Source organism: Ruegeria sp. HKCCE4148, assembly GCF_017872495.1.
Taxonomy (GTDB): Bacteria; Pseudomonadota; Alphaproteobacteria; order Rhodobacterales; family Rhodobacteraceae; genus Ruegeria.
In genome coordinates this window covers 287,112-343,179 of the sequence record NZ_JAEDOS010000001.1, presented here as the reverse complement: position 1 = coordinate 343,179, position 56,068 = coordinate 287,112, and the positions used below count along the sequence as shown (strand labels likewise).

59 protein-coding genes (2 of these 59 only partly in view) are annotated in these 56,068 nt (G+C 58.3%); 25 read left to right on the top strand and 34 right to left on the bottom strand.

Features of this window, described 5'->3' with window-relative positions:
- From I9187_RS01690 to I9187_RS01665, 6 genes are all read right to left on the bottom strand, one after another.
- A protein-coding gene (locus I9187_RS01690; RefSeq protein ID WP_171178149.1) for a DNA recombination protein RmuC crosses the window boundary here: on the bottom strand, positions 1-723 show its 5' portion. 507 nt of this gene lie to the left of the window's left edge; 723 of the gene's 1,230 nt are visible here — the first part of the coding sequence; it begins with the start codon at positions 721-723; its stop codon lies off the left edge, out of view.
- A gap of 57 nt (positions 724-780) precedes the next feature.
- Positions 781-2,643 carry a DNA mismatch repair endonuclease MutL gene (mutL, locus tag I9187_RS01685; protein ID WP_171178151.1) on the bottom strand — a complete coding sequence of 621 codons (1,863 nt, stop codon included), beginning with the start codon at positions 2,641-2,643 and terminating at the stop codon, positions 781-783.
- Positions 2,644-2,904: 261 nt separating this feature from the next.
- Positions 2,905-3,834 (bottom strand): metal ABC transporter permease, encoded by a 930-nt coding sequence (locus I9187_RS01680; RefSeq protein WP_171178153.1) that lies wholly within the window; start codon positions 3,832-3,834, stop codon positions 2,905-2,907.
- Positions 3,831-5,036: a metal ABC transporter permease gene (locus I9187_RS01675; RefSeq protein ID WP_171178155.1), complete on the bottom strand. Its 1,206-nt coding sequence runs from the start codon at positions 5,034-5,036 to the stop codon at positions 3,831-3,833. The genes I9187_RS01680 and I9187_RS01675 overlap by 4 nt, the downstream gene beginning before the upstream one ends.
- Before the next feature lie 3 nt (positions 5,037-5,039).
- Positions 5,040-5,843 carry a metal ABC transporter ATP-binding protein gene (locus I9187_RS01670; RefSeq protein WP_171239076.1) on the bottom strand — a complete coding sequence of 268 codons (804 nt, stop codon included), beginning with the start codon at positions 5,841-5,843 and terminating at the stop codon, positions 5,040-5,042.
- A gap of 3 nt (positions 5,844-5,846) precedes the next feature.
- Positions 5,847-6,800 carry a zinc ABC transporter substrate-binding protein gene (locus I9187_RS01665; protein ID WP_171178168.1) on the bottom strand — a complete coding sequence of 318 codons (954 nt, stop codon included), beginning with the start codon at positions 6,798-6,800 and terminating at the stop codon, positions 5,847-5,849.
- A 200-nt stretch (positions 6,801-7,000) separates the two neighbouring features.
- On the opposite strand from I9187_RS01665, the gene deoC reads away from it, so the two are divergent.
- From deoC to I9187_RS01650, 3 genes are read left to right on the top strand one after another with little or no spacing between them, the layout of a single operon-like run.
- On the top strand, positions 7,001-7,999 hold the full coding sequence (gene deoC / locus I9187_RS01660; protein ID WP_171178170.1) for a deoxyribose-phosphate aldolase: 999 nt from the start codon (positions 7,001-7,003) through the stop codon (positions 7,997-7,999).
- 10 nt (positions 8,000-8,009) lie between these two features.
- Positions 8,010-10,343, top strand: a complete 2,334-nt coding sequence (locus I9187_RS01655; protein ID WP_171178173.1) for an aldehyde dehydrogenase family protein — start codon at positions 8,010-8,012, stop codon at positions 10,341-10,343.
- 27 nt (positions 10,344-10,370) lie between these two features.
- Positions 10,371-11,180 carry an SDR family oxidoreductase gene (locus tag I9187_RS01650; RefSeq protein WP_209509349.1) on the top strand — a complete coding sequence of 270 codons (810 nt, stop codon included), beginning with the start codon at positions 10,371-10,373 and terminating at the stop codon, positions 11,178-11,180.
- A gap of 21 nt (positions 11,181-11,201) precedes the next feature.
- On the opposite strand, the gene I9187_RS01645 is transcribed toward I9187_RS01650, so the two are convergent.
- The 7 genes from I9187_RS01645 to I9187_RS01615 form a co-directional block, all read right to left on the bottom strand.
- Positions 11,202-12,512, bottom strand: coding sequence for a pitrilysin family protein (locus tag I9187_RS01645; protein ID WP_171178177.1), 1,311 nt, complete (start codon positions 12,510-12,512; stop codon positions 11,202-11,204).
- Positions 12,509-13,849, bottom strand: coding sequence for a pitrilysin family protein (locus I9187_RS01640; RefSeq protein ID WP_171178179.1), 1,341 nt, complete (start codon positions 13,847-13,849; stop codon positions 12,509-12,511). The genes I9187_RS01645 and I9187_RS01640 overlap by 4 nt, the downstream gene beginning before the upstream one ends.
- A gap of 81 nt (positions 13,850-13,930) precedes the next feature.
- Positions 13,931-14,446, bottom strand: a complete 516-nt coding sequence (locus I9187_RS01635; protein ID WP_171178181.1) for a DUF3035 domain-containing protein — start codon at positions 14,444-14,446, stop codon at positions 13,931-13,933.
- A 50-nt stretch (positions 14,447-14,496) separates the two neighbouring features.
- A complete protein-coding gene (gene lspA / locus I9187_RS01630; RefSeq protein ID WP_171178183.1) occupies positions 14,497-14,973 on the bottom strand; it encodes a signal peptidase II in 477 nt (158 codons plus the stop codon).
- Complete coding sequence (gene purH, locus I9187_RS01625; protein ID WP_171178185.1) at positions 14,973-16,562, bottom strand: bifunctional phosphoribosylaminoimidazolecarboxamide formyltransferase/IMP cyclohydrolase; 1,590 nt, start codon at positions 16,560-16,562, stop codon at positions 14,973-14,975. Before purH ends, lspA begins: the two co-directional genes overlap by 1 nt.
- Positions 16,563-16,584: 22 nt before the next feature.
- Positions 16,585-18,324, bottom strand: a complete 1,740-nt coding sequence (locus I9187_RS01620; RefSeq protein WP_171178187.1) for a heparinase II/III family protein — start codon at positions 18,322-18,324, stop codon at positions 16,585-16,587.
- Positions 18,325-18,414: 90 nt separating this feature from the next.
- A complete protein-coding gene (locus I9187_RS01615) occupies positions 18,415-19,674 on the bottom strand; it encodes a transcription antitermination factor NusB (protein ID WP_171178190.1) in 1,260 nt (419 codons plus the stop codon).
- Positions 19,675-19,762: 88 nt separating this feature from the next.
- Here I9187_RS01615 and I9187_RS01610 point away from each other — a divergent pair, with 88 nt between their 5' ends.
- Positions 19,763-19,945 carry a DUF1674 domain-containing protein gene (locus I9187_RS01610; protein WP_171178192.1) on the top strand — a complete coding sequence of 61 codons (183 nt, stop codon included), beginning with the start codon at positions 19,763-19,765 and terminating at the stop codon, positions 19,943-19,945.
- A gap of 4 nt (positions 19,946-19,949) precedes the next feature.
- On the opposite strand, the gene I9187_RS01605 is transcribed toward I9187_RS01610, so the two are convergent.
- Complete coding sequence (locus tag I9187_RS01605) at positions 19,950-20,804, bottom strand: LysR family transcriptional regulator (RefSeq protein ID WP_171178194.1); 855 nt, start codon at positions 20,802-20,804, stop codon at positions 19,950-19,952.
- A gap of 99 nt (positions 20,805-20,903) precedes the next feature.
- Here I9187_RS01605 and I9187_RS01600 point away from each other — a divergent pair, with 99 nt between their 5' ends.
- From I9187_RS01600 to I9187_RS22170, 3 genes are read left to right on the top strand one after another with little or no spacing between them, the layout of a single operon-like run.
- On the top strand, positions 20,904-22,040 hold the full coding sequence (locus I9187_RS01600) for a TauD/TfdA family dioxygenase (RefSeq protein ID WP_171178204.1): 1,137 nt from the start codon (positions 20,904-20,906) through the stop codon (positions 22,038-22,040).
- On the top strand, positions 22,037-22,627 hold the full coding sequence (locus I9187_RS01595) for an HD domain-containing protein (protein ID WP_171178206.1): 591 nt from the start codon (positions 22,037-22,039) through the stop codon (positions 22,625-22,627). The genes I9187_RS01600 and I9187_RS01595 overlap by 4 nt, the downstream gene beginning before the upstream one ends.
- Positions 22,624-23,292 carry an ureidoglycolate lyase gene (locus I9187_RS22170; protein ID WP_171178208.1) on the top strand — a complete coding sequence of 223 codons (669 nt, stop codon included), beginning with the start codon at positions 22,624-22,626 and terminating at the stop codon, positions 23,290-23,292. The genes I9187_RS01595 and I9187_RS22170 overlap by 4 nt, the downstream gene beginning before the upstream one ends.
- On the opposite strand, the gene I9187_RS01585 is transcribed toward I9187_RS22170, so the two are convergent.
- Positions 23,279-23,962 (bottom strand): DUF2306 domain-containing protein, encoded by a 684-nt coding sequence (locus I9187_RS01585; protein WP_171178210.1) that lies wholly within the window; start codon positions 23,960-23,962, stop codon positions 23,279-23,281. The genes I9187_RS22170 and I9187_RS01585 overlap by 14 nt on opposite strands.
- A gap of 39 nt (positions 23,963-24,001) precedes the next feature.
- On the bottom strand, positions 24,002-24,811 hold the full coding sequence (dapB, locus tag I9187_RS01580; RefSeq protein WP_171178212.1) for a 4-hydroxy-tetrahydrodipicolinate reductase: 810 nt from the start codon (positions 24,809-24,811) through the stop codon (positions 24,002-24,004).
- A gap of 91 nt (positions 24,812-24,902) precedes the next feature.
- On the opposite strand from dapB, the gene rbfA reads away from it, so the two are divergent.
- The 6 genes from rbfA (at position 24,903) to rpsO (ending at position 29,042) form a co-directional block, all read left to right on the top strand.
- Entirely contained in the window at positions 24,903-25,298 is a 396-nt protein-coding gene (gene rbfA / locus I9187_RS01575; RefSeq protein ID WP_171093264.1) for a 30S ribosome-binding factor RbfA, read from the top strand.
- Positions 25,295-26,038 carry a phosphodiester glycosidase family protein gene (locus tag I9187_RS01570; protein ID WP_171178214.1) on the top strand — a complete coding sequence of 248 codons (744 nt, stop codon included), beginning with the start codon at positions 25,295-25,297 and terminating at the stop codon, positions 26,036-26,038. Before rbfA ends, I9187_RS01570 begins: the two co-directional genes overlap by 4 nt.
- A 54-nt stretch (positions 26,039-26,092) precedes the next feature.
- Positions 26,093-26,998, top strand: a complete 906-nt coding sequence (truB, locus tag I9187_RS01565; protein WP_171178217.1) for a tRNA pseudouridine(55) synthase TruB — start codon at positions 26,093-26,095, stop codon at positions 26,996-26,998.
- 21 nt (positions 26,999-27,019) lie between these two features.
- Entirely contained in the window at positions 27,020-27,523 is a 504-nt protein-coding gene (locus I9187_RS01560) for a DUF1643 domain-containing protein (protein WP_171178220.1), read from the top strand.
- Positions 27,524-27,615: 92 nt separating this feature from the next.
- A complete protein-coding gene (locus I9187_RS01555) occupies positions 27,616-28,629 on the top strand; it encodes a calcium-binding protein (RefSeq protein ID WP_209509347.1) in 1,014 nt (337 codons plus the stop codon).
- Between the two features lie 143 nt (positions 28,630-28,772).
- Entirely contained in the window at positions 28,773-29,042 is a 270-nt protein-coding gene (gene rpsO, locus I9187_RS01550; RefSeq protein WP_170329634.1) for a 30S ribosomal protein S15, read from the top strand.
- 267 nt (positions 29,043-29,309) lie between these two features.
- On the opposite strand, the gene I9187_RS01545 is transcribed toward rpsO, so the two are convergent.
- The 3 genes from I9187_RS01545 to I9187_RS01535 all read right to left on the bottom strand — a co-directional run bounded on the left by I9187_RS01545 (position 29,310) and on the right by I9187_RS01535 (position 32,287).
- Entirely contained in the window at positions 29,310-29,891 is a 582-nt protein-coding gene (locus I9187_RS01545; RefSeq protein WP_171178224.1) for a hypothetical protein, read from the bottom strand.
- A 28-nt stretch (positions 29,892-29,919) separates the two neighbouring features.
- Positions 29,920-30,585 carry a hypothetical protein gene (locus I9187_RS01540; protein WP_171178226.1) on the bottom strand — a complete coding sequence of 222 codons (666 nt, stop codon included), beginning with the start codon at positions 30,583-30,585 and terminating at the stop codon, positions 29,920-29,922.
- A gap of 100 nt (positions 30,586-30,685) precedes the next feature.
- Complete coding sequence (locus I9187_RS01535) at positions 30,686-32,287, bottom strand: BCCT family transporter (RefSeq protein ID WP_171178228.1); 1,602 nt, start codon at positions 32,285-32,287, stop codon at positions 30,686-30,688.
- A 479-nt stretch (positions 32,288-32,766) separates the two neighbouring features.
- Here I9187_RS01535 and pnp point away from each other — a divergent pair, with 479 nt between their 5' ends.
- A complete protein-coding gene (gene pnp / locus I9187_RS01530; protein ID WP_171178230.1) occupies positions 32,767-34,914 on the top strand; it encodes a polyribonucleotide nucleotidyltransferase in 2,148 nt (715 codons plus the stop codon).
- 177 nt (positions 34,915-35,091) lie between these two features.
- Positions 35,092-36,096, top strand: coding sequence for a Hint domain-containing protein (locus I9187_RS01525; RefSeq protein ID WP_171178232.1), 1,005 nt, complete (start codon positions 35,092-35,094; stop codon positions 36,094-36,096).
- A gap of 6 nt (positions 36,097-36,102) precedes the next feature.
- Here the strand turns inward: I9187_RS01525 and I9187_RS01520 are convergent, their stop codons facing one another.
- Positions 36,103-36,738 (bottom strand): DUF1326 domain-containing protein, encoded by a 636-nt coding sequence (locus I9187_RS01520; protein ID WP_171178234.1) that lies wholly within the window; start codon positions 36,736-36,738, stop codon positions 36,103-36,105.
- 255 nt (positions 36,739-36,993) lie between these two features.
- Here I9187_RS01520 and I9187_RS01515 point away from each other — a divergent pair, with 255 nt between their 5' ends.
- Positions 36,994-37,683: an outer membrane beta-barrel protein gene (locus tag I9187_RS01515; protein ID WP_171178236.1), complete on the top strand. Its 690-nt coding sequence runs from the start codon at positions 36,994-36,996 to the stop codon at positions 37,681-37,683.
- 227 nt (positions 37,684-37,910) lie between these two features.
- Here I9187_RS01515 and I9187_RS01510 read toward each other — a convergent pair whose 3' ends face one another.
- Positions 37,911-38,561, bottom strand: a complete 651-nt coding sequence (locus tag I9187_RS01510) for a peroxiredoxin (RefSeq protein WP_039543105.1) — start codon at positions 38,559-38,561, stop codon at positions 37,911-37,913.
- A 214-nt stretch (positions 38,562-38,775) separates the two neighbouring features.
- Between I9187_RS01510 and I9187_RS01505 the strand changes: the two genes are divergently transcribed.
- Positions 38,776-40,215: an aldehyde dehydrogenase family protein gene (locus I9187_RS01505; protein ID WP_171178238.1), complete on the top strand. Its 1,440-nt coding sequence runs from the start codon at positions 38,776-38,778 to the stop codon at positions 40,213-40,215.
- A 56-nt stretch (positions 40,216-40,271) separates the two neighbouring features.
- On the opposite strand, the gene I9187_RS01500 is transcribed toward I9187_RS01505, so the two are convergent.
- Positions 40,272-41,123 (bottom strand): bifunctional helix-turn-helix domain-containing protein/methylated-DNA--[protein]-cysteine S-methyltransferase, encoded by an 852-nt coding sequence (locus I9187_RS01500; RefSeq protein WP_171178240.1) that lies wholly within the window; start codon positions 41,121-41,123, stop codon positions 40,272-40,274.
- Between the two features lie 116 nt (positions 41,124-41,239).
- Between I9187_RS01500 and nth the strand changes: the two genes are divergently transcribed.
- On the top strand, positions 41,240-41,884 hold the full coding sequence (gene nth, locus I9187_RS01495) for an endonuclease III (RefSeq protein WP_171178242.1): 645 nt from the start codon (positions 41,240-41,242) through the stop codon (positions 41,882-41,884).
- A complete protein-coding gene (locus I9187_RS01490) occupies positions 41,881-42,870 on the top strand; it encodes an adenosine kinase (RefSeq protein ID WP_171237946.1) in 990 nt (329 codons plus the stop codon). Before nth ends, I9187_RS01490 begins: the two co-directional genes overlap by 4 nt.
- A 59-nt stretch (positions 42,871-42,929) precedes the next feature.
- Here I9187_RS01490 and I9187_RS01485 read toward each other — a convergent pair whose 3' ends face one another.
- Together I9187_RS01485 and I9187_RS01480 are read right to left on the bottom strand one after the other, a co-directional pair.
- The gene (locus tag I9187_RS01485; RefSeq protein ID WP_171178250.1) at positions 42,930-43,574 is read right to left on the bottom strand and encodes a hemolysin III family protein; all 645 of its coding nucleotides are present in this window, start codon (positions 43,572-43,574) and stop codon (positions 42,930-42,932) included.
- Between the two features lie 67 nt (positions 43,575-43,641).
- Positions 43,642-44,136, bottom strand: coding sequence for an RNA pyrophosphohydrolase (locus I9187_RS01480; protein WP_171178252.1), 495 nt, complete (start codon positions 44,134-44,136; stop codon positions 43,642-43,644).
- Positions 44,137-44,273: 137 nt separating this feature from the next.
- On the opposite strand from I9187_RS01480, the gene I9187_RS01475 reads away from it, so the two are divergent.
- Positions 44,274-46,301, top strand: a complete 2,028-nt coding sequence (locus I9187_RS01475; protein ID WP_171178253.1) for an NADPH-dependent 2,4-dienoyl-CoA reductase — start codon at positions 44,274-44,276, stop codon at positions 46,299-46,301.
- Between the two features lie 6 nt (positions 46,302-46,307).
- Here I9187_RS01475 and I9187_RS01470 read toward each other — a convergent pair whose 3' ends face one another.
- Together I9187_RS01470 and I9187_RS01465 are read right to left on the bottom strand one after the other, a co-directional pair.
- On the bottom strand, positions 46,308-46,916 hold the full coding sequence (locus tag I9187_RS01470; RefSeq protein ID WP_171178255.1) for a LysE family translocator: 609 nt from the start codon (positions 46,914-46,916) through the stop codon (positions 46,308-46,310).
- Positions 46,917-46,983: 67 nt separating this feature from the next.
- Positions 46,984-47,424, bottom strand: a complete 441-nt coding sequence (locus tag I9187_RS01465; RefSeq protein WP_171178257.1) for a DUF4399 domain-containing protein — start codon at positions 47,422-47,424, stop codon at positions 46,984-46,986.
- Between the two features lie 227 nt (positions 47,425-47,651).
- Here I9187_RS01465 and I9187_RS01460 point away from each other — a divergent pair, with 227 nt between their 5' ends.
- Positions 47,652-48,557, top strand: coding sequence for a LysR family transcriptional regulator (locus I9187_RS01460; RefSeq protein WP_171178259.1), 906 nt, complete (start codon positions 47,652-47,654; stop codon positions 48,555-48,557).
- A 77-nt stretch (positions 48,558-48,634) separates the two neighbouring features.
- On the opposite strand, the gene I9187_RS01455 is transcribed toward I9187_RS01460, so the two are convergent.
- Genes I9187_RS01455 through I9187_RS01440 form a run of 4 tightly spaced genes read right to left on the bottom strand, consistent with a single transcriptional unit; the run spans position 48,635 to position 51,551 of the window.
- Complete coding sequence (locus I9187_RS01455; protein WP_171178261.1) at positions 48,635-49,537, bottom strand: OmpA family protein; 903 nt, start codon at positions 49,535-49,537, stop codon at positions 48,635-48,637.
- Positions 49,534-50,106 (bottom strand): peroxidase-related enzyme, encoded by a 573-nt coding sequence (locus I9187_RS01450; RefSeq protein WP_348540061.1) that lies wholly within the window; start codon positions 50,104-50,106, stop codon positions 49,534-49,536. The genes I9187_RS01455 and I9187_RS01450 overlap by 4 nt, the downstream gene beginning before the upstream one ends.
- Positions 50,107-50,121: 15 nt before the next feature.
- Positions 50,122-50,832, bottom strand: a complete 711-nt coding sequence (locus I9187_RS01445; RefSeq protein WP_171178263.1) for a GNAT family N-acetyltransferase — start codon at positions 50,830-50,832, stop codon at positions 50,122-50,124.
- Positions 50,829-51,551 (bottom strand): molybdopterin-binding protein, encoded by a 723-nt coding sequence (locus I9187_RS01440; protein WP_171178265.1) that lies wholly within the window; start codon positions 51,549-51,551, stop codon positions 50,829-50,831. Before I9187_RS01440 ends, I9187_RS01445 begins: the two co-directional genes overlap by 4 nt.
- 50 nt (positions 51,552-51,601) lie before the next feature.
- Between I9187_RS01440 and sfsA the strand changes: the two genes are divergently transcribed.
- The 4 genes from sfsA (at position 51,602) to map (ending at position 54,214) form a co-directional block, all read left to right on the top strand.
- Positions 51,602-52,297: a DNA/RNA nuclease SfsA gene (gene sfsA / locus I9187_RS01435; protein ID WP_171178266.1), complete on the top strand. Its 696-nt coding sequence runs from the start codon at positions 51,602-51,604 to the stop codon at positions 52,295-52,297.
- 167 nt (positions 52,298-52,464) lie between these two features.
- Positions 52,465-52,839 (top strand): hypothetical protein, encoded by a 375-nt coding sequence (locus I9187_RS01430; protein ID WP_171178268.1) that lies wholly within the window; start codon positions 52,465-52,467, stop codon positions 52,837-52,839.
- Positions 52,840-52,861: 22 nt separating this feature from the next.
- Positions 52,862-53,236 (top strand): hypothetical protein, encoded by a 375-nt coding sequence (locus tag I9187_RS01425; protein ID WP_171178270.1) that lies wholly within the window; start codon positions 52,862-52,864, stop codon positions 53,234-53,236.
- A 165-nt stretch (positions 53,237-53,401) separates the two neighbouring features.
- A complete protein-coding gene (gene map / locus I9187_RS01420) occupies positions 53,402-54,214 on the top strand; it encodes a type I methionyl aminopeptidase (protein WP_171093205.1) in 813 nt (270 codons plus the stop codon).
- On the opposite strand, the gene I9187_RS01415 is transcribed toward map, so the two are convergent.
- The 4 genes in view from I9187_RS01415 to I9187_RS01400 are tightly spaced (at most 25 nt apart) and all read right to left on the bottom strand, a layout consistent with a single transcriptional unit that may run on beyond the window.
- Positions 54,202-54,381, bottom strand: a complete 180-nt coding sequence (locus tag I9187_RS01415; RefSeq protein WP_171178272.1) for a hypothetical protein — start codon at positions 54,379-54,381, stop codon at positions 54,202-54,204. The genes map and I9187_RS01415 overlap by 13 nt on opposite strands.
- A 25-nt stretch (positions 54,382-54,406) precedes the next feature.
- Positions 54,407-55,036 carry an HAD family phosphatase gene (locus I9187_RS01410; protein WP_171178274.1) on the bottom strand — a complete coding sequence of 210 codons (630 nt, stop codon included), beginning with the start codon at positions 55,034-55,036 and terminating at the stop codon, positions 54,407-54,409.
- A complete protein-coding gene (gene rsmD / locus I9187_RS01405) occupies positions 55,029-55,592 on the bottom strand; it encodes a 16S rRNA (guanine(966)-N(2))-methyltransferase RsmD (RefSeq protein ID WP_171178276.1) in 564 nt (187 codons plus the stop codon). Before rsmD ends, I9187_RS01410 begins: the two co-directional genes overlap by 8 nt.
- Positions 55,589-56,068, bottom strand: the end of a protein-coding gene (locus I9187_RS01400; RefSeq protein ID WP_171178278.1) for an FAD-dependent oxidoreductase. 732 nt of this gene lie beyond the right edge of the window; 480 of the gene's 1,212 nt are visible here — the last part of the coding sequence; its start codon lies off the right edge, out of view; the stop codon is at positions 55,589-55,591. The genes rsmD and I9187_RS01400 overlap by 4 nt, the downstream gene beginning before the upstream one ends.

Below are 56,068 nucleotides of genomic sequence, written 5' to 3'. Positions count from 1 at the left end.
GTCATTAGTCGCACCGATCAATGCTTCATACGCCTCCAGCGGGAACTTGCTGTCAATCACGATGGGGCCGGGCGGGTTCGGCAGATGGATCAGGCAGTCCGCACGACGCCCATTCGACAGGGTGGCCTGCAACTGGAAACTGTCCCTTGGCAGTGCCTTTGACACAATGTCTGTCAGCTGGATTTCGCCAAACGCCCCGCGCGTCTGCTTGTTCGACAGGATATCCTGCAGGCTGAGAACGTCACCAGACAGTTTGGTGATATTGTCCTGCGCTTTGTCGATCGCGGCCAGACGTTCCTGCAATTGGGTCAGGGATGTCGCGGTCTGTTTCGATGACCCATGCAGCGATTCTTTCATCCGCTCCTGCATTTCGGCCAGCGCGCGTGCAGACTTCATCGCGTTGTCCGCCAGCCGGTCATTCATCTGCTGCTGAACCGAGGAAAGGCGCGCCTCGACTGTTTGGATCACCTGCACTTGCGCATTGGCTTGCGTGTCCGAGACATGCTGAAGACCGCCGCGCAATTGTTCCTGCCCCTGCCCCAGTTGCTGCACATGCTGTCCCAGATGCGCCATCTGCCGCGCCAGAGGTTCCGCCATCCGGGCCGAGCGATTGGCCGCCCGCAGCGACAGGAACAAAAGCAAAAGGATCAGCAGGACAACCCCGCCACCGGTCAAAAAGACCGGGTCATCTACTGGGATCTGGGTGCCTGCAATCTGGATCATATCAGTCTTTATGTTCTCGTTTTGTTTCTGTCTTCTTAATTGGTTCCGAACGACGGATCAACTGCGTCCGAACAACCTTTCGATATCGCTGAGTTTCAGCTCCACATAGGTCGGGCGACCGTGGTTGCACTGACCGGAATGCGGCGTCGCCTCCATCTCGCGCAGCAAAGCGTTCATCTCTTCGGCGCGCATACGGCGACCAGAGCGGACAGAGCCGTGGCAGGCCACTCGGCTGAGGATCGCCTCGATCTTTGCCTGCACCATCTGGCTTTCACCCTGATCGGCCAACTCATCAAGGATATCCAGGATCATCGCGCGGGCATTGACCTCGCCCAAGATGGCAGGGGTTTCACGCACAGCAACGGCCCCGCCACCGAAGGGTTCGATGGTCAGACCAAAGCGCGTTAAGTTTTCAGCAACGGCCATCAGGCGCGCACAATCGCCTTCAGACAGCTCCACGATTTCCGGGATCAGAAGCGCCTGCGCTGCAACGCCGTTTTCCGCCATCTGCGTTTTCAGCTTTTCATAAACCAGCCGTTCATGTGCGGCGTGTTGATCCACGATCACCATACCGTCGGCGGTTTGCGCGATAATGTAATTCTCGTGCACCTGTCCCCGCGCAGCCCCCAAGGGAAGATCCTGCGGTTGAGATTCTTCTGCCTCGGCAATCGGCGCAACCGGGGTAGGCTCGACAATGCTGCCACTGTAGTCCTGGGCCAGTTCAGCAAAGCCCGGAGATTGCGCCCGGTAAGCGGCCTGTCGCGCTGCTGGCGAAGGTCGATCCATCTGGTACACCCGCGCTGTGGCAGATTGCGCAAGTTCGGGCCGCATCGCGCCCAAGGTCGCATTGGCCACGGTCGAGGACGCCCGATGCCCGGCCTCGGCCAATGCATGGCGCAGGCTGGACACAATCAAGCCCCGCGCAACGCCGGGGTCGCGGAACCGCACCTCGGATTTGGCGGGATGAACGTTCACGTCAACCAGCGTCGGATCACAGTCGATGAACAAAGCCGCCGCCGGATGCCGATCCCGGCTAAGAAAATCGAAATAAGCGGCCCGCAATGCGCCAGTCAACATCTTGTCACGCACAGGCCGACCATTGACGAAAAGATACTGCGCCACCGCAGCACCTCGCGAATAGGTCGGCAAGGCAGCGTAGCCATAAAGCCGGATGCCCTCACGCGTAGCGTCGATTTGCAGCGCATTCTCGGCAAACTCGCGCCCGATCACGCGGGCCAGACGGGCGTGGAGCGCGTCAAACAGATCTCCGTTCTCGCGATCCGCGCGGAAGGTCACACGACCCTCTCCGCCACCGGACACATCACGCAGGGTGAAGGTCACGGATGGCTCAGCCATGGCCAGCCGTTTCACCGTATCTGCAATGGCCTGCGCCTCGGCCCGGTCGGTGCGCATGAACTTCAGCCGTGCAGGCGTGGCAAAGAACAGATCGCGCAGCTCGACGACTGTGCCTGCGCGCAAGGCCACGGGTTTGACCGCGCCCATCTTGCCGCCCGCAACGTGGATCTGCGCCGCATCCGCACCCGGAACGCGGCTGGTAATGGTCAGACGCCCGACCGCACCCAAAGAAGGCAGCGCCTCTCCCCGAAACCCAAAGGTATGGATGTTCAGCAGGTCCGACCCATCAATCTTTGACGTGGCATGGCGGGACAACGCCAGTGGCAGATCACCTGCCGAAATACCGCACCCGTCATCCGTGACACGGATCAGGGTCTTGCCTCCATCCGCAATATCGATGGCAATCCGCGTGGCCCCTGCATCGATTGCGTTCTCGACCAGTTCCTTCACGGCAGAGGCCGGACGTTCCACCACCTCACCAGCAGCAATCCTGTTGATTGCAGCGTCATCCAATTGTCGGATCACCGGGCGATCTTCGCCGATATTGGGGTTTGCTTGCGCCATACCCCTAGACCTAGCACAGCCGCGCACGATTCTGCCACAGCTTTGCACAGGTTTTCTGATCAGAGAAAAGGCGTCCGGGTGGCCCTGAACGGTTTGGCCTTCGGGTCCACCCGGACGCACCAAGTGAGTGGTGTGAGTCAGCTAATGAATGGCTGCGTATAACATGGGCCTGCCCAATAATCTGCTTAAGATTCATCTTTTGGGCATCTGGGCAGAGTTTGGCCGATGACGCATGGGAAGGTGCAGCGGGAACGTGCCGGGTCACGTAGATGTGTGCGCCCCGATATGCGCGCGGCACGGTCCGAACATGGCGGCTGCGGCAAGTATCAGACCAGACATCGTGGCAATCATGCCAGCCGCGCTGACTGCATCCGACCCGCCCAACCACAAGGGGCCGTATCCCGCCAATACATAGCCCGACACTGCCGAGGCCGTGGCGAACACAATGCTCCAGGCAATCTGTGCCTCAAGCCGGTTTGTCAGCATCCGTGCCGCCGCCGGAGGGCAGATGAACATGGCGATCACGATGATCGATCCCACCGCATCAAATGCAGCCACCGCCGCGATGGCCGCTGTTATGACCAATGCCATGCCAAGGGCACCCGTGCGAATACCGATCGTGCGCGCAAAGCCTTCATCGAAAGTCGAGATTTTCAACGGCCGCCAGAACAGCCAAGTGAACACAGACACACCCACCAGAGTCAGAGCAATCCGAGGCAGTTCAGGTGGCAGGCCCGCAAGAGCTTCGACATCCAGCAATGATCCCCAACCGGTTGCGTCCAGCCAGATCAGGCTTTCGAGATTGCCGTAAAGCGCATGTTCTACGTCCAGATGCACGGTAGAGGTGTCTGTTTGCTCAAGTAGCAAAACACCCGCTGCAAACATCGTGGTAAAGACAACACCCATGGCGGCACCGGGTTCGATCTGACCCAGTCGGCGAATGGCTTCGATCAGAACCACGGCCACAATCGCCGCCCCAGCAGCGCCCAGCATCATTGGCCATGTCGATATCGCCCCGGTCACCAGGAACGCCACCACGATACCCGGCAGCACCACATGGCTGATCGCGTCCCCAATCAGCGCCTGTTTGCGCAGCACCAGAAAGTTGCCGGGCAAGGCACAGGCAATGGCCGCAAATGTGCCAATCAGCAGCGGCGTCAACGACAGTGGGACAAACTCCTCGCCACTCATACCGGCACTCCTTGCGGCCCGCCGATTTGACGGTCGATTTCAGCGATCTGGTCATGCGTCAGGACCGTTTCGATATCCCGTAGCCCGTCATAGAGCGCAGCCGTCGCCTCATGCGCCTGATCCGCGCGGACGATTTCCCAGCGTTTTTCATCGCGCAGCGCCTTGGCCGCCCGCGCCTTGCCAGAGTCCGTGGCAACCCCGTCTGGCCGGACCAACCCCGCACGGCGCAACAAACGCAGCGTAAGAGGTTCATAAATTTTCTGCCCCTGCGCCAGCGCCAACAGACCCTGGCGGATATGTACCCGGCGCTGGAAGCGCAGATGCCGCAACACCGCCGCCAGCACCCCGCGCTTTGGGGCGCAGAACAGGGACAGGACGAAAAAGGCAAAGCTGACCAGAACGATGATAGGTCCCGTCGGCAAGTTGGGGGCAGAAGCGGAAATAGCAGCACCGATGTAACCCGCCAGACCTCCGGCAAGCCCGGCAAGCAGGACAACGTGCTCGGAACGCTCTGACCAGAACCGCGCCGTAACCGCCGGAATGATCAGCAAGGCCACAATCAGGATCAAGCCCACAATTTTCAGACCGACCACTGTGACAGCCATGACCAGCCCCATCATCGCAAGGTCGATGCGATGGATCGGCAAGCCACGGGCGGCAGCATATTCCGGGTCAAAGGCGACAAGAGTCATGGGACGGCGTAGGATCAGAACCAGCAGTAGCGTAGCCGAGCCACCGATGGCGATGATCATCGCATCCGCCCACAGCATTCCGGCGGTCGAACCCAACAGGAAACCCTCCAACCCCGCTTGACGCCCAACGCCCATGGTTTGAATGATCGTCAGTAAAACGATCCCAAAGCCAAAAAAGACAGACAGAACCGCTCCGATTGCTGCATCTTCAGCAAGTCGGGTGCGCCGTGTCAGCCAGTTCATGCAAAGAAGCCCAACCCAGGCCGAAATTGCAGACCCCGCAAGCAAGCCCAGCAGGTTTCGCCCATCCCCGCCCAGCGCGACCAAGACCATGAAGGCCAGACAGACGCCCGGCAATGTCGCGTGGCTGATGGCGTCGCTGACCAACGCGCGTTTACGCAGAAACAGGAACGTTCCTGTCACTCCGGCCGAAACACCCAGCAACGTCGCACCAATGGCGACCAGCGTGGCGTTATAGCCAAGCTGCAGGGTCAGAGCGTCCCAAATCATGTGTTATCCCAGCGCGCGCGATATCTGATCGATCTGCGCAGTTGCCAAACGCCCGCCATAGGCCGCTTGCAACGTTTCTGCAGTGAAAGCTTCGGACACCGGCCCTTCGGCCACTTTGCGGGTATTGATCAGGAAAACGTGGTCGAAATAATCGGTCACTGTCGCCAGATCGTGATGCACCACGACTACCGTCTTACCCGCCTCTTTCAGAGATTTCAGCACCGCGATAATGGCCTTCTCGGTGGCGGCATCCACCCCTGCGAAAGGTTCATCCAGCAAGTACAGATCCGCGCCTTGCGCCAAAGCACGCGCCAGAAACACGCGCTGCTGCTGGCCCCCGGACAACTGGCCGATCTGACGATCCGCGAAGTCCCGCATCCCGACGCGATTCAGGCAATCCATCGCGCAGGCTTTGTGACGGGCACGTACGCGCCCCAGAAGCCCAAGCTCGCGCGACAGCCCCATCAGCACAACGTCGATCACGCGTGTTGGGAAATCCCAATCCACGCTGGCCCGTTGGGGGACATAGGCAATACGCGCGCGCTGCGCCTCCAGCGGCTGTCCAAACACCGTCACCTGACCGGACAGGGGATTGACGATTCCCAAAGCCGCCTTGAGAAGCGTGGACTTGCCTGCACCGTTTGGGCCAATGATGGCGGTCATGGCACCAGGCTGCACTGTCATATCAACCGAAAACACAGCAGGCTTTTGGCCGTAAGAAACGGTCAGGCCACGCACCGCTAGCGGGCTTTCACCCAGCCCGTTATCCTCAAGCGTCACACCATCATTGCTGACCAGACCCAGCATTGTTCAAAACCCCGCAGACAGTTTGCCGTCCATGCCTCGACCGGGGGCGTCGCCGTTCAACGCACTTCCAATGACTGTGATGTTGTGATCCAGCATCCCGATATAGGTACCCTCATAGGTGCCTTTTGCGCCCATCGCATCCGAAAAAAGCTCACCACCGATCGTTACTTTGTGCCCCTTGGCCGCAGCCCCTTCGATCAACGCGCGAATTGAGCGATCCGAGACCGAACTTTCGACAAAGACAGCCGTGATTTGGCGATCAACCAGCAGGTCAACCAATTCGCTGATCCGGTTCAAACCCGCCTCGGACTGGGTCGAAATGCCCTGAATGCCCAGAACCTCGAACCCATAGCTTTGACCGAAATAGCCAAATGCGTCGTGGGCGGTAAGCAGAACTCTGCTGTTCTCGGGCACCGAAGACAGGACATTCTCGGCATAAGCCGCCAAACGGTCAATATCGGCAAGATGCGCCTGTGCATTGGCTGCAAACACGCCTGCCGCTTCGGGACGAATGTCGGTTAGAGCGCCTTGAACCTCTAGCACAACTTCGCGCCAAAGCACGGGCGACATCCACACATGTGGGTCGTATTTGTCGGCGTAATCATCATGCGCACGCAGTTTGGACTTATCGACCCCCTCGGCAACCGCGACTACAGCGCGTTTGCGTTCGAGATCGTGGAAGAAGTCTTCCATTTGCGCTTCGAGATACAGACCGTGCCAAAGGATCAGGTCAGCGCGGGTCATGGCAACGATGTCGCTGCGGGTCTGTCGATAGGCATGAGGGTCAACGCCCGGCCCCATCAGGCCTGTGACCTCGACCTGATCACCGCCCACCTGGCGCGCTGCATCCGCGATCATGCCTGTTGTCGCGACCACTTTGAGTGGCGCTTCAGCCCAAGCGGCGACTGGCATCGAGAAGGTCAGCGCCAACGCTGCAAGAAAACTCCGACGAATCATCTTCGACCTCAGTTTTGCGTCCTGTTGAGACTGAATATGAGAACCATTCGCAACTAAGTCAACGCTAATGCGAATTATTCGCAAGAAAGCCTGCTATTTTTGTCCGAATGGTCAAAAAATTACCATTCAATTACATGCAGCACCTTCCATTCCCCGGTCTGCCGTGCGAATTTGTCGCAAACCTCCCAAAGGACGTGACTATGGATACGCAGAGCTCAGAAAGCCCCGTGCGCACCGCGCATCTGCCGCAAGTAACCGAACCCCGGAACCCAGGAATGGAACTGGATCTGGACTGGGTCCGCGCCGTTCAGGCCAATACCTCGGCCATTGAGCGCCGGGCGGCAACCCTGCCCGGGCGGCGTTCGGTCAAGAAGGATTATCAGGCGGCGTGGCTGCTCAAGGCGGTTACCATGATCGACCTGACGACGCTGTCAGGCGATGACACTGTAGGCCGTGTGCGCCGCCTTTGTGCGAAGGCGCGCCAGCCTGTGTCGTCATCGCTGTTACAGGCAATGGATATGCCGCCAATCACGACAGGTGCCGTCTGCGTCTATCATGACATGATCGAGACTGCCTTGGATGCCCTGAAAGGCACAGGCATTCCAGTGGCCGCCGTATCAACCGGATTTCCCGCTGGTTTGTCGCCCTTCCACCTGCGCGTTGCCGAGATTGAGGAAAGCGTAAAAGCCGGAGCGGAAGAGATCGACATCGTCATTTCGCGCCGTCATGTGCTGTCAGGGGACTGGCAGGCGCTGTATGACGAGATGAAGGCCTTCCGCGTGGCCTGCGGCGATGCCCATGTCAAAGCCATTCTGGCGACCGGAGAGTTGGGCAGCCTGCGTAACGTCGCCCGCGCCTCGCTGGTCTGCATGATGGCCGGGGCGGATTTCATCAAGACCTCAACCGGCAAGGAAAGCGTCAACGCCACCCTGCCCGTATCGCTGGTCATGATCCGCGCCATTCGGGATTTCTATGATCGCACCGGGTATCGCGTTGGGTACAAGCCTGCCGGTGGCATTTCGAAAGCCAAAGACGCGCTGGTTTACCTGTCGCTGATCAAGGATGAGCTGGGCGACCGCTGGTTGGAGCCCGACCTGTTCCGCTTTGGTGCGTCGTCACTGCTGGGCGACATCGAGCGGCAGTTGGAACATTTTGCCACCGGGTCCTACTCGGCTGGCTACCGTCACTCCATGGGCTGAGGAAAGAACTATGACAGTCAAAGAAATCTTCGAGACCATGGAATACGGCCCTGCCCCTGAAAGCGCTGCCGAAGCATTGGCGTGGCTGGTCGATCAAGGTGACAAGTTCGGTCACTATATCGATGGCGGCTTCACCAAACCGGGAAAAGGCTTCGACAGCCGCAATCCGGCAACTGGCGAGGTGTTGGCTAAGCTGACACAGGCGAAACAGGCCGATGTGGACGCCGCCGTGGCCGCTGCCCGCAAAGCGCAGCCGAAATGGGAAAAGCTGGGTGGCGCAGGGCGTGCGCGATACCTCTATGCCATTGCGCGGCTATTGCAGAAACACGCGCGCCTGTTTGCGGTGCTGGAAAGCATGGACAACGGCAAGCCGATCCGTGAATCGCGCGACATCGACATCCCTCTGGCGCAGAGGCATTTCTACTATCACGCCGGCATGGCGCAGTTGATGGAGGCCGAGTTGCCCGATGCGCAGGCTTTGGGCGTTTGTGGTCAGATCATCCCGTGGAACTTCCCGCTGTTGATGCTGGCATGGAAGATCGCACCTGCGCTGGCGATGGGGAATACGGTGGTTCTGAAACCGGCCGAGTACACCTCGCTGACTGCGTTGTTGTTTGCCGACATCTGCTCGCAAGCCGGGCTGCCGAAAGGTGTCGTCAACATCGTGACCGGCGATGGCGCGGTGGGCGAGATGATCGTGAACGCCGACGTGGACAAAATCGCCTTCACTGGCTCGACCGTCGTTGGACGGCGCATCCGAGAGGCAACGGCTGGCTCAGGCAAGGAACTGACGTTAGAGCTGGGCGGTAAATCTGCCTACATCGTCTTCGATGACGCCGATATCGACAGCGCTATCGAGGGTCTGGTCGATGCGATCTGGTTCAATCAGGGTCAGGTTTGCTGCGCGGGGTCCCGCCTGCTGGTGCAGGAAGGTATCGCCGACCGGTTCCACGAGAAGCTACGCGCGCGGATGGATGGGTTGCGGGTGGGTGATCCGCTGGACAAATGCATCGACGTGGGCGCGGTTGTGGATCCGGTTCAGTTGCAGACCATCAAGGGCATGGTCGAAAGCAACACGGCGGGTCACGTGCATCAGGCCGCCTGTGAACTGCCCGCAAATGGCTGCTACTACCCGCCGACGCTGATCTCGGGGCTCGAGACATCCGACCCGCTGATGCAGGAGGAAATCTTCGGCCCGGTTCTGGTCTCCTCGACCTTCCGCACCCCGGCTGAAGCGGTCGAACTGGCCAACAACACCCGTTACGGGCTGGCCGCGACAGTCTGGACTGAGAATGTGAACCTTGCGCTGGACATCGCGCCCAAGCTGGTTGCAGGCGTGGTTTGGGTGAATGCCACCAACCTGTTCGATGCCGCCGCAGGCTTCGGCGGCGTGCGCGAAAGTGGCTTTGGCCGCGAAGGCGGCTGGGAAGGTCTGACGGCTTACACCAAACCCAAGGATAAGGCCAAACCTCTTGCGAAGGTCGAAGCGTCAATGGGCGAAGGGTCCCCGGTCGATCCGATTGACCGCACTGCCAAGATGTATGTCGGCGGCAAGCAGGCGCGGCCCGATGGTGGGTATTCCAAACCCGTCTGGGGCAAGTCCGGCCTGCTGGGCCACGTGGGTCTGGCCAACCGCAAAGACGTGCGCAACGCCGTTGAGGCCGCAGCGGGTGCCATAGGCTGGTCCAAGACCACCGGCCATCTGCGGGCACAGATTCTTTATTACATCGGCGAGAACCTCTCGGCCCGTGCGAGTGAATTCGCCGCGCGCATCGACGCCATGACCGGCAAGAAGGATGGCGCGAAAGAGGTCGAAACCTCGATCCAACGCCTGTTCACCGCAGCTGCCTGGGCCGACAAATATGACGGTCAGGTGCATGGCGTTCCGATCCGGGGCGTGGCTATTGCCATGAAGGAACCCGTGGGCGTCATCGGTGCGCTCTGCGCGGACGAAGCGCCTCTGTTGGGTCTGATCTCGGCGATGGCGCCTGCGATTGCTATGGGCAACCGGGTGGTTCTGGCGGCATCCGAGCCCTACCCGCTGGCAGCAACGGATTTCTACCAGATTCTGGAGACCTCGGACGTCCCCGCAGGCGTGGTCAACATCTTGACAGGCAGCCACGCGGAACTGGCGAAACCTCTAGCCTCGCATCTGAACGTGGACGCGGTCTGGTCCTTCTCGTCAACTGACCTTTCGAAAGAGATCGAGACAGTCTCGGCCGGGAACCTGAAACGGACCTGGGTTAATAACGCGACGGCATTTGACTGGAGCGTGGACCATTCCCGCCGCTTCCTACAGGCTGCAACCGAAGTGAAAAACATCTGGGTGCCCTACGGCGAGTAGGGCCCCCGCGCATCACGGGAGGCCCATATGAACTTTGCAGGACAAACCGTCATCGTCATTGGCGGCACCAGCGGTATCAACCGTGGCATTGCCGAGGCTTTTGCAGCCTCGGGTGCCAAACTGGCCGTCGCCAGCCGTTCACAGGAAAAGGTGGACGACACCGTGGCCGCGCTGAAAGCCGCAGGCGCACAGGACGCCATCGGGGCGGCCTTTGACGTGCGTGATCCGGATGCTGTGGCCGCTGGTCTGAAACAGTTTCACGACGCCTATGGTGATTTCGACGTGCTGGTTTCTGGCGCGGCAGGAAACTTCCCGGCGCTGGCATCCGAGATTTCGGTCAACGCGTTCAAGACCGTGATCGACATTGACCTGATGGGTACAATCCATGTGATGAAAGGGGCGTATCCTTTCTTGAAACGCCCCGGTGCCAGCATCATCAACATCTCGGCTCCGCAATCTTACCTGCCTTATGAGGGTCAAGCTCATGTCTGTGCCGCGAAGGCAGGGGTTGATCAGATCACCCGGACGCTGTCGATGGAATGGGGTGTTGAAGGGATCCGCGTGAACTCGGTCGTGCCGGGGTTCATCGAAGGCACCGAAGGCGCAAAACGCCTGGCCCCTACCCCGGATGCCGGTGAAGCGCTGCGCCGCGATGTACCGTTGGGCCGCTGGGGTCAGCCGCAGGACGTGGCCAATGCCTGCCTGTTCCTCAGCTCGGATCTGGCCAGCTATATCAGCGGTACTGTATTGGCTGTCGACGGCGCGCTGTATCAACGCGGCTCGGGTAAGTTCGGCCAGATGATGGGTGAGATGCTGCGCAGCATGAAAAAGGGGTGAGACGCGCTCACCCCCTCATGCTCAGTTCGTGGTCTCAAGGCCGACGGGTTTGCCCACTACGGTAAAATGCAGCCCGTCCGGATCCAGCAATTCCGAGGCAACCCGGTTCACGTCTTCCAACGTCACGGCGTTTACCTTGTCATTGCGTGTCGCGATATAGTCGATGGGCAGGTTTTCCATCTGCATCCCAACCATGATACCGGCAATCTGCCCGTTTCCATCAAACCGCAGCGGATACGCACCGGTCAGATAGGTCTTGGCATCGTCCAGCTCTTTCTGGGTGACACCTTCCGAAGCGGCCTTGGCCCATTCGTCACGGATCACCTCAACTGCCTCGGCAATGCGGTCGTTGGCTGACGAAACTGACCCCAGATAGACAGACGCCAGATCCTTGGGCACAAGATACGTTGCCACACCGTAAGTCAGCCCGCGTTTTTCCCGCACTTCCTGCATCAGGCGGCTTTCAAAGCCACCACCACCCAGGATGTGATTCAAGACAAACGCAGCAAAGAAATCCGGGTCGTCCCGATCAATCCCGGCCTGACCGAACAGGGCCACCGATTGCGGCGTATCGAACTCGACAACGCTGATACCTCCGGGAATTGTCACGTCAGCCTTTTCCGGGATGGGTCTGGCGGTCTCAGGCAAATCGGCCAGCAACGCATCAAGCAACGCGCCCAGTTCCTCTGCAGTGATGTCGCCCACGGCTCCAACATAAAGGCGGTCTTTGGCGAACACGCTGTCATATGCAGCCACTACATCGTCCCGCGTCAGAACCGAAACGCTTTCGATCGAGCCCTTCCCTTCTGATCCGTAGGGGTGGTCGCCATAGGCCATCCTTGCAAAGTTCAAGCCTGCGATTTCATTCGGGTCGGTCTGATCCGAGCGCAATCCCGACAGTATCTGGGCGCGCACGCGATCAATGGCATCCTGATCGAAACGCGGCTCGTGCAAGGTGGTGCGCAATAGTTCGACCACCTCATCCCGGTTCTCGGTCAGAAATTGCGCCGAGATCGATACGGTGTCGTCGCCTGCATTATACCTGAATGATGCGGCCAGTGCTTCAAGCTCACGGGCATATGTCTGAGCGTCCATGTCGCCCGCGCCTTCTTCAATCAGACCGCTCATCAAATAGACAGCACCGCGCTTGTCCGGGTCGTCCAGAGAAGTGCCGCCCCGAAACCGTAGCTCCAGCGCGGTAAAGGGGATCGAATGATCTTCGACCAGCCAGGCCTTGATGCCGCCGGGTGAGGTCACTTCTTCGATCTCGATCTCGGCCAGGGCAGGCAGGGCAACCAGACAGGCAATCAGAGTTGCAAGGAACCGTTTCATTGAGTCACCTCATCATCTCGCATCAGCCAACCTGTGACAGATGCCTCGGGTTGCAGCACTTCGCGGGCAGCGGCGATGATCTCATCACCCGTCACGGCCTGAAGAATGTCGGGCCAAGCCTGTACATCTTCGACCGTCAAGCCGCTGGTCAGGGCGCGGCCGTACCGGTTGCCGATGCCGTCCACATTGTCGCGCGCATAGGTCTGAGCAGCGCGCAGCTGCATTTTGATGCGGTTCAGGTCGTCTTCGTTCACACCTTCAGCGATAAAATCAGCGACCGCCTGATCCATGGCATCTTCGGCCTCTTGCAGCGACACACCCTGCGCCGGAACTACCAGCAGGTCAAAGGTCGTGTCATCCAGCGATACGCCGCGATAAAATGCGCCCGCATAGACGACTTTTTGCTGATCGAACTGAAGCTTTTCGTTCAGGTATGATGTGGTGCTGCCACCCAACAGCTCAGCCAGAAGAAACAGGGCTGCCGCCTTTTCCTGCTCACCCGGATTGCGTTCGGGGGCCAGATAGCTGCGTTGCACATAGGGCTGCGCCACGCGCGGGTCCTTGTAGGTCAGGCGCCGTTCTGCCGCATGCGGTGGCTCCTGCGACCGCACCCGCTCGGGCAAATCCGGGTTGGCCGGGATCACGCCGTAGTATTGCTCGGCAAGGGCTCGGACCTCTTCAGGCTCAACGTCGCCAGTAACCACCAGAATGGCATTATTGGGTGCATAATGGGTCTGGTAGAACGACAGGGCATCCTCCATATCCAGCTCTTCCATCTCGTGCTTCCAGCCAATGATCGGCACGCCATAGCGATGGTTGAGATACTGCGCAGCGTTCATCTGTTCACCGAACAGGGCGCGTGGGTTGTTTTCCGTGCGCTGATTGCGTTCCTCAAGGATCACGTCACGCTCGGTCAGAATATCCTCTTCGCTTAGCCGCAGGTTCCGCATCCGATCGGATTCCATCCGCATCATCAACTCAAGCCGGTCGGCTGCGACGCGTTGAAAATACGCGGTGTAGTCATAGGATGTGAACGCGTTGTCATTGCCGCCATTGGCGGCGACGGTGGCCGAAAACTCACCCGGAGCCAGCGTGTCTGTACCTTTGAACAGCAGATGTTCCAGGAAATGCGCGACACCGGAGGCCCCTATCGGCTCGTCCGCAGATCCAGCGCGATACCAGACCATGTGTTGCACCACCGGCGCGCGGTGATCTTCAACCACCACGACATCCATGCCGTTGTCCAAAGTGAATGTAGTGACCGCTTCTTTCCCGTCCTCGGCGAAAACCGGGGTGGCAGCGATCAGGGCAGCCGACAAAGCCAGGGCCCGAACCATGGGGCATCCTCCGTTTCGTTTCTGGTATTCAAACTACGGTGGTGCGGCCCGGGTTCAAGCCCGATGACGGAAAGTTAAGAATTATTCATCAGGAGGCGATGATGGCGTTTCAATCCCAGCGTTACGCGCGGCGTTTGTTTCCGCATAGGGATTGATGGATTGCCGTTCATAGACCTGACCATAACGATCGACAGGGAACAGACGCAAACCGGTCCAGCGACCGCGGCGCTTGCGGAACGCGGCATCCTCGGCCTCGACCACCTGACGCGCATCAGGTGGCACACCATAACGGCTTGAGGCCGTGACCAGCGCCGCATCTGACGACGGCACCGCTGTATTCGGGTTCAGTGCAGCCGCATTGCCACCCAGCGCTGCCACGGCGTCAGCGTTCGGGTTCGGATCGGTCAAGTTGGCACCGCCCGGCGTCGGAGCAGGCAAAAAGGCGTAATCCTGAGGTTCCGTCAGTGGTTTGACTGGAAGAACAGAAAATTCATCCGGACCCTGCCCCGGAGGCGCCAGATCCCGCAGACCGGGATTCGAACATGCCGCAACCGCTGCGACAACAGTCAGAACAAATATGGCGCGCGGCATCCGCATAGGTGTCTCCAGCCTGTTTCTGGCGCTTTTATCTCATATAATTCGGCGCGTCACGAGGGCTTTTTGCTGTCGAACAGAACCAGCCCCAAAGCGCCTGCAAATATGAACACATCCGCAAGGTTGAACACAAACGGGTTGTTGATGCCGCAACATGACATGTTCAGGAAATCCAGAACATAGCCGTATAACAGCCGATCCACCACGTTTCCAAGCGCGCCGCCTATCAACAGACCTGCGCAGAAGAGCATGAGTTTTGATGCGGCTATACGGCTGAGCCAGATAAGAACGCCGACACAGATCGCAATCGAAATACCGATCAGCACCCAACGCGCGGAGTCGGAATTCCCCTGAAACAGACCGAAATTGATACCGCGATTCTCACCGTATTTGAAAACCAGCAGCGGTGGCAGAACATCAATGCCACCTGGTTTCTCGGCCACGCGCATGACATGGACGACCAGATACTTGCTGATCTGGTCGATCGCAAAGGCGGCCAGCGCCGCCCAGAGAAGCAGGCGTGACTGCATCAGTGACGGAAGTGCCGCATGCCGGTAAAGACCATGGCCAAACCGGCCTCATCCGCTGCGGCAATCACTTCGTCATCGCGCATGGATCCACCGGGTTGGATGACGCAGGTTGCACCGGCCTCAGCCGCTTCCATAAGACCGTCGGGGAAAGGGAAGAAGGCATCCGAGGCGACAGCCGATCCAATGGTCAGCGGCTGCGGCAGTCCCAGCACATCTGCCATGCGTTCAGCTTTCTTGGCGGCGATCAGGGCCGAGTCCACGCGGCTCATCTGACCCGCACCCACGCCCACGGTTGAACCGTCTTTGACGTAGACGATGGCGTTGGATTTGACGTGCTTCGCCACTTTCCATGCAAACAGCAGATCACGCATCTGCTCATCAGTCGGGGCTTTCTTGGTCACGACCTTCAGGTCGTCCATGCCGACAAAACCGTTGTCCTTGTCTTGAACCAGCAAACCACCGGCCACCTGACGTACTGTTTTGCCACCGGCCGATACATCTGGCAGACCGTCGGTCGTCAGCAAGCGCAAATTCTTTTTGGCCGCAAAGATCGCCTTGGCCTCATCCGATGCTCCGGGGGCAATCACGACCTCGGTGAAAATCCCGGTGATCTCTTGCGCAGTTTCCGCATCCAACGGCTGGTTCAATGCCACGATCCCACCAAAGGCCGAGGTGCGGTCGCAGTCAAACGCCGCCTTATAAGCCTCAAGCAACGTCCCGCCCGTGGCCACACCGCAAGGGTTGGCATGTTTGATGATCGCGCAAGCCGCGCCCTGAGTGGGGTCGAACTCAGCGACCAGCTCAAACGCGGCGTCGGTGTCGTTGATGTTGTTGTAGCTCAGTTCCTTGCCCTGATGCTGCACGGCAGTGGCCACACCCGGGCGGTTGGTGCCATCGGTATAGAACGCAGCCTGTTGATGGCTGTTCTCGCCATAACGCAGAGTCTGTTTCAACTCTCCTGCAAAGGCGCGACGCTTAGGGGCCTCCAGCTGCAGAGCGTCGGCCATCCAGTTCGAGACTGCCGTGTCGTAGGCCGCCGTGCGGGCATACGCCTTTTGGGCAAGCCACTGGCGGAAACCATACGACGTCTTGCCGTAGTTCTCTTCCAACTGGTCCAGCAAAGAGGAGTAATCTTCAACATCCACCACTACGTTTACAAAGGCGTGGTTCTTGGACGCCGCACGGATCATCGCCGGGCCACCGATATCGATATTCTCGATGCATTCATCATAGCCCGCACCTTTGGCGACCGTGGCTTCGAACGGGTAGAGGTTCACCACCAGCAGATCGATCGCGCCAATACCATGTTCGTCCATTGCCGCGACATGGGTGTCGTTGTCACGCAGCGCCAACAGGCCACCATGCACCATCGGGTGCAGGGTCTTGACTCGGCCGTCCATCATTTCGGGAAAACCGGTGATCTCGCTGACATCCTTTACCTCAAGCCCAGCATCGCGCAGCGCCTTGGCCGTACCGCCGGTCGACAGCAGCTCGACCCCGCGCTCGGCCAACGCCTTGCCCAGCTCAATCAGCCCGGTTTTGTCGGATACGGAAAGCAGCGCGCGGCGCACGGGGTGAAGATCGGTCATGGGTCCAAAGGTCCTTTTGGCGTCAGTCGAATTCTGGCTCGTCCCGGTGCGTATCGCGCACGGCATAGGCTGTGTCCTGTGCCTTGCTCAGCGTCCACCGGATGCGGGTCGCATACTCCATTGCGCGGCCAGATAGAACGATCTGTTTTGTCGCGCGCGGCTTTAAACGCCCCTTTTCAAGGTAAACGCTTGGCTCGACGGACAATTTTCCAATGCCATCATGGCGGAAAACCCAGATTTCGCCGCTTTTAAGGGCCATGGACACCGCCGCCCCGCCCAAATCCAGCGCCGCATCCACGTCCGGATGCAGGTGAAAACGGATATCATACCCGATCCCCTTGAGCCCTGAAGCGTCCATAGCCTTGTCGAACTGGCGCTTTGCCTTGTCGGTCGCAGTCAGCAGAATATCCTCGACTGCAAGTTCGCGCCCATCAAATCGCAACTCAAAGGTCCGCGCATGAGTCAGGCCGAACACTTTGGCATACCCGTCATGACCAGCCATGAAGCGGACACCCTCAAACGCGTCTTCGAAATCGACAGGCACATCCTGCGGCGCATCCACCAACGCCTGACTTTCGCGGCCCGGCAATGGATTTGCCAGCCGCGCGCTGGAAAACCCATCCAGACACAAGGTTGAATGCGACGGCGTCGCCCGCCCTGCGCGGCGCCATTCCAGGCCAAAACTGGCCCCTGATCCGCAATTCACGATCAACGGCCGCCGGCCCGAGGTCAGTTCGAATGCCAATGTGGACGCGTGCGCGTTGAACGAAGCGGCACCTTTGGGCGGCGCACTGGCATCTACAATCACAGTGGTGCGTGCAGCAGACAAGCGCGCGTAGCCCATAGGCAATTCGGTCGCTGCCTTATGCTTGACGCCACTTTGTGCCAAGGCCTGTTCCAGACGCCCCTCAACTCCGCGTCCACCACCGTGGAATCGTGCCAAAGCGCCATCCGCATGGCGGAGGCTGCGCAAGGTCGGTGCAATCCGCTTGATTGCATTGACCTGCGCGACGGGCGCACCGCGCCCCAGATCGTTCAGCGCCGCGGTTGTCCAACTGAGCAGTGTGAAAACTTCCAGCAACTCCTCCGGGTTGCGCGTGGGGATCCCCCCCTGCGCGTCCACCTGACGATCGCATTCGCTGGCAAGAGCCCGCAGGGCAGGATCGGCCATCTGCTCCAACCCTTCCAACGCCAAACCGGCTTGTACCAATCCGGCCAGAGCCTCGAATCGGGGTAGGCCCGGCGTCGCCGCCGGCCAGCGTTTGGACAGGAACCATGTCTGTTGTGCCAGCGAGCGGAAGAACAGCCTGCTTTGCTTTTCATCCACCCCACGCAGCAGAAAGATCGCGTGGTTGATCCAGCGCATGACCCGCCGACCAGTCAGGTCAGGCACCCAACCGGGGCCCTGCCCGCGACCATGCGCTTCGATCCAGCCCCAGACCCAGCGTTGCGCCTTTTCCCGCGCGCGCATGTCTCCGACTGCGGCCAGATCATCCAGCCACGCAAAGCCGTGGCGTTCATCATCGAAACCTGCGCTGGGGGCGACGACGTCCCAGAGCCCGGTATCTTCGGCCTCGACCAGATATCCGGCAAACAAGAGGTTTCCGGCAACCAATTGCCGTCCACGTGCGAACGACCCGACAGTGCGCGGATCGGGCTGTGCGACAAATCCCGTGACCGCCTTTTGCCGCTGGCTCAGGCGCGCGTAGAAACGGTTCTGAAACCGCATCCATCGACTGGTCATGGTGTCCGAGTTCGACATGTCTCGCGTTACTCTGCCCCTTGCGCTCTGCTGGCGCTTGAGACCCAACGATAGACCGCGTCGATCGTCAAGTCATCGAAAAGCGTGCGCTTAGGCGGATTTGTTCAGACAGGCGATATAGAACCCGTCCATACCACCCTGATCCGCCCAATAATCGGGCCGCAGCCGCAGACCGCCTTCTTCCGTCATCCAATCCGTATCAACACCCGCTATGTTCACTGCGTCGCGATCCACGCTCATGTCCGGATACATCTCAAGCGCCTCTTCAATCTGCACTTCGCCTTCGTCCGGCAACAATGAACAGGTGCAATAAACCAAACGCCCACCGGGTTTCAGCAAACCCCATGCATGGGCCAACATCTGCGTCTGAAGCTCGATCAAACCGCCGAATTCGGACCCATCCTTGGCAAAGGGCAAATCCGGGTGCCGCCGGATCGTACCTGTGGCCGAACACGGCGCGTCCAGCAGGATCGCGTCATACTGACCTTCATGTTCCAGCGCATCCCCGACAATGACCTTCGCCGTCAGACCCGTCCTTTGCAGGTTTTCGCGCACCCGCTCCATCCGAGCTTCTGAAACATCCAACGCCGTAACGTCCGCTCCTGCCGCAGCCAATTGCATCGTTTTGCCACCGGGAGCAGCGCAAAGGTCCAAAACCGTCTCGCCCGCTTTGGGTGCCAGAACGCGAACGGGCAAAGCCGCCGCCGCATCCTGCACCCACCAGTCCCCGGCTTTGTATCCCGGTAGGGTCGAAACCTGACCGGCATCCTGCAGACGAATTGAGCCTGTCGGCAGCACATCGCCCGAGGGACCTATCCCCCCCCGCTTCACGGTAAGATCAAGCGGTGCACCTGCGAAATGCGCCTGCTCCATCCCGGCCACGGCATCCGCGCCCCACGCCATAGTCAGGGGATTGCGAAGCCATTCCGGCAAGCGCGGGACTCGCATTTTGGGCCAGGCTTCAGGGCCTTCGGCTGCCACTTTGCGCAGAACCGCATTCACCAGGCCCTTAAGACGCCCGTGCTTGCGCGAGCGGCTAATGATCTCGACCAAAGAATTCACCACACCATGCGCGGCTTCTCCGTTACAAAGCTCGACTGTGCCCAGCCTAAGCGCGTTATGGACTGTTAGGGCGGGTGTGCGGTTCAAGTGATTGTCCAACAACCTGTCGGCGCGTTCCAGGCCGCGCAAGGTCTCTGACGCCAACCGTTGAGCCCGCGCGCGATCTTCGGGACCCAGCCGGTCCAATGCACCCGCTGCGAGACATTCGGACAACAGGCGACCCTCACCCAGAACCTGATCGAGCAGATAGATTGCGCTGCGCCGTGCTGCTGTTGCGCTGTTTGCCATGGTACCGCCTTACTGTGACTTGCGCCCGCATTGCCAATGGCGGACGCGGGCGTATATCAAGACACAGCACGGAAAGGAACCCGATGTCATGAGTGACGACCGCAAAGATTTGCCCCCCGCCGCCCGGCGCGCGCTGGCCGAAGCGGAAGAACGCCGACGCAAGTCCGAAGCCGAAGCCAAGGCGTTGCCCAAAGAACTGGGCGGGCGCGACGGACCTGACCCCGCCCGCTATGGTGATTGGGAAAAGAAGGGCATCGCCATTGATTTCTAGGCGCTCAGCCGCGCAGTGCCTTGAGGAAGTCGCCTATCAAAGCGCGCTGTTTCTTGGATGTCGCCCGGTCTTCGGGCCATGTCAGCCAGTACCCTTCTTTTGTTTGCAGCTCAGGTTGGTCCAGTCTGCGCAGCCGCCGCTCTTGAAGATCGGCAGAAGCCAGCGGAACTGACCCCAACACCACACCAAGGCCGCGCCGCGCCGCCGAGATTGCGTGCTCCATTGAATCAAAACTGATTTGGGAAGTCGGTACATCCTTCTTATCGCATTTCTGACACCATTCCCGCCACCCCGGGCGCTCACCACGCAGATCGATCAAAGGCGCACCCCATTCAACGTCGGGGGCCGCCATGGGCACAAGAACCTCGCGCGCGATCAAGGCCGCATCGCGCCCGGCCCACATACCGCGGCCATATCGGATTTGCAGCCAGGTCCGTTCTTCATCCAACGAAGACCGACGTGCGACCGAGTCGGTCATCACCTGCACTTTGGGTCTCAACTGGTGAAAGACAGGTAGAGCAGGCAGTACCAGCGCATGAATATTGGATGACAACCCGGCCACCCGCAACTCACGCGGGGACTTGCCGAACAGATCCTCTGTGTTGCGCTCCAACGCCTGCAGGCTGTCTTGCACCAAAGGCAAATAGCTCTCGCCTTCTACCGTCAGCGACACACCCCGCGCTTCGCGCACGAACAGGGATCGGCCCAACCAAGCCTCAAGGTTTCCGATCCGCTGGCTGACAGCGGCCTGCGTCAAACCAAACTCTTTGGCCGCAGCCGAGAACCCGCCCAAACGCCCTGCGGCCTCGAACACGCGCAGCCAGTCCAGCGGCGGTAATCCCACCTTTTTCTTAGCCATAAGATTTTCCAAGCCTCAGACGAAATAAGGATTAATTGTCGTAATGCCATGAACGGCGTATCTGCTCAACCAAAGCTCGCGCCGAACAGGAGATCCCCAATGCTGCGCACCGCTACTCATGACACCAACGTCGTGACCGTGACTTTCACCGACGATAGCCAAGCCCGCTTTCACGCCATCTGGCTGCGTGACAACGCGCTGGACCCGGACACCCGCGCGCCCGGCAACGGTCAGCGCCTGATCACTATCGGGGACATCCCCGCCAACATTTCGGTCAGCGCTGCCGATGTGTTGAACGGCGACCTCGTGATCACCTTCCAGCCCGAGGGCAAGACAGTGACCTTCCCTGCCGACTGGCTGGCCGATCACAGTTATGACAGCGCACAAGCCGCCGAGTTCGGCCGCATCGCCACCGGTATCACCACCTGGGAACGTGGCATCGACGCCCCCAGCGGAGATTGGAACGAGGTCCACGCCAGCCCGGTTGCTAAGCGCAATTGGCTAGCGGCGGTGGCCGAGTTAGGGTTTGCCAAGCTGACAGGCGGCCCAACCGAACCGGAATCGCTGCTGAAGGTGGCCGATCTGTTTGGCTATGTCCGCGAGACCAATTATGGCCCCTATTTCGAAGTGCGGACCGAGGTGAACCCCACCAACCTCGCCTATACCGGGCTTGGGTTGCAGGCCCATACCGATAACCCCTACCGCGACCCGGTGCCGACGCTGCAAATTCTGTATTGTCTGGAGAATTCAGCCGAAGGCGGTGACAGCATCGTGGTCGACGGCTTCCGCGCCGCCGAGAAGCTGCGCGATCAGAACCCCGAGGGTTTTGCCCTGTTGGCCGGCTTCCCGGCGCGGTTCGAATACAAGGGCTCGGACGGCGTCTGCCTGCGGTCGCGGCGCCCAATGATCGAACTGTCGCCAGATGGCGAACTGATCGGAATCCGTTTCAACAACCGCTCCTCCGCGCCGTTCGTCGATATCCCCTTTGAGAAGATGGAAGCCTATTACGCTGCCTACCGCCAATTGGGTGGAATCATCGACGACCCGGCGATGGGCGTGTCGTTCAAGCTGGAACCGGGCGAAAGCTTTATCGTCGACAACACACGCGTGCTGCACGCGCGTCTGGGCTATTCCGGTGCAGGCTCACGCTGGTTGCAGGGATGCTATGCTGACAAGGATGGATTGCTGTCCACACTCGCCGCGATGGAAATAACACAACCGGAGGCGGCTGAATGAAACCCGATTTCTCGACCCTGAACAGGGACAATATCGTGGCCTTCATCGGTGACATCTTCGAACGTCGCGGCGGCGAGGAGTACTTAGGCGAACCCGTCACCATGGCCCAACATATGCTGCAAGGGGCCACCATCGCCAAGCAGAACGGCCAGCCAGAGGAAATCATCGTCGGTGCACTTCTGCACGACATCGGGCATTTTACGTCCGAATTCGGCACTTATCACCCCGACGATACCGAAGACCGCCATCACGAAGACGCAGGCGCTGAGGTACTGGAACAGTTCTTCCCCTCGGTCATCACCGATTGCTGCCGCTATCACGTGGCGGCCAAACGGTATCTTTGCGCCACCAAGCCCGAGTACTTTCAACGCCTGTCGACTGCCTCGGTCCACACGCTGGAACTGCAGGGCGGCCCGATGAGCGCGGAAGAGGTTGTCGCATTCGAATCCAACCCAAACCTGAAAGAGATCATTCAGGTTCGCTATCTGGATGAGGCCGGTAAACGCGCGGATATGGAGACCCCCGATTTCCCCTATTTTGCACCCATGGTGCAGCGCATGGTCGACAAACATCTGGGCACGTCGTGACTGCACCTGAATACATCTTCGAGGCCAGTTCCAAGCCCTCGCTACCCTGGCACGAAGTTCCTCTGATCCGCGCAACAGATCAGACGGTCAAAGGCTATGGCTGTCTGGTCGATGACCCCGAGACCTTTGAAATCGAGATAGTCCGCTGGCCGCAACAAGGTTGGCGCCCCATCGACGAAGGCACCGGCGACGAAGGCGGCTGGGTCGAAGGCACGTTCAAATGTGACTGGCGAGGCGACGTGCTGTATGGCGAGAACGAAGCCGTCAAAGGGCATTACGTTCTTGGCTGGTCCACGGATCCGCAAACCGCGCAGACGGATCGGCAAACCGCGCCCCGTGATCAGGTGTTGCTCTGGCACATGAACTATCACCCCGACGGCGGTCAGATGTTTTGGCCTTTGGACAAAAAACCCTTCATCGTCCCCGCGGCCCTGCCCGGTGACAACCTGACGCCCGACAAGGTGGTGGCGTTCTGGTGCGACGGCTCGCGTGGCCTCTATATCCACCCGGGCATCTGGCACGAGGGGATATTCCCGGTCGAAGATGACCAACGATTCCTCGACCGGCAGGGTGCAGTTCACGCACGGGTCAGCGCGGATATCGGGAAAGAGTTCGGTGTGTACCTGGCCTGCCCATTGCGCGAAGACAGGATCAAGGGCTTTTAACCAAAGCCCCTTGATGCCCTGACCCTTTGCGCACGATCCAAATCTGCACAGCCAGCAAATAGGGCACGTAGAACGCAAAGTTCTGAACCAGATCGAAAGGGCCCGAGAAGTCGGGCTCTGACCCCAGCCCGCCGGTCAGCAGATACCACAGCGTGTAATGCACCCGGTAGAGCCATGATCCCAGCGCCAGCCAGAACAGCCGCAGCCCCCAGGCCCAGTGCCCCGCGCGGTCATTGCAAAGCGCCATGCGCGCCACCATCAAGGCTGCGGTGAACAGGCAAATCCCATATAGGAAAAACGCGGCAGACATCACCGGCCCACCAATCGTGCCTCGCAAAGGGATATAAGTCATCCCCGCCATCCCGGTCACAAGAGCCAGCGCGACCAGCACAGCACCCAAGGCGCGGTGAAACCAGTTGAAGCGCTGCCGAAGGGCGCGGACCAGTTGCAGCGGCACCAGCGTTACCAACACCGTTCCGGCAAAGATATGTAGAATCATCGCCGCGTTGCCGACGCTCTGACCGTCCGCAAACAAATAGCTTTGCGCAGGCGCATCATGCGACAGGCCGACGCCGATCATACCAAACCCGTGCGCCACAAACGGCAGCAGCGTCAGATAAAATAGTGCCAGCAGGACACCAGTTGCCAGACCGGAACGACGTAAACGCATAGATCAGAGCTTAGCGCCAACAATTCGGGCGTCTATGGCTTACAACCCCAGTACGTCCACCATGTCATACTGCCCGGGTGTCTTGCCTTGACCCCATAGTGCGGCCTTGAGGGCACCACGGGCAAAGATTGCACGATCACTGGCCAAATGGCGCAGGACGATGCGTTCTCCGGGGGCAGCGAACAGCACATCATGTTCACCAACGATATCGCCGCCGCGAATGGCGTGGAAGCCGATATCACCCCGCTTGCGCGCACCGGTGATGCCATCACGGCCTCGATCAGACACATCCGCCAATCTGACGCCGCGCCCCTCGGCAGCGGCCTCACCCAGCATCAGCGCTGTGCCCGAGGGCGCGTCGACCTTGTGGTGGTGGTGGCCTTCGATGATCTCGATATCGAAATCTTCATCCAATGCGGCAGCGACTTTCTTGGTCAGTTGCACCAGCAGGTTCACACCAAGGCTCATATTGCCCGCCCGCACGATCACGGCGTGGCGTGATGCCGGTTCAAGTGACGCGATTTGTTCGTCGGACATGCCCGTAGTGCCGATGACATGAACACAACGCGCCTGCGCAGCCAGAGCGGCAAATTCCAAAGTCGCTTCGGGCGCGGTGAAATCGATCACCGCCTGCGCTTGCGCAAACGCCTCCAGCGGATCATCAGTGACGGTGACGCCCAGCGCCTGACCACCCATGGCCGTGCCCACATCCTGATCGATCCAATCGTGACCCTTGCGCTCGACCACGCCAACCAGACGCGCCTGATCACTGTCGGTGACAGTCTTGATCAGCATCTGCCCCATGCGGCCCGAAGCCCCTGTGATAACGATCCCCGGAATATGGGTCATTGCGCTGGTCCTTTTCGCTAAGTCGGCTCAAAGCCTCCTACCCCGTTCGCGCCCGCTTGGCAAAGCCCCGCTTTGGGCTTAGATCGGGGATATGGCAAAGAACAAATTCCACGATGGCCCCGGCCCGTCCCAACGACAGCTGCGTGTCGGCGAACTGATACGTCGCACCCTGTCCGAAGTTCTGGCGCGCGGAGATGTCCACGACCCCGACCTGAACCGCATGTCGATCACCGTGGGTGAGGTCCGTACCTCGCCCGATCTCAAAATCGCCACGGCCTATGTGCTGCCGTTGGGCGGCAAAGGGCAAGAGGACGTGATCGACCTGCTGGCCCGCAATAAAGGTGAATTACGACGCGTGATCGGCAAGAAACTGAACCTGAAGTTCTCGCCCGATCTGCGGTTCCGTCTGGATGACACGTTTGACCGTCTGGACGACACCCGCCGCATGTTCCAGCAGGACGCGGTGCGCCGCGATCTGGACGAGTGATCCGTACTTTAACAACATTGGGCGCGATTTTGTGGGCCGCGCAAGCCTCTGCGGTTACGTGTGAAAAGGTTACTCACGACGGTCTGCGCTACACCGTCTGCGAGGTCGATGCGACTGCAGCGGATCTGCGCCTGTTTCTGAATGGTGAAGACGGCGAAGTGTTGGGGCATTTCTCATCGGTTAACGAGACGCTTGAACCCGAGGGCAAACGGCTGGCCTTTGCGATGAACGCCGGCATGTATCACGACGACCGCTCGCCCGTCGGCCATTATGTCGAAGATGGGCAGGAGCAGATGCGGGTAATCGCGAACCCCGGCCCCGGCAATTTCGGCCTGCTGCCCAATGGCGTTTTCTGCATCCGCAACGGGCGCGCCGATGTGTTCGAGACGCTGGATTTCGTGGATCAAACACCGGACTGCCGCTTTGCCACCCAATCCGGCCCGATGCTGGTGATCGACGGCGAGCTGCACCCGCGCTTTCTGCCCGATTCGACCTCGCGCTATATCCGCAACGGTGTTGGCACCAGTGCCAATGGCGCGCGGGCCGTTTTTGCGATCTCAGAAGATTATGTCACCTTCCACGAATTCGGCAGACTGTTTCGCGATGTTCTGAACACCCCAAACGCGCTGTTTCTGGACGGCAATATCTCACGAATGTATGACCGCGCAGGCAACCGTTCGGATCTGGGATTCTCGTTGGGACCGATTGTGGGTGTAGTTGAGGACATGCCTGCAAATTGACAGGGCGGGTGTGATCCGTTAACCCGCGCGCCTCAGCAAAAGGCAAGGTGCAAGATGGGACGCAAACGCAAGGGTCGCGACATTTCCGGTTGGCTGGTTGTGGACAAGCCTGCGGGCATGACCTCGACCGCTGTGGTCAACAAGGTGCGTTGGGCGATGGATGCCAAAAAGGCGGGCCATGCGGGCACACTGGACCCCGAAGCAACCGGCGTTCTGGCCGTGGCTTTGGGCGAGGCAACAAAGACCGTTCCCTATATCACCGATGCGCTGAAGGCTTACACGTTCACCGTGCGTTTGGGTCAAGCCACCAATACCGACGATGCCGAGGGCGAAGTGATCTCAAGCAGCGATGCGCGCCCTTCGGATGAGGACATCAAACAGGCGCTGACCCCGTTTTTGGGCGACATCATGCAGGTTCCGCCTAAGTTTTCTGCCGTGAAGATCGACGGCCAGCGCGCCTATAAACTGGCGCGCGATGGCGAGGATGTGGAACTGACCGCTCGGCCCCTTTGGGTCGAGGAACTGATCCTTGTCGACCGCCCCGATGAAGACCACGTGGTGTTGGAAATGACCTGCGGCAAAGGTGGCTATGTGCGCTCAATCGCGCGCGATCTGGGTGAGGCACTGGGATGCCACGGGCATGTCAAGGAACTGCGCCGCATCTGGTCCGGCCCGTTTGAGGCCGAAGATGGCCTGACCATCGAACAGATCGACGATATGGCCAAGACAACCGCGCTGGACGCGTATCTGCACCCGCTGGAAACCGGCCTGTCGGACCTGCCCGAATTGAAATGCACCCCGGAGGGCGCCACCCGCCTGCGCAACGGCAATCCCGGCATGGTGATGGCATCAGACGTCGAATACGGCGATGAAGCCTGGGCCTCGTTGGACGGCAAGGCGGTGGCTGTGGGAATCTACAAATCAGGCGAGCTGCATCCGAGCCGGGTGTTCGTCGCCTAACTCACGTGTTAGGCGGTTGGCATGATCACCCGAACACATACCAAGGGCGATGCGCCCTCGACCGCCATCTATTCCGATTGCGAGAAGTATCGCTATAGCCTGACCCGCGTCTGGGATCCAAAGGGGCAGAAGGCATTGTTTGTGATGCTGAACCCCTCGACCGCGACTGAGGCAGTAAATGACCCTACGGTGGAACGCTGCGAGCGCCGCGCGCGGGCCTTGGGGTTTGGCGCGTTTCAGGTGACCAACATCTTTGCCTGGCGCGACACTGACCCGCGCAAGATGCGCGCTGCCACTGATCCAGTGGGACCAGAAAATGACAGGGCGATTCTGGATGGCGTGGACTGGGCCGATCGGGTCATTGCCGCCTGGGGCACCCACGGCGCACATCTGGACCGTGGCCCGGCAGTTGAACAGTTGTTGCGTCAGACGGGTCAACCCCTGTTCCATTTGGGTCTGACCAAAGACGGCCACCCCAAGCACCCCCTTTACATCGCCTACACTCAACAGCCTGAGCAGTGGTGATAAAGTATTAACCCTTTCAACAACTTATCTTTGACGCTGCTGCCTGCAGAATGAGACAATCCCCTAGGAGTTTTCTGCCATCGGAGGGTGCCATGTTTCTGGCCGGATTGATCGGACTGGCCGCCATCGGCGGTGCAGCTTACGCGATGAGCGACATGCTGATCGAAGACGAGGACGTGTCAGATGACATTCCCGAAGATGAGCCGCGATCCGAAGCCGAAACCGGGGAATTCCTGGATATCGGCGAAAATGTCGAAGACCCCGTCGAAACCGAAGTCGAACCCCTGTCCACCGGTATCGTCCTTTCCGAATTCGAAGGCGATCTGGTCATTGCCGGAGAAGACGGCCCGGACATCATCACCGGAGGGGACGGCGTGGATCAGATCAACGGCTATGGCGGTGACGATACGATCCACGGGGGCCAGGGGGATGACGTCCTGCATGGCAGCGACGGGATGGATACCATCTATGGCGGGCCGGACAACGATGTCCTGCATGGCGAAGCGGATGACGACCTGCTGTTTGGCGACATCGGCGATGACGCTCTGTTCGGACATTTCGGAAACGATGTTCTGGACGGTGGTGACGGGGAAGACGAGCTTTATGGCGGTCAGGGTGACGATACTTTGGACGGCGGGGCCGGTGACGACGCATTGCAAGGCGGCTTCGGGGATGACGTTCTGGTCGGAGCGGCGGGCGAAGATGCAATCTTTGGCGGCGATGGGGACGACTTTGTGTTCGGCATCGAAGAGGGTGCGGCCGAACAGGATTTTCTGAACGGCGGGGATGGTGATGACACTATTATTGCAGGGGACGGGGATGTTGTGACAGGCGGCCAGGGCGCGGATGACATCGTGCTGAGCCCGGGAGAAGACGATGTTACCGTCATGGGCTTCCAGCCCGGCGAGGACAAACTGCTTGTCACCTGGGAAGAAGAGACTGAACCCGAAATTTCGGTAGAACGCGACAGTGACAACACCAACCTGACGCATGTGATCATCAACGGTCAGGAGGTGGCGCAGGTATACGGGGCAGAAGAATTGACTGTCGCCGATATTCAACTGATTTCAGAAGCGCAACTGGCACAGTATGGTCAGATGATCTGAGGCCGCAGATTCCCTTTGCCATTTGACAAAATTCCGCTTATACGCGCCCATCCGCATCGGAATCGGTGCGGTTTTCTCCATGGGCCTGTGCTGGACGACATCCCGGCCTGCGCCATCAACTCTAACCTTTGAAGGAGACCCCGATGTCGATCACTGCCGCTGAAAAAGCACGCGTCATGCAAGAATTCGCAACCAAAGAAGGCGACACCGGTTCGCCTGAAGTACAGGTTGCCATCCTGACCTCGCGCATCAACACCCTGACCGAGCACTTCAAGACCCACAAAAAAGACAACCACGGTCGTCGCGGTCTGCTGAAAATGGTCGCCCAGCGCCGTAAGCTGCTGGACTACCTGAAAGGCAAAGAAGAAGCGCGTTACCAGGACCTGATCAAAAAGCTGGGCATCCGCCGCTAAAGTCGGACCGCACCGCTTTGAGATTTCAGACGCCCGCCACTTTGGCGGGCGTTTTTCTTTTTCTAGGGCCGCCAAGCTGCCGTTCGCTGCATTTGCGGCATGGGTCTTAAAAAATGGTAGCTATGTGCAAACAACAAACATTCATCGCCTACGGATAGCTCATATCAACTTTTGGTCGGTTTTGTTGCTGACCGGAACGCTGTTTTTTGCTGTCGCTCAAAAAAGCTATAGCTGAATAAGCGAAGGCTAACCTGACGGATCGACACTTCAAGTTGCTAATCTTGCGTCCGTTTCGACCGGTGTGTTTTTCTTTTCTAGTTCTTTCTCAATCCGTTCCAGTAGCGCTTTGGAAACTTGATTTTCGGCGTGCAAATGCATGAAACGAGACGAAAAGAACAGCCCAATTACGATAACCAAAACCGATACAATGCTGGAAACAACAGTTAGAATCCACGCTGTTGAACTAGCGCTGGTTTGAGCATCTTCGGCACTTTGTAGTGCAGCAGAAGAATTATTTTTAACATCTTCCAACGCATCGTTTAATGCAGATGAAACCTCAATCGCTTCTAGCAATTCATCACGCAAAACACCCGTGGCTTCCACAGCAGTTTCGAGCTCGGAAATGCGATCTTCCAGCAAACGAAATTCATTCATTGAAGATTCAAGCCTATTGAGTTCTTCTGCCAACTCGGCATGCGATGCTCGGCTACCGTTTGCGATTTCATCTATGCGCCCATTTAACGATGTAAATAAAGTGCGTAGAGCTTCGCCACTAAAGGTAGTTTCTTGCGCACTGGCGAACGGCGCAAACATAGACAGAGCAACTAGAATAATTGCTGAAAATTTCATCAAATATCTCAACGGGCTTCTCCCTTAGTTACTTGATCACAGGCACCGAAAGTTGTTCGATCAGGCTGTCCTCGATTGCCGCGGGCTGCGTATAGGCCTGAAAGACAAAACTACCTTCGAGGTCCTTCCAAACTGTGACTTCAATATGCCAGCGTGTAACAGGAACGGTCTGGGACGGTCGCCAGCGATAAGCTGGCACATCCGGGTAAGATGCAACCAGCGTCTCCGTGCCATCCGGCGAGACATGTAGCCATCGAAGATAGATGTCTGGGTGCTGGCGAGCACCATCTGGAGCCCATGTCAAATCCGAATACACGTGAAGAACTTCCGTACCCAAAGCAGTGAATTCGATTTTGTCCAATGGGGTGCAAGACCGGAACTGACCTGATCGGTAGTTTTGACAAATCTTGAAGAATGCAGTGTCCGCTTCAGCAGACAAAGGGATAAGAAAAAAGAGCAAGCCAGTCCAAAAGAACTTTAACGTCATCACAATACCCAACCTGAATCGTCTTGGTTTTTGGTCCCTAAAACCTGTCTTACACATTAGACTGCGGCTATCAGTTATTTCAGTAATGTTAATGCTGTCTCGGGTCACACGAGCATCATGACGGAAGCCGACTTTAGGTTTGGGGTTTTGTTCGCTCGCCAGCCAACCGATACCTGATTTTGAACGTCCGGAACCTGCAGTTTGCAACTTGCCTCACAGTCAAATCCTCAATGTTCGGTGAAGGTCCGATAAGGGACTCAAAACGCCCGCCAAATGGCGGGCGTTTCGTTGTTTTCGCGCGTAGAACTTACATCTTCGCCTTCTCCGACTTTAGCGCCAGCCACAGGCAGTAGCACATTATCAGGACCACTAGCGTGAACGGTATCCCTGTTGAAACCGCAGCACCCTGCAGGGCGGACAACCCGCCTCCAAGCAGCAGGGCGATGGCCACCAGGCCTTCGAGCGTGCACCAGAACACGCGCTGTACAACTGGCGCATCCATCTTGCCGCCCGCCGTAATCGTATCGATTACCAGCGAACCCGAGTCGGACGAGGTGACAAAGAACACCACGATCAGGATCAACGCGATGGGCGCGACGATGCCATAAAGCGGCAGCTCTTTCAGGAAGCCGAACAGCGCGCCTTCGGGGGCGTAGCTGTCGATCACGGTGGCGCGGACACCTTCCGCTCCGCCTGCGTTCAGCATGTCGATGGCTGCACCGCCGAAGGTCGACATCCACAGGGCGCAGACTGCCGTCGGGGCCAGCAGCGCGCAGAGGATGAACTCTCGCACCGTGCGTCCCTTGGAGATGCGGGCGATGAACATGCCTACAAACGGCGACCATGCGATCCACCAGGCCCAGTAGAAGGTCGTCCAGCCGTGGAAATAGCTGGTGTCTTCTCGCCCGAACGGGTTCGACAGCGCCGGAAGGTGCGTCACGTAATCCACCATCACGTTGAAATACCGCGCGATGGCTGTGCCAACGCCGGTGACAACAATGACGAAAAGGAACAGGCCCACAGCCATGATCATGTTGATCTCACTCAGCCGTTTCACGCCTGCATCCATGCCCATAAGGACTGATCCCAGCGCGATCATGGTGATGCCGATGATCAGCAGCACGGTCACGGTCGGACTGGGTTCGATGCCGAACACCTCGTTCAGCCCCGCCGCAACTTGCTGCGCCCCAAGACCCAAAGAGGTCGTCAGGCCGAACAACGTCGCAAACACCGCAAGCGTGTCGATGATATGGCCCCACCAGCCCCAGACACGCTCGCCCAGGATTGGATAAAAGGCCGAGCGCAGGGTCAGTGGCAGATTCAGGTTATAGGCAAAAATCGCAAGGCTCAGACCCACAGCGGCATAGACCGCCCAGCCTTCCAGCCCCCAATGATGGATTGTGCCGACGATGCCGATGTATTCATTGCCCGGAACGGCAATATCAATGCCCAAGGGCCGCGCATTCCCGCTTTCGGCAAAGTTATAATAGACCGGCTCCATCACGCCAAAGAACAGCAGACCGATACCAATACCGGCGGCGAACATCATCGCGATCCATCCGGCATAGGAATAGTCAGGCTTGGCATCCTTGCCGCCGATCCGAACACTGCCGACCGGCAGAATGATCAGAACCAGACAAAACAGGGTAATTGCGTCGACCGAAAGAACCAGGAACCAGTCAAACGTGCTGGTCAGCCAGGGCCGGAGCCAGCCGAAGAAAGAAGCCGCAGCCTCTTGGTTGGCCAATGCGATCAGAACGAACGCAAAGATCAAAATACTCGAGATCAGAAAGACCGGGTTGTGAATATCCAGACCAAATGGCCGGACGTTATCCTGACCCAGCTCATATTCCGTTTCGAAGTCGTAAATCCGGGGGTCCGGATCCAGCATCTTCTTTGTTTGTGCCATTCGATTGCCCTTCTGTTCGCTTTTTGCAAACGCCAAGGTATTCGGTCGGCGGACGGTTATGAGTTAGTTACCCCCTTGGCGCGTTTCCGTCATTTCGACCGCAGGCTGGTTCGTAAGAGCTTATACAGCCTTGCTATTTTTTCAATTGCATTCGATCTCACCTATGTTAGCGATAAAATTTTTTTGCGATTTATTATCCCCTGCCCGGAAAAAACGCCCTGTTTCACGACGTTCAGTTTCATGCCCTGACCTGAAAATTACGTACAAAAGGAAAGCTTCGATCTGTCTCAGCATGATCCGGCCGCCGGATGCGGTTTCTCTTTCCTTCCAACGCATTCTCATGTATGCGCGCGTTATCTGAGACGTTGTGCCCTGACCCTGGCACTCGAATGGAAGATAAAGTGGGGTCGGCGGCAATGGGGCCGCCATGCAAACCGGAGACCCGCAGGGGCGGGAGTGCTCCGTTCTAGGATACGCATATGTTTGATGTAACGAAGAAATCGATTCAGTGGGGCGAAGAGACGCTGACACTGGAAACCGGCAAGGTTGCCCGTCAGGCCGACGGCACCGTGATTGCCACGCTGGGCGAAACCAGCGTCATGGCCAACGTGACCTTTGCCAAGCAACAAAAGCCCGGTCAGGACTTTTTCCCGCTGACCGTACACTACCAAGAAAAATACTATGCCGCCGGTAAGGTTCCGGGTGGCTTCTTCAAGCGCGAAGCGCGCCCGACCGAAAAAGAGACGCTGACCGCGCGTCTAATCGACCGTCCGATCCGCCCGCTGTTCGTTGACGGCTTCAAGAACGAAGTTCTGGTGATGTGCACCGTGCTGTCCCACGATCTGGTCAATGACCCCGACATCGTTGCAATGATCGCTGCTTCGGCTGCACTGACCATTTCGGGTGCCCCGTTCATGGGCCCGATCGCTGGTGCCCGTGTTGGTTTCGTGGATGGCGAATACGTCCTGAACCCGACCGTGGACGATATGCAGGACCTGCGCCTGAACCCCGAACAGCGTCTGGACCTGGTTGTGGCCGGTACCAAAGACGCCGTGATGATGGTGGAGTCGGAAGCTTATGAACTGTCCGAAGCCGAAATGCTGGGCGCCGTGACCTTTGCGCATGAGCAAATCCAGCCGGTCATCGACCTGATCATCTCGTTGGCCGAAGAAACCGCGAAAGAGCCGTTTGAGTTCGTCGCTCCCGATTACTCGGAGCTGTACGCCGCTGTTTCCGCTGCCGGTGAAGAACAGATGCGCGCCGCCTTCGCGATCACCGACAAGCAAGAGCGCACCGCAGCTGTTGCCGCTGCCCGTGAAGCGATCAAAGAAGCGCTGACCGAGGAACAGCTGGAAGACGCCAATCTTGGCTCGGCGATGAAAAAGCTGGAAGCCGGTATTCTGCGCGGTGACGTCGTCAAAGGCGGCAAGCGCATCGACGGTCGTTCGACCACCGATGTGCGCGCCATCGAAGCCGAAACCTCGCTGCTGCCCCGGACCCACGGTTCCGCCCTGTTCACCCGTGGTGAGACACAGGCGCTGGCTGTAACCACGCTGGGCACCGGTGACGACGAACAGTTCATCGACGCGCTGCATGGCAACTTCAAATCGAACTTCCTGCTGCACTACAACTTCCCTCCATATTCGGTGGGTGAAGTTGGCCGCGTTGGTTCGCCCGGCCGTCGTGAAATCGGCCACGGCAAGCTGGCATGGCGCGCGCTGCAAGCGGTTCTGCCTGCGCCAACCGACTTCCCCTATACCGTTCGCGTGGTGTCGGAGATCACGGAATCCAACGGTTCCTCCTCGATGGCTTCTGTCTGCGGTGGTTCGCTGTCGATGATGGACGCAGGTGTTCCGCTGAAAGCACCGGTTGCCGGTGTGGCCATGGGTCTGATCCTGGAAGATGATGGCGACTATGCTGTTCTGACCGACATTCTGGGTGATGAAGACCACCTGGGCGACATGGACTTCAAAGTGGCAGGTACCGAAAACGGCATCACCTCGCTGCAGATGGACATCAAGGTCGCAGGTATCACCCCGCAGATCATGGAAACCGCTCTGGCACAGGCCAAAGAGGGCCGGATGCACATTCTGGGCGAGATGGGCAAAGCCCTGTCCGAGACCAACGAATTCTCGGTCCACGCCCCGCGCATCGAAACCATGAACATCCCGACCGATAAGATCCGCGAAGTGATCGGCTCGGGCGGTAAGGTCATCCGCGAGATCGTGGAAACCTCGGGTGCTAAGGTCGACATCAACGACGACGGTGTCATCAAGATCGCATCGCCCGACGGTGAATCGATCCAGAAGGCTTATGACATGATCTATTCGATCGTGGCCGAACCGGAAGAAGGTCAGATCTACACCGGTAAAGTGGTCAAGATCGTCGATTTCGGCGCCTTCGTGAACTTCTTTGGCAAGCGCGACGGTCTGGTCCACGTGTCCCAGATCGAAAATCGCCGCCTGAACCATCCGTCAGACGTTCTGAAGGAAGGTCAGGAAGTGAAGGTCAAGCTGCTGGGCTTTGACGATCGCGGCAAGGTCCGCCTGTCGATGAAAGTCGTCGATCAGGAAACCGGCGAAGAGGTCGTTCCCGAGAAGAAAGAAAAGAAAGAAGACGCAGAGTAATCTGTAACTTTCTTCAAGCTCGAAAGGCCCCGGCACTGTCCGGGGTCTTTTTTGTTTGGAGATGTCATCAATCACGCCCCCATACTCTGGCCTTGGTAAATCAACCATTAACGATTCTTAAACGTATTAGCACAACCTTAAGGGTAATTTTGTTGCTCTTAGGGATGTTGTGCGACCGTGGCCACGATTACCGTCTATGAAATCAGTGCAGACCCGTTCAGCACGCGCAACGTCGATATCACGGCCGCGTATTCTGTTGAAGTAACTGATAACGACGCGATCCTGGATGACCCGGACCCCGACAGCACCCAATTGGATCTTTCCGGGCTGCCGGGCTTTACCGCCTCGTCTCAGAATTTCAGTACGTTCGAGACATATTCCGGAACGATCAACGGCGCGCCTGTCAGTTTCACCCTGATCCAGTTCAGCAACCCGCGCTATATCATCGTCACTTCGGGGCAGGCTGCGCTGAATGACACCATCGAAGACACCAGCTTTGGCGGCACCGCAACTTCTACCCCGTATCAGAGCCTACCCTCTTTCGTGTGTTTCACCACGGGGTCGCTGATCCTGACGCCCTCCGGGCAGCGCCAGGTGGAAGAACTGGTACCGGGGGATCCTGTCCTGACCACAGATGGGCGCATCCGGCCAGTGCGCTGGATCGGGCGACGGCATTTGTCGACGCAAGAGCTGCGTTCGTCTCCGCATCTGTGCCCAGTGCGCTTGAAGGCGGGCTGTTTCGGGCAAAACGCCCCCACGCGCGATCTGCTGGTGTCGCCGCAACATCGGGTCGCCGTGACATCAGCGATGATGGAGCTGATGCATGGCGAGACCGTGATGCTGACCCCGGCAAAGGCGTTGATCAACGGGCAAAGCATTGTACAGGACCTGCCTGCGCAGGGGGTCGAATATGTTCACATCCTTTTAGATCAGCATGAGCTGGTGAATGTCGAAGGGATCTGGTCCGAATCCTTCTATCCCGGCGACACGACCCTCAGTGCGATGGAACCTGCCACCCTGCGCAGGTTGTTCGACCTGTTCCCAGACCTGTCGCGCGGCGCGCAAGATTACGGGCCAACGGTACTGCCGGTTCTAAAACCCTTTGAGGCCGAAATTCTGAAATCAGAGCTGATGGTTCCAAATTGGCAGACAAGTCCAAACCTGCAGAAGAGGGCCGCCTGACATCATCTAGTGAAAGACGCCACTCGGCCCATGTTTCAGGACGTGCCATTGGCCATAACTGTCTTTCAAATCCAGCTTGATCGCCGCATCTGCGCGTGTTGTGGCGCTGCCGATCTCGGCCACAGAGAATTCGATGCCCCCGGGAATTTCGATGCGTACGCGATGCGCGCCCCCGCCATGTGGGGCTTCTATGGGACGACCCGTCGAGCTCAGCACATCTCCGATGGACACGTGGGCAGTACGCTCTTCCATGTCCATCTCGAACTCAATCGGCAAATAGAGAGTCTCGTGCACCTTATCGCACATGGCACGGAACACGTACCAATGCGTCGCCATCTCTTCTGTTTCTTCTCCATGAAAGACCTTTTCCAGCGCAGCGCGCTGCGCAGGGCTCGCCGCAGGATCAACAATCACCTGCATTTCCCCGCCACCTTCGAAAATCGGCCCTGGCCAGGCATAAATCAGAGCAGCTTTGGCACCGCAAAGATCAGTGTCGCCAAAATGCCCCTTGCCAATCTCAAGCACCTCGAAGCCCCGGCAATCCCCATGCGTGGGCAGTTCTTCGAATTGGCAGGGACAAGCATAACCGCAATTGCAGTTACCGAAGCTTTCTCCTTCAACATACCAATCTGTAAACGCCATGGTTCTCTCCTGCAAAGTACAGTGAAATCCCGATGGCCTTCGCCTGTGGAACAGCCCCCTTCAGCCATACTAGCACATCCCTGCGCAGATCAGAAACCAACCTGCTGCTGTCGAGCGACAACAATTTGATAAAGCGAATTATTCTATCACACGGACCCAATTTAGAGTGATCCGATGTGACCGCCCAAGCCCTTTCCATGCAACGCCAGACACACGATTTACGTGTGGAAACGTTTTGGAACAAAGGACATGATCATGGTTAGTCGTTTCATCCTGACCTCCGCCGCCCTGATGCTGGGCTCAACTGCAGCAACCGCGCAAAGCCTGGGTGACGGCACCTATGTTCAAGGCTTCATTGGCTACAGTCAGTTGCAGGACAGCAATTTCTCTGGCGCGATTGGCGGCGCGACCCAATCTGTCGATACGGATTTTGATGCAGGTTTTGGCCTGGGTGTGGCTATCGGTAAAGAGATCCCGCAGTGGTCCAACGACACGGTCGGAACGCGTATTGAACTGGAATTATCATACCGCGAAAGCGACGTGGATGGTGTAAATTTCTCGGGCAACGGTCCGGCACCGGAAGGCAATATTTCCGGCGACGTGTCGCAAACTTCGCTCTTTGCCAACGTGCTGTTCGACTTCAAACAATCCGGTGCGCTGACCCCGTTTGCAGGCTTTGGTCTGGGCGCGACTTATTCGGATCTGGATTTTGCTTACGGCCCCGGTGTGGCGCTGGATGACAGCGACACTGCTTTTGCGGCTCAGGTGATCGCTGGCGTGGCTTATGACATCAACCCGTCAACCGCCCTTACCGTAGACGCCCGCTATGCCCGCGCCTTTGATGTGTCGTCGCAGCGGTTGGCCCCGAACGGCGCTTTGACGGGAACGGTTGAAGACGACCTGGATACATTCAGCGTTAACTTCGGGCTTCGTTACAAGTTTTGATAAAATCGGGGGTTAGGTTTCTCTCCGGTTTCCCTTCCCCGTTATGCCCTCGCGCCTCTGGTGCGGGGGCATTCTGAAAAAATCGACAAAATAAAGCGCAGATCAAACATTCTGCGGATTGCCATGCGATCAGCAACCGCCAGTTGCATCCGACGCTAAACACATTTTGGGAAAAATTCCTATAGACGCGATTGGGGAGCCAACGGCCCCCCAACTTTCAGCCCGCCTTAGGACGGTGCTTTGGTCTTGCGCAGATATGGGAAGATCGTCTCAAACTCGCCAAACTTGGCCTTGGCATCTTCGTTGGAAACGGTCGGCGGGATAATTACGTCCTCGCCCGGAACCCAATTGGCCGGTGTCGCAACACCCTTGGCTGACATCTGCAGCCCGTCCAGCGCACGCAGGATCTCGGCAAAGTTCCGGCCCACGGTCATCGGATAGGTCATCGACAGCTTCAGTTGCTTGTCCGGGCCGATGATGAAGACTGAACGCACAGTGGCGCTGTCTGCAGGAGTGCGACCGTCCGGCAGATACGCTTCAGCGGGCAGCATATCGAAGGCTTTGGACACAGCCAGTCCGTCATCGGCGATGATCGGGAAACCAGGATTGGCTTTGCCGTATTCTTCGATGTCTTTTTTCCACTTCTTGTGGTCCTCGACCCCGTCGACCGAAACACCGATCACCTTGGTGTTGCGCGCAGCCCATTCGTCATTCAGTTGCGCAACGGCAGAAAACTCGGTGGTGCAAACAGGCGTGAAATCCTTTGGGTGCGAGAACAGAATGGCCCAGCTGTCGCCGATCCAGTCGTGAAACTGAACGGTACCCTGATCCGTTTCTGCTGTGAAATTTGGGACGGTATCGTTGATGCGCAAACCCATGGGGCATCTCCTTTCCTGTTAAAAACCTGAGTCGGTTGCTTGGAACCTAATCACTTTGCGCGCAGGTTAAACCATCCTATGCGTCTAGGGATAAGGAATTTACAGACCTCCCAAGAAAATAATTTGATCAAATTCACTATTGCCCAGTCTAAGTATGGGTGACAGAGTGTGTCCGAAACACCGATTTAAGGCTGAACCTTCAGGAGGGCGCACGATGATCGAAAAACGGGATTTCTATATTAACGGTCATTGGGTCGCGCCGTCGCAGCCCAATGATTTCGAGGTCATAAACCCCTCGACCGAAGAACCCTGCGCAGTGATTTCGCTTGGCGCGGAAGCCGACACAAATGCAGCCGTCGCGGCGGCCAAGGCCGCCCTTCCCGGCTGGATGGAAACCCCGGTGGAAACCCGCATAGCGCTGGTTGAAAAACTGGTGGATCTTTATGCGGCGCGGTCCGAGGATCTGGCGCAAGCCATGTCGCTTGAGATGGGGGCGCCCATCGATCTGGCCCGTTCGGCGCAGGCTGGGGCGGGCATCTACCATCTGAAGAACTTCATTCGCGCTGCCAAAGCATTCGAGTTTGAGCGCCCGCTTGGAGATCACGCACCAAATGACCGGATCATTTACGAGGCTGTTGGCGTTGCCGCGCTGATCACACCCTGGAACTGGCCTATGAACCAGATCACGCTCAAGGTCGGCGCTGCGGCAATTGCGGGCTGTACGATGGTTTTGAAACCGTCAGAACAAAGCCCGTTGAACGCGATGATCTTTGCCGAGATGATGGACGAGGCAGGCTTCCCACCCGGTGTGTTCAATCTGGTCAACGGTGACGGGGTGGGCGTTGGCTCTCAGCTATCGGGCCATAAGGATGTCGATATGGTCAGCTTTACCGGCTCAACCCGTGCTGGCACGGCGATTTCGAAGAACGCAGCCGAGACGCTCAAAAAAGTGCATCTGGAATTGGGCGGCAAAGGTGCCAATGTGGTCTTTGAGGACGCCGACGAGAAGGCGGTCAAACGCGGCGTGCTGCACATGATGCAAAACACCGGCCAAAGCTGTAACGCCCCCAGCCGGATGCTTGTTCAACGCCCGATCTACGACAAGGCAGTGGAAACGGCGGCCGAGGTTGCAAACATGGTCAAGGTTGGTCCCGCAATGGAAGAGGGCCGCCATATCGGTCCGGTGGTGAATGAGGTTCAGTGGACCAAGATTCAGGATCTGATTCAAAAGGGCATTGACGAAGGCGCGCGTTTGGTCGCCGGTGGCACCGGACGGCCCGAGGGGCTGAACAAGGGCTACTATGTCCGCCCGACGGTTTTTGCCGACGCCAACAACCAGATGACCATCGCACGCGAAGAGATCTTTGGTCCGGTTCTGACCATGATCCCCTTCGACACCGAAGAAGAAGCCATCGAGATAGCCAACGACACGCCCTATGGCCTGACCAACTATGTTCAGACCCAAGACGGCGCGCGAGCCAATCGCATGGCGCGGGTCTTACGCTCGGGCATGGTTGAAATGAATGGTCAATCACGCAGCGCGGGCTCTCCGTTCGGCGGCATGAAGCAATCTGGCAACGGGCGCGAAGGCGGTGTCTTTGGTCTGGAAGACTTTCTGGAAATCAAAGCCGTCGGCGGCTGGGCTGCAGAATAAGCCAGATTGCAACGTGAACCAAGCGTGAGGCACCTTAGGATGCCTCACTCTATGTCTCAGGCATCCGCCTGAGCAGCTTCGTACGCCAGCATGGCCCGCTTTACCGGTAGGCCCCAGTGATAGCCGCCAAGGCCACCCGATTTGCGCAGCGCGCGGTGACAGGGGATCAACCAACTAACCGGGTTACGCCCAACTGCCGTTCCCACCGCACGCACGGCTTGTGGCGAGCCTACGCGCTGCGCGATCTCGGAATAGGTGGTGACTTGTCCTGATGGGATATGCATCAACGCTTCCCACACTTTGATCTGCAGGGGCGATCCGATCAGGTAAAGCGGCGTTGGTTCCAACCGGTCGCTGGCAGCCCCAAAAGCGCTGAGCACCCAAGGACGCAAACGCATCGGATCCTCGACGAAATCCGCTTTGGGCCAGCGCGAAATCATGTCCTCCATCGCGGCCTCTTCCCCGGTCTCTGCCCCAAAGGCCATGCCGCAGATACCTTTGTCTGTTCCCATGACAAGCGCAGGACCAAAGGGGCATTCGAACCAACCCCAATAGATCGTGAGACCTTCACCCTTGCGGGCGTATTCGCCGGGACTCATGGATTCCCATTTCAGGAACAAATCATGCAGGCGTCCGCTGCCCGAGAGGCCAACGTTATGTGCCGTTTCCAGCGTGGTGAATCGTTCCCGCAGTAATGCCTTTGCATGGCCTAGTGTCAGGTACTGCTGGTATCTCTTCGGTGACACCCCAGTCCAACGCGAGAACAGACGTTGGAAATGGGCCGGGCTCATATCCATCTGGTGGGCCAGCTCATCAAGGCTAAGGCCCTCGCCGCCCTGATCGATCAGATCGATCGCGCGGCGCATGACGTTGTAGTGGTATCCGCTTTCCGGGGTCTGGACATTCATGGTTCCACCTCATTTCCTGACAAAACCATAGCGCGCAGGCCACGCCCAAGCGACCCGGAACTTGCGCATTGGCTTTGGGCTTGTGTCACGGGACCTTGGGCGGCATTAAGGCCCGGATGGCAAAGCAACTCGATTATCATACGATCCGCGAGATCTTTACGCGCTTTCAGGACGCCGACCGCGAACCCAAGGGCGAGCTGGAGCATGTGAACGTCTATACCCTGGTCGTGGCCGTGGCGCTGTCGGCGCAAGCGACCGACGCTGGCGTCAACAAAGCCACGCGCGAGCTGTTCAAGATCGCCGACACACCACAAAAGATGCTGGACCTGGGCGAACAGGGTCTGATCGAACATATCAAGACCATAGGCCTGTTCCGCCAAAAGGCGAAGAATGTCATCAAACTCAGCCGAATTCTGGTCGAGGACTATGATGGCGAGGTGCCCAACTCACGCGCCGCGTTGCAATCCCTACCCGGTGTAGGCCGCAAGACGGCCAATGTGGTGCTGAACATGTGGTGGCGGCAACCCGCGCAGGCGGTTGATACGCACATCTTTCGCGTAGGCAACCGAACCGGCATTTGCCCCGGCAAGGACGTAGACGCAGTCGAGCGCGCCATCGAAGACAACATACCTGCTGACTTTCAACTACATGCGCATCACTGGCTGATCCTGCATGGCCGGTACCATTGCAAGGCACGCAAGCCGCAATGCCCGACCTGCATCATCCGTGATCTCTGTCGATTCGAGGACAAAACCCAATGAAAACTTACCAACTGACCGGCATCGGAAATGCCGTCGTAGACGTGATTTCCCAGGCCGACGACAGTTTCCTGGAACTGATGGGCATCGAGAAAGGCATCATGCAGCTGATCGAGCAGGAGCGCGGTGAAGTTCTCTATGCCTCGATGGAAGGCCGCGTGCAGACGCCTGGCGGTTCGGTCGCCAACACGATTGCAGGTGCCGGTGCCCTTGGACTGGACGCCGCTTTTATCGGGCGCGTGCATGACGACGCGCTGGGGCGGTTCTATGCGGATGCGATGAACGAAGACGGCGTTGACTTCGTGAACCCCCCGGTCCCGGGAGGAGAGCTGCCGACCTCGCGTTCGATGATCTTTGTGTCGCCCGATGGCGAGCGGTCGATGAACACTTATCTGGGGATTTCGTCCGAGCTGTCTTCGCAGGACGTTTCGGATGATGTTGCAGGCAACAGCCAGATCATGTTCCTCGAAGGTTATCTGTTCGACAAAGAAAAAGGCAAAGCCGCGTTTCTTGAAGCTGCACGTGCCTGTCATAAGGGTGGTGGCAAGGCCGGTATCGCCATTTCCGACCCGTTCTGCGTGGAACGTCACCGGGTCGATTTCCTGTTGCTGATCGAGAATGAGCTGGATTTCGTGATCGGCAACGAGGCCGAGATCAAATCTCTGTTCGAAACCGACGACTTGGAGGAAGCGCTGGCCAAAACAGCCGCAATCTGTCCGCTGGTGGTCTGCACCCGGTCAGGCGACGGTGTCACTGTTCTGAGTGGTGACAACCGCATTGACGTGCCGGTTGAAAAGATTGTGCCCGTGGATGCAACAGGTGCTGGCGATCAGTTTGCTGCGGGCTTCCTGTTTGGCATGGCCACAGGTCGAGATTACGAGACTTGTGCAAAGATCGGCAATGTCTGTGCCCGCGAAGTCATCAGCCATATCGGTCCGCGCCCCGAGGCAAACATGCAGGAATTGCTGCGCGCCGAAGGGTTGCTCTGACCTCGGATCGAATCCTTTTCACAAAATGGATTGGGGCGTCAGCGCCCCAACCCTACCCTTTAGTTAGAAAACAGCGCCAGCCAGATTCCGACGAACATCAGAACCCCACCCAGGTTCACCCAGACGTGCCAAATCGCATAACGAAACGGCAGTGTCTTTTGGGCGTAAAACATCGTTCCAACGACATAGCTGACTGCACCGCCCGCAATGCACCAAAGGGTGGCTGCGGGAACGGTGGTCATGTCTGGGATTGCGCCTAAACCGATACCACCCAAACCAAGGTATGACGCCGTCGACCATCGCGACTTAACCGTCTCATTCGCGATCTTGTTCCAGACGGCTGCGATGGTCAGCCCCCAGCACACCCAAAGCAAGGTCATGGTCCATGCCGTGCCCGCCTGAACGAAGAATGGTGTGAACGTCCCGCAGATACTGGGATAAATCGCGGCGTGGTCGATACGGCGCAACAACTTGCGACGGTCATGCCAGGGCGCGAAATGATAGGCACAAGACGCAAGGTTCGACGCTAGCGCGCAAAGAACATAAACGATGACAGCAAAAAGCAGCGCGACATCCAGACGCTGATAGGCGTTCACGATCAGCAAACCCCCAGCCGTCAGGATCAAGGACAACCCGATCACATGGACAACCATGTCCGCGGTGCGATGCGCGCGTATTGGGCTGGGATAGGTTGTTTGCATCATGACTGGCCAGTTAAAAAACAGCTCTGCGCTAAAGTCCCGCCAAAAGGATGTCCAACTTTCCCAAGCGTCACTTATACGAGCCGAGGTGGTCTTCAAAAGCCGCCAGCACTTGCTCGTACACGTCCCGTTTGAACGGTACGATCTCGTCGATCAACCGATCAGGCGCTTGCCATTTCCATTGTGAAAACTCTGGGTGGTCGGTTTCGATGTTGATCTGGTCATCCTTACCGACAAAGCGCAGTAGGAACCATTTCTGCTCTTGCCCGCGATAGCGCCCTTTCCAGATCCTGGGCACGATGTCCTGCGGCAGATCGTAGAGCAGCCAACCGTCGGTTTCGGCCACGATCTCCACCAGGTCCGAGGTTACCCCGGTTTCCTCCCACAACTCGCGCAGGGCCGCATCGCGCGGGTCTTCGCCTTTGTCCACGCCGCCCTGCGGCATCTGCCACGCGTCTTTGTGGCGATCATTGCGCTGACCCACAAAAATCCTGCCGTCCGCATTTATCAGCATTAGCCCCACACATGGGCGATAGGGTAGCTTGGCGATGTCTTCGGGGGTCATACGGGGCCTCTTCGGGTTGTTCCGCCAACCTCTAACAACCACAGGGGCAACAGCAAAGAGGGTGACGTGGGGTTTCGCGTGACAAAGGTGACGCGAAGGTCAATCTAACTCGCATATTCGGGAGGGAGAGTTTCGCCATGACTGCGTACCCAAACATGCTGGCCCCGCTGGATCTGGGCTTTACTACCTTGAAGAACCGCGTGCTGATGGGCTCGATGCATACGGGGCTTGAGGAAACCGGTGACTGGAACCGGGTGGCTGAATTCTATGCGGACCGGGCGCGCGGCGGCGTGGCGCTTATGGTGACAGGTGGCATTGGTCCAAATCTTGAGGGCTCGGTTCTGCCCGGCGCGTCGATGATGACCAATGAAAAAGAGGTGGCGAACCATTCCATCGTGACCCAGCGGGTGCACGAAGCAGGCGGCAAGATTGCGATGCAGATCCTGCACGCAGGCCGCTATGCCTATGGCCCGAAATGCGTAGCCCCAAGCCCGGTGAAGTCCCCTATCTCTCCCTTTCCGCCAAATGAGCTGGATGAAGACGGCATCGAAAAACAGATCAGCGACATTGTAAACGCCGCCGTTCTGGCCCAACAGGCGGGCTATGACGGGGTCGAGATCATGGGGTCTGAAGGGTATTTCCTGAACCAGTTCCTTGTGACCCATACCAACAAACGCACAGACCGCTGGGGCGGGTCCTACGAAAACAGAATGCGCCTGCCGATTGAGGTCGTGCGCCGCACGCGCGAGGCCGTTGGCCGCGATTTCATCATCATCTACCGCCTTTCGATGATTGATCTGGTCCCCAATGGTTCAACCCATGAAGAAGTGGTGCAACTGGCGCAAGAAGTAGAAAAGGCCGGTGCCACAATCATCAATACCGGCATTGGTTGGCACGAGGCGCGGATTCCGACCATCGCCACCAGCGTCCCGCGTGCAGCCTTTGCTTGGGTGACGAAAAAGTTGATGGGCAAGGTTTCGATACCTGTGATCACCTCAAACCGGATCAACACGCCCGAGGTCGCCGAAGAGGTCTTGGCCACCGGCTGTGCCGATATGGTTTCGATGGCCCGCCCGATGCTGGCGGACGCGGATTTTGTCAACAAAGCAATCGCAGGACAATCTGCGCAGATCGCGCCTTGCATCGCCTGCAACCAGGCCTGTTTGGACCATACATTCAGCGGCAAACTGACGACATGCCTGGTCAATCCCCGCGCCTGTCATGAGACTGAGCTGGTGATTGAGCCCGCCACAACGCAGAAAAACGTTGCCATTGTCGGTGCGGGCCCCGCCGGTCTGTCCACGGCCATGACAGCCGCCCAGCGTGGTCACGACGTGACTTTGTTTGACCGCGCCGCAGAGATTGGCGGACAGTTGAACATGGCCAAACAGGTGCCGGGCAAGGAAGAGTTCTGGGGGCTGGTCGACTGGTATCGCACAATGATGGCCGATCTGGGCGTGAAGGTGGAATTGAACCGTGAGGTCAGCGCCGACGACCTGGCCGGCTTTGACGAAGTGATCATCGCAACCGGCGTCACCCCGCGTGATCCACAGATTCCCGGGCAGGATCGGAAAAATGTCCTCAGCTATATCGACGTGCTGCGTGGCAAGGCCGAAGTCGGCGAATCTGTCGCCGTGATCGGTGCAGGTGGCATCGGCTTTGACGTCTCCGAATTTCTTTTGGAGGACGGGCACAGCGCAACCACCGACTTGCCGCTTTGGATGAAGGAATGGGGCGTGACAGACCCGGCCGAGCACCGCTCGGGCCTTGCGCCAGAAGGGCCTCAACCCAGCGCGCCAGCGCGTCAGGTCACATTGCTACAGCGCAAGAAACAGGCGCACGGCAAGGGATTGGGCAAAACCACTGGCTGGATTCACCGTGCAGCGTTGAAGATGAAAAACGTCAACTTCGTGGGCGGCGTGAACTATGAGCGCATTGATGACGACGGCCTGCATGTCAGCTTTGGCGAAGACCGTGCAGACCCCACAGTGATCTCGGCGGATACGATCGTTTTGTGTGCCGGGCAGGTTTCAGACCGGTCGCTCGCGGACGCACTGATCGAACGCGGCGTTACCCCGCACGTAATCGGCGGTGCGGATGTAGCGGCCGAACTGGACGCCAAACGTGCGATCAATCAAGGAACACGATTGGCGGCCGAGCTTTAAGCTTGGTCAGTCGGACAGCGCAAGTTTTACCCCAAGCGCGCCGAAGGCTGTTGCAAAACAACGTTTGATCCAGGCCATCACTGACGGGCGGTGGATTATGTAGTCCCGCGCCAAAGCCGCGCAGGCCCCGTAGGCGATGAATACAACAAAGGTCATCGCCATGAACGCAAGCGCCAGTTGCACCAAAGCCAGCCCCGCATCGCTTGTGTCGGCGGGCAGGAATTGCGGCAGGAACGCAAGGAAGAACAAAGACAACTTAGGGTTCAAAACGTTGATAAGCGTGCCGGTCGTCGCAATCTTTAGGTAGCCTTTACCGGATTTTTCGGCGCTCACTTCCATCGCACCGCCCTCACGGACGATTCCCCACGCCATATAGAACAGGTAGAGCACGCCAAGGTATTTGAGCACCTGAAAGGCCAGCGCGCTTGTATGCAGCAAAGCGGCCAGGCCGATAATGCTGGCTACAGCGGCGGGCACGATCCCAAGTGTACAGCCTGCTGCTGCCGCGACGCTGGCGCGAAATCCTCGGCCAAGCCCAATGGCCAGCGTGTAGATGACGCCGGTACCCGGCAACAGAACAACGATCAAGGACGTAAGAAGAAACTCAAGCGACATGAAACCCCCCGAACACGCGCCGGAGAGTTCCCCACATCAACGCGAAAGTAAACAGGCCCGTGGTTGCTTATTCGACGGTAATCGTAATCACCTCGGACACAATCGGCGGGTTATGCGGCACATGGCCCGCGTCCCCCAGCACCAGTTGCAACGTGTGCTGACCAGGGGGCAGGTCCAGTGTCACCTCGGTCTGACCGCCTCCGAAGTGCATGTGGTTGTCGTCGGCCGGCAGGCCATAGGCCAGCTCATCTGCGCCGTCATCACCCTCACCAATTGGTGGGCGGTTAAGCAGCAAGTGGTGGTGGCCGGTGTTTTCCTTCTCGGTCCCTGCCGGAGCGACACCCATTCCGCTGAGGCCAAAGACAACCGTAACCGGCGATTGCACTGCGTCACCGTCTGACAAATTGACGAAATAGACCTTTGCTTCGGGGTTCGAAGGCGTTTCACCCCCGGCGTGTGCGAAACCCGCAAAAAGGCAAAAGGCAGCGATGGTGAAAACGGTCTTCATGGTCTCCTCCCTTGTCACAAAAATGCCATTCTCAAACTAATAGATTAGTCCAATTGGCCAAAAAACACAGCCACACAGGGGCTGCGGCGCATTTGGAAACCACTGTTTCTGCGTTTCCCATACGCAAACGATCCGATTCAAATCCCTGATATTATCCCATGTATGCCCCGTTTCCGCCCAGATTCAGCGCCATAGTCAGGGAGGAAATCAAGATCTGGGGAACAAGTATGGACCGACTGACTGAAATGGAAGCCTTCGCCAATGTGGTGGACCAAGGTGGCTTCACCGATGCGGCCAAAAAGATGGGCATCTCCAAATCCGCCGTGTCCAAACATGTCTCGAGCCTCGAAGCGCGTCTGGGGGCCCGGTTGCTGAACCGCACCACGCGTCGGGTGTCGCCGACAGAAATCGGCCTTGCCTATTATGACCGCGCACGGCGCGTTCTGAATGACGCGGGCGAGGCAGATTCGCTGGTCACCTCAATGCAGTCGGCCCCATCTGGCCTGTTGCGCATCAGCGTTGCCACGGATTTCGGCGTGAATCACCTGTCCCCCGTTCTGTCCGAGTTCCTGGCCGCCTATCCCGACATCACCGTGAACATGGTTCTGAACAACCGTTATGTCGAACTGATTTCCGAAGGATTTGACGTGGCCGTCCGCATTGGCGAGCTGGAAGACAGCACGTTGCGCGCCCGTAAACTGACTGAAACCGTGAAGCGCATGGTGGTTGCGCCCAGCTACATAGAGCGCTTCGGTCGCCCGCAGAAGATTGATGATCTGAACGAACACAAGCTGCTGCACTATTCCAGCCAGTCCTCGGGCAATGTCTGGAAACTGACGGCACCTTCGGGTGAAAAGCGTCAGGTGCGCACTGCGGGCTGGCTGAGCGTGAATGACGGGCAGTCGCTGCTGAACGCGGCCATCTCGGGGCTGGGGATCGCGTATCTGCCCAGCTATCTTTATGCCGATGCGCTTAAATCAGGGCAGGTGGTCGACGCCATGCCATCACTGCCGGATGAGGTTCAGGGCATCTATGCCGTCTACCCACCCGGCCGCTTCACACAACCCAAAGTTCGGGCCTTCATCGACTTCCTGGTCAATTCCTACCACGACAAAGGCCCGATGGACTGGTAATTCTCCCTGAAGACCAACCTATGACCCGCATGTCAAAGTGCGGGTCTTTTTTTGCCTTCAGACTCGGCGGCACAGTTTCAGTTGACCAATAAAACCGCCTCGACCCGGCGGTTCAGGTCGCGCCCTTCAGGCGTTGCATTGGACGTTATCGGAGCCAGATAGCCCACGCCTTGCGCCTCAATCCGCTCGGGGGCCACGCCATGCGCCTCGATCAATCGGGTGCGTACGGCCTCGGCCCGGCTTTTGCTGACAGAGATATTGGCCGACAGCGCGCCGGTGTCGTCGGTATGCCCCACCAGCGCCAACCGCGTCTCCGGGTTGTCGGCCAGATATCCGGCCAGCAGGGCCAGTGAGCCAAATGGCCCTTCTCCTAACGCCACCTCGCCCGTAGGGAAATGCAAATCATCCAGGATCACATGCCCAGTGCTAGTCAGAGCCTCGAGCAATCCGCCCGAACCTTCGACGGCCTGTTCGATCACCACCGGATCAGGGTCAGGAGCATCCTGCGGCGTCACACGGATAAGCTGAACATAGCCATCCGGCGGGTTGCGACTGACCAACAGGCTCAACACAACAGGCCCTTTGGTGGCCGACAGGAAGCGGTAATCCTGAATGGCGACATACATGTCCGGTGTCGGCACAACTTCGGTACCAAATCGAAAATCGAAGCCGCCACAGTTTTGAGCCTCGCATTCGAACAGGATTTTGTATCCCTGCGCCTCGATCTGGTCGCGCAGCGGGGCCAGAAGTTGCAGGGTCGTACTGGACCCGGCCTGAAGCCGCCATGTGAACCGTTCGACCTGCCCCTCAACGGTCTTTGCTGGCACTGCACCATCGGCATAAGGCCCCGTCGGTAGGTCATAGCTATCCAGCGGCGAGGTCCGGTCGCTGATCTGACGCGCACTGCTGGGCAGTGTCAGGTCCTGTGCCAGAACCGGACCTGTCAGAAGCATTGAAACAAGGGCGGCGGCGCGGATCATCGAAACTGTGCGTGATATTCTTCGTTGGGTACCATTGCGGTCGCGCTGGCCACCCGGTTGGACATGTTGAAGAACCCGGTGACATTGGCAATGTCCCAGATATCCCGGTCGGTGAACCCGGCATCGCGCAGTTTCTGGCGGTCAGGTTCTTCAATCTCGGCACTGGCAGTGGTCATCTTGGCGGCAAAATCCAACATCGCACGTTGACGCGGCTCCAGCGGCGCGACGCGGTAATTCATCACCAGCATCTCACCCAGTTGCGGATTACCCGATAGCTGACGCACCGCCGCGCCATGTGCGACCAGACAGTAGAAGCACTTGTTGATCGACGATACCACCACCGCAATCATCTCGCGCTCCAGCTTGGACAAGCCGCTGTCGACCAGCATCAGGTCATTGTACATCGCTGTGAAGGCGTTCAGCTTGTCGATGTCGAATGCGTTGGCTTTCAATACGTTCGGCACCATTCCCAGCTTTTCGACACAGATATCAAAGTATTTCTGCGTTTCCGGCGGCAGCGGATCGACCATGGGCAGGTTCAGCGCGGTGGGCATGTCTTTCTGTGTCACGGCGGCCTCTTCAGTTCACTCAAGGTGACGGTAATGGTATTCGCCCGCAAGCTCCATCCCGAGTGCGCGATAAAGACCATTGGCTCCCACGTTGGCCTTGGTGCAGATCACGCTGAGGGTCTGCGCGCCATTGTCCCGCGCCCAGATTGCCGCCGCGCGCATGGTCCAGTGGCCCAGACCTTGGCGGCGATGATCGGGCAGGATTTCAAGTGCGTGGACCATCGCAACATCCCCGTGCATCGCGACAAATGCTACGCCACTGGGCTTGTCGTTGTGGCGCAACAACAGACTGGTTTTGGGGCCCTTCGCGCGCGCCATCACCGCTTGGCGTTCTGGCCCAATCCCGGCCGAAGCCCAGATTTCACGCATGATCTCAAGCGGCTCCCAGACCGAGAAGACCATGATCGGAGGGATCGGTTGATCTGTCAGCAGGTCGACCGGACAGGCATAGATGTTGACCGGGTCCAGAACGCTGTACCCCCGATCAGCCAGTTTCGCGTCCAGAGCCTCATCACCCGGACGCAGACAGAAAATGCGTTTTTGCCCCATGGCCAGCATTGCGGCCTCGGCGGCGTCAATATCCGCGTCCCTGGCAGGACCCAGCGCGTTGGCGGCAGACACGCGTGACCCACCACCCTGCCCTTCGCGCAGTTGGAACGGGCCAAGCGCCTTGTAGCCTGCGGCGGGCCAAGTGCCGTCGACAATATCCGCCCAGTTGGTGCTCAAAGCTCCAACTCTTTCGCCAGACGGGTCATCGCCGCATCGATCTGCCTTCCGTCAGTGCCCCGTATCACAACGTTGGCACCGAAGGCCCCGTTGATCTGGAACGGATAACAGCCAATGGACAGGTCGCTGAACTCTTCGGCCAAGGCGGACAGGTTTGCGGCAATATCGCCCTCGCCCCGATCCACGCGCAGAGTTTGCGACAGCAAGGGACTGCCTCCGGTTAACGTTGGCAGAACACTGGCCACCATGGCCTGAAACACCGAAGGCACACCGGCCATCACATGCACGTTCGCAAGGATAAAGCCCGGTGCAGTCGAGACCGGATTGTCGATCAGCGCCGCACCATCGGGAATGCGGGCCATGCGCAGTCGGGCGGCATTCAGCTCCAACCCCGATTTGTCGTAATGCGCCTGCAACAGCGCCCGCGCGTCATCCCGAATATCAATCGGCGTGTCGAAGGCCCGCGCGATGCAATCGGCGGTGATATCGTCATGTGTCGGACCGATGCCGCCACTGGTAAAGACGGTGTCATAGGCATCAGACAGTGCTTTGACCGCCGCTTCGATGGCGGGGGCGTCATCGCTGACAATGCGCACTTCTTTCAGGTCGATGCCGTGTTTGGTCAGCTCCTGCGCCAGAAAGTGCATGTTGGCATCACGGGTGCGGCCGGACAGGATTTCATCCCCGATCACCAGCATTGCTGCAGTTGGATTGGCCATGGCGCTCTCCCCTCTTGATCGTTCTCAGGGGCAGGTATAGGCCCTGAACCATGCGATTTGAAACCCCTCTTGTCCCCGCCCGCCTGATCCGCCGCTACAAACGCTTTCTGGCTGATTGCACGCTGGAAGACGGGCAAGAGGTTACGGCCCATTGCGCCAATCCGGGATCGATGATGGGGCTGGCTGAACCGGGCGAGAAAATCTGGCTGGAACCCAATGACGACCCCAAGAAAAAGCTGAAATACGGCTGGCGTTTGGTGGATCACGAAAACGGGCATTTCACCGGCGTTGACACCTCGGTTCCCAATCGCGCCTTAAGGGCAGCGCTTGAAGCCGGTGAGATTGCAGAACTGGCCGCCTATGACACCGTCCGGCCCGAAGTGAAATACGGCGAAAACAGCCGCATCGATTTCCTGCTGACCGGGCCGGGCCTGCCCGACGCTTATGTCGAGGTCAAAAGCGTGACCCTCTCGCGCCAGCCCGGCCTGGCCGAGTTTCCCGACAGTGTCACGGCACGCGGCACAAAGCATCTGGGCGAGCTGGCAGCCATGGCCGCGCAAGGACACCGCGCGATCATGCTGTATCTGGTCCAGCGTACCGATTGCGACAGGTTTGCGCTGGCGGCTGATATTGACCCGGCCTATGCGGCGGCGTTTGAAACAGCACAGGCGCAGGGGGTGGAACGATTGGTGTATGGGACAGAGATTTCACCCTTAGGCGTCGCAGTCTTACCCAAACCGATCTAGAGGCCATTCAGCAGCACCCGCCAGAAACAAGATAACCTAGCGTCTCGGGTCAAACCTAAAGCTCACTATAAACATTCTTAAAACGCTATTTGTTGATTCATATCAAGGTTAATGAGCATACAAAAAGCTTTGCTATTCAGCACGACAATTTCGAGGGGAGATTTGTCATGCGATACAAAGCCATTGGTATGACCGTTCTGTGCGCCGCACTCCTATACACGGCCTCTTGCTCGGGCATGAGTTACGCGATGAAGACATATGGCGACGTCGACCCAATAAACTTCGAAGCCTTTGGCAGAACCTGGCGCGTCTTCGACAAGCCTGAAAGCGGCTTGATTATGCTGACGCCCAGCTTGGGAGATGCGGCATTGGCAGGTGCCGCCGAAGGGGCAACATTCGGCTTGGCTGGCAGTATGGACCCCACGCAGTTGGTCTTTCAATCGGCGGCGGCAGAGTACCTGAAGTCAACCGGCAGAACATGTGACATCCGTTCTGCCCAACTGGTCATCGACCCTCAGTGGGAGTTCACCTATACCTGCTGAGCCTTCGCGAAACTGTCGCCTTATGTCAGAAATCACTGAGTTCAGCATGCAAAAAAATTTAGTCACATTGGCCGTCCTTCTCGCCGTCACCGCGTGCGCGGAACAACCAAGTTCGATTGCACCGGTTCCAATCGGAGACGTCTATAACGACGTATCTTGCGCAAAGGCACGACAACTCTACCAACAAGAGGTTGCCAGAGTGCCTGCCTTGGTTTCCGCACAAAAACAAGCGGTTGCTGGTGACGCTGTCGGCGTGCTGTTAATCGGCGTTCCTGTATCCAGTTTATCTGGGGATGATTTGGAGGGCGAAATAGCCGCGACCAAGGGCAAATTGATCGCACTGTCCGCTCGTTTGGAAGTTTGCGGCACTCCACCCCCGAAAATAGCGTGGGATTGAGCCTGTCGCGACATAGGGTCGTAGTAATGGCATGAGAGAGCGGCTGTTGAAACTGATAAGCCGTCGAACTACTTCGCTGAAAGAGTGTGACCCTGCGCCCTCTGGTACTTTCTGCACAAGCAGCGTAAAAGGAATGCTGCGCGAAACATTTGGAGCTTAGCGTCGATGAAAGAACATCGTGGCCGCCTGACCAAAGACGGCATCCGCATCTATGAACAAAGCGACTTTGCCGGAATGCACGCGGCAGGGGCTTTGGCGGCACGCATTCTGGATGATATTGCAGAACACGTCTTTCCCGGCCAGACCACTGGCGCGATTGACGGGCTGATCACGCAGATGGTCGAAGACGCAGGCGCAACTTCGGCCACGATTGGCTACAAAGGCTATCAGCACGCCAGCTGCATCAGCGTCAATCACGTCGTTTGCCATGGCATTCCGGGTGAAAAAAAGCTGAAGGATGGCGACATCCTGAACATCGACGTGACTGTGATCGTCGATGGCTGGTTCGGCGACACCTCGCGTATGTATGTGGCCGGTAAATTGCCCCGCAAAGCAGAGCGGCTGATTCAAGTGACCCATGACGCGCTGTTCAAGGGCATCGAGATGGTGAAGCCCGGCAACACTTTTGGCGATATCGGCCACGCCATTCAGGCTTATGTCGAAGCGCACCGGATGAGTGTTGTGCGTGATTTCTGCGGCCACGGTCTGGGCCGCGTGTTCCACGCGCCGCCCAACGTTTTGCACTATGGCCGTCCGGGCACTGGCGCGGTTCTGGAAGAGGGTATGTTCTTTACCATCGAACCGATGGTCAACTTGGGCCGTCCTGAAACCAAGACACTGGCCGACGACTGGACTGCTGTGACCCGCGACAAGTCACTGTCGGCACAGTTCGAGCATTCGGTGGGTGTCACAGCGGATGGGGTCGAGATTTTTACACTCTCGCCGGGCGATAAGTTCCACCCGACCTATTCCTCCTGATCGGCAGCCTGTTCGCGCATCACTTTCAGCAGCATTGTCTCTGCCCCCCAAGGCGTCACCGCGTCGTGGATGAAAACAGGCGCGCGCATGGGTTTGCGCTCGGGGCCGGTCGAGGCTTCGGCGTCGTGGGAAAACGTCCAACTAAAGGGTGTCAGGGCGCGGTCCATGCCTGCACCTTAGCACAACAAAGGGTCAGAGTCCCAACAACTGGTGCGCTTGTGACATGTGCGTGATTACTTCGGCACCCAGATCTGCCAGCCTGCCGCCATGCGGTGCGTAGGCCAAACAGCGCATACCCGCCCGGGTGGCCGCAGTGACGCCGTTCTCGCTGTCTTCAATAACCACCGGGGCGTTTGCTTCGAAGTGCTGAGCGGCCAGCTTGAACATCCTTGGGTCCGGTTTGCCAGTTCCCAGAACATGAGCCGAGAACATAACGTCCTTGAACCGGTCCCAGAGCCCATTCTGACCCAGGGTGATCTTCATCTTGTCCGGGCTGCCGTTTGACGCAACGCAGAACGGGATGCCGTTTTGATCCAATGCCACCAACAATTCGGAAACACCAGGCACCAAAGGAACCCCTTTGCGAAGTCGGTCATAGGTTTCAGCATAGATCTGATCCACCCAGTCATCGGGTAAATCGGCACCCATGCTGCGTGCCTTGTCGCGCACCCCGACCATTGTTCCGCCTACAAACAGCGACATGCATTCAGGCAGTGTCAGGTGCAGGTCATAGCCAGCTAGATTTTCAACCAGCACCTGGTTCGAGATCACTTCGCTGTCTACCAGAACGCCATCGCAATCAAAAATCACCAGATCATGCATCCGGTTCGTCTTTCCATATCAAAGAGATATACGTGTCGCCATATTTCCGACTGCCCTGCAACGTGAACCCGGCAGGTGGCTGCATCGGAGCATTTTCTTCCCAAACCAGTAAGGCGTCATCAGCGACCCATCCACCGGCGGTTATTGCGGTCACTGCCTTTTGGCCCAACGCTTTGCCGTAGGGGGGGTCCAGAAAGATCAGATCATATGGGGCCTTCGGGTTGTCGCCCAGCCGGGTGGCATCGCGGCGGACCAGATCGGTACGCTCGGCGCTGTGGGTCAGGTCGATATTCTTGCGGATTAGCCCTTGGGCCACACGTCCGTCATCAACAAAGGTGACATGAGACGCACCACGCGACAGCGCCTCAAGCCCCAGCGCCCCGGTTCCTGCGAACAGATCCAGCACGCGCAGGCCGTCAAAATCGATCTGGTGGGTCAGGACGTTGAAAAGACTTTCGCGCACACGGTCAGTGGTGGGGCGCAGATGTGCCCCCGCATCCCCTTTGCCGACCGAGGCCAAGGCGCGGCCCCGGAACTCTCCGGCGATGATTCTCACGCTTTAAGCAGCGGCTTCAGGTCCGCGTCCGGATCCGCCACGATGGCCGGATCGGCCGTCTTGCCTGCGTCGATCAAGCGTTTGCCGACCATATACGCGCGGGGATCGTTCATTGCGTCCACAGCTATCAACTGATCGCCCTTGTAATACCAGAAGGACACGGTCTGCCCTTCGCCCTTGCGGGTCACAACGCGGTCATATCCGGTGTTCAGACCGGCGATCTGCAGTTTGACGTCATACTGGTCCGACCAGAACCATGGGGTCGCCACATAATCCCGGGCCGCGCCCAGCATGTTCTGCGCGACGATCTCGGCCTGATCGATGGCGTTAGGCACACTCTCTAGCCTGATCCGGCCTTCACCGTGTGGAAACGAGGCACAATCGCCTGCCGCCCAGATTGACGGATCCGAAGTGCGGCCATGGGCATCGGTCTTGATACCATTGTCCACCTCAAGCCCCGCCATCTCGGCCAATTG

Bases quoted from the DNA above. Each gene is read 5' to 3' on its own strand.
- I9187_RS01635 (WP_171178181.1), bottom strand. From the start codon at position 14,446: ATGCGGATGCCGCGCGCCATATTTGTTCTGACTGTTGTCGCAGCGGTT.
- I9187_RS01535 (WP_171178228.1), bottom strand. From the start codon at position 32,287: ATGGCACAAACAAAGAAGATGCTGGATCCGGACCCCCGGATTTACGAC.
- rbfA (WP_171093264.1), top strand. From the start codon at position 24,903: ATGGCAAAGAACAAATTCCACGATGGCCCCGGCCCGTCCCAACGACAG.
- I9187_RS01475 (WP_171178253.1), top strand. From the start codon at position 44,274: ATGACTGCGTACCCAAACATGCTGGCCCCGCTGGATCTGGGCTTTACT.
- rpsO (WP_170329634.1), top strand. From the start codon at position 28,773: ATGTCGATCACTGCCGCTGAAAAAGCACGCGTCATGCAAGAATTCGCA.
- I9187_RS01650 (WP_209509349.1), top strand. From the start codon at position 10,371: ATGAACTTTGCAGGACAAACCGTCATCGTCATTGGCGGCACCAGCGGT.
- I9187_RS01490 (WP_171237946.1), top strand. From the start codon at position 41,881: ATGAAAACTTACCAACTGACCGGCATCGGAAATGCCGTCGTAGACGTG.
- I9187_RS01680 (WP_171178153.1), bottom strand. From the start codon at position 3,834: ATGAGTGGCGAGGAGTTTGTCCCACTGTCGTTGACGCCGCTGCTGATT.
- I9187_RS01640 (WP_171178179.1), bottom strand. From the start codon at position 13,849: ATGGTTCGGGCCCTGGCTTTGTCGGCTGCCCTGATCGCTGCCACCCCG.
- I9187_RS01480 (WP_171178252.1), bottom strand. From the start codon at position 44,136: ATGACCCCCGAAGACATCGCCAAGCTACCCTATCGCCCATGTGTGGGG.
- I9187_RS01505 (WP_171178238.1), top strand. From the start codon at position 38,776: ATGATCGAAAAACGGGATTTCTATATTAACGGTCATTGGGTCGCGCCG.
- I9187_RS01610 (WP_171178192.1), top strand. From the start codon at position 19,763: ATGAGTGACGACCGCAAAGATTTGCCCCCCGCCGCCCGGCGCGCGCTG.
- I9187_RS01465 (WP_171178257.1), bottom strand. From the start codon at position 47,424: ATGAAGACCGTTTTCACCATCGCTGCCTTTTGCCTTTTTGCGGGTTTC.
- purH (WP_171178185.1), bottom strand. From the start codon at position 16,562: ATGACCGATCTTCACCCCGTGCGCCGCGCGCTGCTTTCCGTATCCGAC.
- map (WP_171093205.1), top strand. From the start codon at position 53,402: ATGAAAGAACATCGTGGCCGCCTGACCAAAGACGGCATCCGCATCTAT.
- pnp (WP_171178230.1), top strand. From the start codon at position 32,767: ATGTTTGATGTAACGAAGAAATCGATTCAGTGGGGCGAAGAGACGCTG.
- I9187_RS01510 (WP_039543105.1), bottom strand. From the start codon at position 38,561: ATGGGTTTGCGCATCAACGATACCGTCCCAAATTTCACAGCAGAAACG.
- I9187_RS01520 (WP_171178234.1), bottom strand. From the start codon at position 36,738: ATGGCGTTTACAGATTGGTATGTTGAAGGAGAAAGCTTCGGTAACTGC.
- I9187_RS01605 (WP_171178194.1), bottom strand. From the start codon at position 20,804: ATGGCTAAGAAAAAGGTGGGATTACCGCCGCTGGACTGGCTGCGCGTG.
- I9187_RS01545 (WP_171178224.1), bottom strand. From the start codon at position 29,891: ATGAAATTTTCAGCAATTATTCTAGTTGCTCTGTCTATGTTTGCGCCG.
- I9187_RS01655 (WP_171178173.1), top strand. From the start codon at position 8,010: ATGACAGTCAAAGAAATCTTCGAGACCATGGAATACGGCCCTGCCCCT.
- sfsA (WP_171178266.1), top strand. From the start codon at position 51,602: ATGCGATTTGAAACCCCTCTTGTCCCCGCCCGCCTGATCCGCCGCTAC.
- I9187_RS01415 (WP_171178272.1), bottom strand. From the start codon at position 54,381: ATGGACCGCGCCCTGACACCCTTTAGTTGGACGTTTTCCCACGACGCC.
- I9187_RS01500 (WP_171178240.1), bottom strand. From the start codon at position 41,123: ATGAATGTCCAGACCCCGGAAAGCGGATACCACTACAACGTCATGCGC.
- I9187_RS01555 (WP_209509347.1), top strand. From the start codon at position 27,616: ATGTTTCTGGCCGGATTGATCGGACTGGCCGCCATCGGCGGTGCAGCT.
- I9187_RS01460 (WP_171178259.1), top strand. From the start codon at position 47,652: ATGGACCGACTGACTGAAATGGAAGCCTTCGCCAATGTGGTGGACCAA.
- I9187_RS01645 (WP_171178177.1), bottom strand. From the start codon at position 12,512: ATGAAACGGTTCCTTGCAACTCTGATTGCCTGTCTGGTTGCCCTGCCT.
- I9187_RS01425 (WP_171178270.1), top strand. From the start codon at position 52,862: ATGTCAGAAATCACTGAGTTCAGCATGCAAAAAAATTTAGTCACATTG.
- truB (WP_171178217.1), top strand. From the start codon at position 26,093: ATGGGACGCAAACGCAAGGGTCGCGACATTTCCGGTTGGCTGGTTGTG.
- dapB (WP_171178212.1), bottom strand. From the start codon at position 24,811: ATGACCCATATTCCGGGGATCGTTATCACAGGGGCTTCGGGCCGCATG.
- I9187_RS01585 (WP_171178210.1), bottom strand. From the start codon at position 23,962: ATGCGTTTACGTCGTTCCGGTCTGGCAACTGGTGTCCTGCTGGCACTA.
- I9187_RS01430 (WP_171178268.1), top strand. From the start codon at position 52,465: ATGCGATACAAAGCCATTGGTATGACCGTTCTGTGCGCCGCACTCCTA.
- I9187_RS01455 (WP_171178261.1), bottom strand. From the start codon at position 49,537: ATGATCCGCGCCGCCGCCCTTGTTTCAATGCTTCTGACAGGTCCGGTT.
- I9187_RS01600 (WP_171178204.1), top strand. From the start codon at position 20,904: ATGCTGCGCACCGCTACTCATGACACCAACGTCGTGACCGTGACTTTC.
- I9187_RS01410 (WP_171178274.1), bottom strand. From the start codon at position 55,036: ATGCATGATCTGGTGATTTTTGATTGCGATGGCGTTCTGGTAGACAGC.
- I9187_RS01665 (WP_171178168.1), bottom strand. From the start codon at position 6,800: ATGATTCGTCGGAGTTTTCTTGCAGCGTTGGCGCTGACCTTCTCGATG.
- deoC (WP_171178170.1), top strand. From the start codon at position 7,001: ATGGATACGCAGAGCTCAGAAAGCCCCGTGCGCACCGCGCATCTGCCG.
- I9187_RS01615 (WP_171178190.1), bottom strand. From the start codon at position 19,674: ATGGCAAACAGCGCAACAGCAGCACGGCGCAGCGCAATCTATCTGCTC.
- nth (WP_171178242.1), top strand. From the start codon at position 41,240: ATGGCAAAGCAACTCGATTATCATACGATCCGCGAGATCTTTACGCGC.
- I9187_RS01675 (WP_171178155.1), bottom strand. From the start codon at position 5,036: ATGATTTGGGACGCTCTGACCCTGCAGCTTGGCTATAACGCCACGCTG.
- I9187_RS01560 (WP_171178220.1), top strand. From the start codon at position 27,020: ATGATCACCCGAACACATACCAAGGGCGATGCGCCCTCGACCGCCATC.
- I9187_RS01670 (WP_171239076.1), bottom strand. From the start codon at position 5,843: ATGCTGGGTCTGGTCAGCAATGATGGTGTGACGCTTGAGGATAACGGG.
- I9187_RS01485 (WP_171178250.1), bottom strand. From the start codon at position 43,574: ATGATGCAAACAACCTATCCCAGCCCAATACGCGCGCATCGCACCGCG.
- I9187_RS01595 (WP_171178206.1), top strand. From the start codon at position 22,037: ATGAAACCCGATTTCTCGACCCTGAACAGGGACAATATCGTGGCCTTC.
- I9187_RS01440 (WP_171178265.1), bottom strand. From the start codon at position 51,551: ATGGCCAATCCAACTGCAGCAATGCTGGTGATCGGGGATGAAATCCTG.
- I9187_RS01470 (WP_171178255.1), bottom strand. From the start codon at position 46,916: ATGTCGCTTGAGTTTCTTCTTACGTCCTTGATCGTTGTTCTGTTGCCG.
- I9187_RS01515 (WP_171178236.1), top strand. From the start codon at position 36,994: ATGGTTAGTCGTTTCATCCTGACCTCCGCCGCCCTGATGCTGGGCTCA.
- lspA (WP_171178183.1), bottom strand. From the start codon at position 14,973: ATGCAGTCACGCCTGCTTCTCTGGGCGGCGCTGGCCGCCTTTGCGATC.
- I9187_RS01620 (WP_171178187.1), bottom strand. From the start codon at position 18,324: ATGTCGAACTCGGACACCATGACCAGTCGATGGATGCGGTTTCAGAAC.
- mutL (WP_171178151.1), bottom strand. From the start codon at position 2,643: ATGGCGCAAGCAAACCCCAATATCGGCGAAGATCGCCCGGTGATCCGA.